This window comes from Phenylobacterium sp. GW823-FHT02A09, assembly GCF_058797775.1.
In genome coordinates, this window is record NZ_JBXAJZ010000002.1 from 217,673 (window position 1) to 273,595 (window position 55,923).

A 55,923-nucleotide genomic window follows, 5' to 3' on the forward strand; every position below is an offset into this window, starting at 1 on the left:
CCCCCCCCCCCCCCCCCCCCCTTTTTAATGATACGGCGACCACCGAGATCTACACGATCTCTGGATCGTCGGCAGCGTCAGATGTGGAGAAGAGACAGGTCCCCGACCGCGGCGCTTCTTTCGTCTTGGGGGACAGCTAGATGCGCACGCCCCGGACAGCGCCGGCGATGCGGTCGAGCGCCTCCATATCGGCCGCAGGCAGGACCACGGCCGCCGCGGAGACGTTCTCTTCGAGGCGGGCGCGGCGACGCGTCCCCGGGATCGGGACCATGCTGACCCCAAGCATGCGCGCCCGTCCGTAGAGCCAAGCCAGCGCCGTCTGAGCGGGCGTGATCGCGTGCGCGGCCGCGACACGCTCCACCTCGCCGACAAGGCGATCGTTGGCGTCGGCGTTTTCAGGCGCGAACCGAGGGAAGGCCGCGCGCGCGTCCTCGGCGGACAGCGAGCGTGCGAAATTCCTGGTCGTCAGCAGGCCTCGGCCAAGTGGAGCGAACGGCACGATGGTCACGCCGAGCGCGATGGCCAGGGGGACGATCTCGTCCTCGATGTCGCGACTGAACAAAGACCATTCCGACTGCAGGGCCGCGATCGGGTGGATCGCCTGAGCCTCGCGCAATTCTGCAGGCGTGACCTCGCACAGTCCCAATCGGCGCACCTTGCCGGCCGCCACCAGGTCGGCCATGGCGCCCACGGACTCAGCCAACGGAACGACCGTGTCGCGCCGATGCATGTAGTAGAGACCGATGGTATCGACGCCGAGACGCCGCAGCGAGCGATCGACGGCCGCGCGGATGTGGTCGGGCCGATTGTTGAGGCTCCAGTCGTCGGGTTGCGCGGCGGTCCGGGCGTAGCCGAACTTGGTCGCGACGAAGGCTTCAGGCCGCCCCGCGAGAAATTCGCCAAGGAAGGTCTCATTGGCCCCGAGGCCGTACATGTCCGCCGTGTCGAACATCGTCGCGCCCAGTTCCAGGGCGCGTTCCAGGGTGGCGCGAGCTTCGGCTTCGTCCGTTCCGCCATAGAACTCGCTCATGCCCATGCAGCCGAGGCCCTGGGCGCCGATCATCGGGCCGTCGCGACCGAGTCGGACTTGCGGCAGAACGTGGGGAATGTTCGTCATGGGAGGGCTCCGTATGAATGACGAACAGCCCTATAAGTGTGGACCATGGTCCAGGGTCAAGGAGCCAAGACGTGCTGATCTCGGAGTTCGCCCGCAGCGTCGGCCTGCCGATCGACACGGTCCGCTTCTATGTTGGGAAGGGGCTGTTGCGGCCGGAGCGCGGGGAGAAGGGCGGCGGCAATCGCTACCAGGTCTTCACCCGCGACGACGTCACAACCGCCCGGATGATCAAGCTGCAGCAGTCGCTCGGCTATACGCTGCGGGAGATCGCGGAGCTCAACGATGAATATCGGACTGGCGGCGGCGGAGACGACCGCACCGCTGAAGTCCTGTCGGCCCAGATCGAACGCCTGCAGCATCGGCGGACGGAACTCGACGCCGCGCTAAGCTTCCTGCAAGGCAAGCTCGCTTGGCTGCAGGCGGGACGCCCAGGCGAAGTTCCGCAACTTGAAGACTATCTCTGCTGAGCGGACGCGCTCAGCACGCCCTGTCGCTCTAGGCCGCCCGGTCCCTGCCCGGCTCGTCCTTGGGCAGGAAGGCCAGCAGGTCGACGGCCTTGCGGGCGAGATCCTCGGGGACCAGGGCGCCGGCCTGGGCGGCGACGGCCAGTTCGCGCTGGAACTCGACCGTGGCGGCGGCGAGCTTGGCGTTCTTGGTCACCGCGGCGGCGCGTTGCAGCTCCACCATCTGGGCCAGCAGCGCGCGCATCGCCTGGCTGGGGTCGGTGGCGATCGCGGGAATGGCGGAGCGGACGATCTTGAGCGCCTGGGTGATGCGCTGGGCTTCCGGCGTCGCTGTGGCGTCCGAGCGCCGCTTCAGCGGGCCGCTGTAGTCGCCGGAATTGAAGCGACGGCGATCGGGGCCGACGTACTCGACCGCCTCGACCCAGTCGCGCGGATGCAGGGTCACCGCCTCGAGGCGGCGCAGCAGGTCTTTGGTCGTGTAGGGCTTGCGCAGAAACTCGTGCACGCCGGCGTCGCGCGCCGACAGGATGGCCGCCGCCGTCGCCGTCGCCGTGACCATGATGATCGGGGCCATCCGGCAGGCGGCGTCGGACCGCCGGAGCTGGCGGGAGAACTGGACGCCGTCGACCTCGGTCCCGGCGAGCTCCACGAAAATCAGCTGCGGATTGACCTGGCGCGCGGCTTCCAAACCCTTGCGGGTGGTCGGCGCATGCCAGAGTTGTACGTTGGCGATATTCCGCATCGAGTCGGCGAGCAGGCGCGCGCTGGCCGGCGCCGGGTCGATGATCAGCACCCGCTGCATCAGCGGCGTCATGCGCTGAATTTGTTTGAGGTTCTCGGTGAACACGGGCGGCGCTCGGACTCCTGGAATCTCACCAGAGAGTGCCGCAGCGTCCTTAAGAACGCCTTACGCCGCCCGTCGCCGATCCGTCTTGGCGATCAGTCCTGGAACGGGTCCCGGACCATGATGGTGTCGTCGCGTTGCGGGCTGGTCGAAACCATCGCCGCCGGGGCGCCGATCAGCTCTTCCACGCGGCGCACGTACTTCACCGCATTGGCCGGCAGGTCCTTCCAGGAGGTGGCGCCGGCGGTGCTTTCGCTCCAGCCGTCCATCTCCTCGTAGACCGGCTCCAGCGCCGACTGCGACTTGAGGCCGGCGGGCAGGTAGTCGAGCACCTCGCCGTTCAGCCTGTAGCCGACGCAGATCTTCAGCTTCGGCAGGCCGTCCAGCACGTCGAGCTTGGTCAGGGCGATGCCGTCGATGCCGTTGAGCGCCACCGACTGGCGCACCAGCACCGCGTCGAACCAGCCGCAGCGGCGCGGACGGCCGGTGACGACGCCGAACTCGCGGCCGACCGTGCCCAGGTGCTGGCCGATCTCGTCGGAGAGCTCGGTCGGGAACGGGCCCTCGCCGACGCGGGTGGTGTAGGCCTTGACGATGCCGAGCACGAAGCCCGGGCCCTTCGGACCCAGGCCCGAACCGGCGGCGGCCTGGCCGGCCACGGTGTTGGACGAGGTCACATAGGGATATGTGCCGTGGTCGACGTCGAGCAGAGCGCCCTGCGCGCCTTCGAACAGCACGCGCTTGCCCGCCTTGACCACGCCGTCCAGCAGCTTCCAGGCCGGCTGGGCGAAGGGCAGGATCTTCGGCGCGATCTCTTCGAGGGCGGCCAGCAGCTGGGCGCCGTCGTACTCCGGCAGGCCGAGGCCGGCGCGCAACGGGGTGTGGTGGGCCAGCAGGCGGTCGATCTTGGCTTCCAGCGCGTCGCGGTCGCGCAGGTCGTCGACGCGGATGGCGCGGCGGCCGACCTTGTCCTCGTAGGCCGGGCCGATGCCGCGGCCGGTGGTGCCGATCTTATTGACCGCGGCGGCTTCGCGCGCCTGGTCGAGGTCGCGGTGCAGCGGCAGGATCAGGCAGGCGTTGTCGGCCAGGACCAGCATGTCGGGGGTGATCGAGACGCCCTGTCCGCCGAGCTTGGCGATCTCTTCCAGCAGGTGCCAGGGGTCGACGACGACGCCGTTGCCGATCACCGACAGCTTGCCCTGGACCACGCCTGAGGGCAGCAGGCTGAGCTTGTAGACCTGGTCGCCGACCACCAGGGTGTGGCCGGCGTTGTGGCCGCCCTGGAAGCGCACGACGACGTCGGCGCGGTTCGACAGCCAGTCGACGAGCTTGCCCTTGCCTTCGTCGCCCCACTGAGCGCCGATCACGGTCACATTGGCCATTCGGATACGATCTCCCGGCCTGCCCGAGCGGGTCCAGCAACGCCCTTCGACAGGACTCGGCGAGTGGACTTGATCGATTGTAGGAACCAGATGCGGCGGCCCTGCGGGCGGCGGCTCTCCGTTCGGGCGGGGTAAACCAGCGGGAGGCCTGCGCGTCAAGCCCCCGGTCGCCTGGGGCCGCGGCTCAGGCTATGAAGGCGTCATGACCCGACCGCGCTTTCACCTCGCCTTTCCCGTCCGCGACCTGGCCGAGGCGCGCAACTTCTATGGCGGCCTGCTCGGCTGCCCGGAGGGGCGTTCGAGCCCGGACTGGATCGACTTCGACTTCTACGGCCACCAGATCGTCGCGCACCTGTCGCCGGACGAGTGCGGCCACAAGACCACCAGCAGCGTCGACGGCGAGGACGTGCCGGTCCGGCACTTCGGCGCGATCCTGACCCTGCCCGAGTGGCACGTGCTGGCCGGCAAGCTGGAGGACGCGGGGATCACGTTCGTGATCGAACCGCAGATCCGCTTCGAGGGCCAGCCGGGCGAGCAGGCGACGATGTTCTTCCTCGATCCGTCCGGCAACGCGCTGGAGTTCAAGGCCTTCGCCGACGACGCCATGGTGTTCGCGACATGAGCGTGACCCTCGCCGACATCGAGGCCGCCGCCGGGCGGCTGGCGGGCCACGCCGTCGAAACCCCGCTGATCGAGAGCCCCGCGCTGAACGAGCGGCTGGGCCGCCGGGTGCTGATCAAGCCCGAGACGCTGCAGCGGGTCGGGGCGTTCAAATTCCGCGGGGCCTACAACCGGCTCTCGCAGCTGACGGCCGAGGAGGCCGAGCGCGGCGTGGTGGCGTTCTCGTCCGGCAACCACGCCCAGGGCGTGGCGCTGGCGGCGCGGCTGCTGGGCATGCCGGCGCTGATCGTGATGCCGGCCGACGCGCCGAGCGTGAAGGTCGAGGCGACCCGCGGCTATGGCGCGGAGGTCAGGTTCTACGACCGGCTGACCGAGAGCCGCGAGGCGATCGCCGCGGCGGTCGCCGCCGAGCGCGGCGCGGTGACGGTTCCGGCCTTCGACGATCTCGACGTCATCGCCGGCCAGGGCACGGTGGGACTGGAGCTGGTCGCCCAGGCCAAGGCCCGCGGCGTGACGCTGGACACCCTCGTCTCGCCGATCGGCGGCGGCGGGCTGCTGGCCGGCGTCTCGACGGCGGTCAAGGCGCTGTCGCCGGGCACGGCCATCGTCGGCGTCGAGCCGGCCGGCTTCGACGACACCCTGCGTTCGCTGCAAAAGGGCGAGCGGATCGTGACCCAGCCGACCACGCGCTCGCTGTGCGACGCGCTGGAAAGCCCGGCGCCGGGGCTGCTGACCTTCCCGGTGCTGCAGAAGACCGTCGCCGACGTGGCGCTGGTCACCGACGCCGAGGTCGCCGAGGCGATGCGCTATGCGTTCTCGGTGCTGAAGCTGGTGGTCGAACCGGGCGGCTCGGTCGGGCTGGCCGCGCTGCTGGCCGGGAAGGTCGCGGACTTCGGCGCGAACGCCACCGGGCTGGTGCTGTCCGGCGGCAATGTCGATCCCGAGCTGTTCGCCAGGGTGCTGCGCGGCGAGGTCTAGGCCTCGGCCGGCGCGGGCGCGAGCTCGCGGTAGATCGCCGCCAGCGGGGCGCTGTAGAGCACCGTGCCGAACACGCTGACCAGGGCCATGAGCGCGGCGGCCAGGGCGAGGATCGGCGAGACCTGCGCCAAGGTCAGGGCCGTGTAGTCCATCTCGGCGGTCGGCTTGAGGATCGCGATCGCGGCGACGATGAAGCCGACGAACAGCAGCGTCTGGACGAACGTGGCGATGACGCTGACCACGACGCCGACCAGCACCATCTTCGCCGCATGGCCCTTCGTCAGCTTCCAGGAGTCGAACAGCCGGAAGTAGCTGTCGGCGAACGACATCGGCAGGCCGAGCGAGAAGCGCACGAACAACCACATCATCGCGCCGAGCACGATCAGCACGACCGCGGCGATGCCGAGCCCGACGCCGGGCGCCAGGGTTTCGCCGGGGCCGGCGGCGACCAGGACGAGCGAGGTGACCGTGACCGGGATGGTGGCGAACACGGCCAGCAGGATCGCCACGACGACGACGACGATCAGGCTCAGCGCCAGCCAGAATTCCTGGCGGCCCAGGCGCAGGAAGAACCAGCGCCGGTTCTCGGGTTCGAGCACGGCGCGGAACACCGCGCCGGTCAGCAGGGCGCTGGACGCCAGGCTGGTGACCCACTGCAGCAGCGACAACGCGTTGATCTGACCCATCAGCGCCGCCATCTGCTGGGTGGCGGCCGGCGAATCGGGCGCGATCTCGGCCTCGGCCAACGCCGCCAGGGCGCCGAACTGCGGCCACACGGTCGCGACCATCAGCGCCACCGGCCCGAGCGCCACGACCAGGTAGACCGCGCACCAGACCAGGAACGCCAGCGGGTTGCGGGCGATGACGCCGAACCCCGACCCGACCGCGCCGCCGAACGAAAACGTCGTCATGCCCTACCCCGCAACCTTCAGCTGCGGAGCATAGCGGGACCGTCAGACGCGCCGCAACGGCGCCGCTTAGAGGCGGTCCTCGGGAACGGCCTCGCCAGGCGCCTCGCGCGGGGTGATCAGCTTGGCGAGCTTGGGACGCAGCCAGTTCTCGAAGTCGTCGACGAACTCGTAGACCACCGGCACCAGCACCAGCGACAACAGGGTCGAGGTGATCAGGCCGCCGATCACCGCCACGGCCATCGGCTGGCGGAACTCGGCGCCCTTCTCCAGCGCCAGGGCGGTCGGCAGCATCCCGGCGGCCATGGCCACGGTGGTCATGACGATCGGCCGGGCCCGCTCGCGGCAGGCCTCGATCAGGGCGTTGCGCTGGGGCATGCCCTCGCGCTCGCGCTCGATCGCGTACTCGACCAGCAGGATCGAGTTCTTGGCCGCCAGCCCCATCAGCATCAGGAAGCCGATCAGCGAGGGGATCGACAGCGACAGATTGAAGATGAAGAGGCCGATGAACGCGCCGCCGACGGCCAGCGGCAGGGCCGCGAGGATGACGATCGGCTTGAAGAAGCTTTTGAACAGCAGCACCAGCACGGCGAACATCAGGAACACCGCGGTGGCGAAGGCGACGACGAAGCCGCCGAACATCTCGGCCATGGCCTCGGCGTCGCCGATGGCGCTGGGGGCGACCCCGGCCGGCAGCTTCTTCATGATCGGCAGCTTGTGGACTTCGCTGGTCGCGTCACCGAGCTCGACCCCGTCGGCCAGCTCGGCCTGGACGGTCATCTGGCGTTGGCGATTCAGGCGGTCGATCCGGGCCGGACCGGCCTGGAACTCCACGTCGGCCACGGCGCCGAGCGTCGTCGAGCCGCCGGTGGCGGTCGGCAGGCGAAGCTGACGGACCTGTTCGATGTCGGCGCGGGCCGATTCCGGCAGGCGGATGCGGATCGGGATTCGCCGCTCGCCCTCGTTCATCTTCGGAATGTTGGCGTCGATGTCGCCGACGGTGGCGACGCGGGCCGCCTGGGCGATCGCGGCCACCGAGACGCCGAGGCGCGCGGCCTCGTCGGCGCGGGGGCGGATCACCAGTTCGGGGCCGATCGGCGGGTTCTTCGGACGCGGATCGGTGACCTTGGTCAGGGTCCGCATCTGGCGTTCGAGCTCGAGGCTGGCCTGCTCCAGCGCCTTGGGATCGGAGCTGGTCAGGATCTGCTCGAACCCGGCCGAGCCCTGACCGTCGAGGAAGTTGAGCCGCACGTCCGGAACCGCCGCGATCTGGGCGCGGACGCGGTCCTTGAGCTGGTTGCCGGTGACCTTGCGGCTCGTGTTTAGCAGCACGGTGATGGTGCCGTTGCGCAGGTCGCTGCCGCCGCCCCCGCCGCCAGGACCGAAGTTCGCCACGGTCGAGCCGACCTGGCTGAAGACGCCCCGGACTTCCGGCTGGGCCGCCATGACCAGCGAGGCCTGCTGGACCGCGCGCTCCATGTCGCCGATGGTCGCGCCGGGCGGGCCCTGGACGTTGATGTAGACGTAGTCGGGATCGCCGGGCGGCTGGAAGCCCTTGGGCAGGAAGCCGATCATCGTCGCCGAGCAGACAAACAGCAGCAGGCCGGCGATGGAGGCGATGATGCGATGCTCCAGCGCCCACTTCAGGGCGCTGGGATAGAAGCCCTCGAACGGCTTCTGCGGCCGCTGATGCACGTTGGGCTTGAGGAAGTAGGCCGCCATCAGCGGCGTCACCAGGCGGGCGACGAGCAGCGAGAACAGCACCGCCACCGAGACGGTGAGGCCGAACTCCTTGAAGAACTGGCCGGGAATGCCGGGCATGAAGCTGACCGGCGTGAACACCACGACGATGGCGAAGGTGGTCGCCACCACCGCCAGGCCGATGGCGTCGGCGCCTTCCAGCGCGGCCTTGAACGGCCGCACCCCGCGGGCCACCCGCTTCTCGATGTTCTCGATCTCGACGATGGCGTCGTCGACGAGGATGCCGATGACCAGGGTCAGGGCGAGCAGCGTCACCAGGTTCAGCGAGAACCCGGCCATCTTCATCACGAAGAAGGTCGGGATCAGCGAGATCGGCATGGCCAGCACGGTGATGGCCGTGGCGCGCCAATCGCGCAGGAACAGCAGCACCACCAGCGCCGCCAGCACCATGCCTTCGAGCAGCACGTGCTGGGTGGCGCGGAAGTTGGCGCGGGTCTCGTCGACCGAGGCGTAGATCTTGGTGAACTTGACGTTCGGGTCGGCCTTGGCGATTTCGGCCAGCTTGGCGTTCACCCCGTCCTCGACGTCGACGTCGGACGACTCCTTGGTCTTGCTGACCTGGAAGCCGACCACGGGACGGTTGTCCAGGCGCGCGAAGCCGCGCGCCTCGGCCGAGCCTTCGCCGATGTCGGCGACGTCGGTGAGGCGGACGAAGCCGCCGCCGCCGGTGGCGATGGTCATGGCCCGCAACTGGTCGATGGTCTCGGCCGAGCCGAGGACGCGGACGGTCTGTTCGCGGCCGCCGACCTGGACGCGGCCGCCGGGGGCGTCCTGCTGGAACGCCATCAGGGCGTTGTTGACCTCGGCCGCGGTCAGGCCGCGGGCCGCCAGCTTGTCGGGATCGACGACGACGTTGATCTCGCGCGCCACGCCGCCGACCCGGGAGATCTGGGCCACGCCGCTGACGGTCTGCAGATCGCGGGCGATCTTGTCGTCCACGTACCAGGAGAGCTGCTCGTCCGACATCGCCGGCGCTTCGACCGCGTAGGTGATGATCGGGAAGGCGTCGTCGATCTCGACCCGGGTGACGGTCGGCTCGTCGATGTCGCGCGGCAGGACCTGGCGGGTCTGGTCGACCTTGGCGCGGACTTCGTCGGTCTTCTTCTGAAGATCCTCGCCCATTTCGAACTGGATGGACGTGGTCGAAACGCCCTGGGTCACCACCGACTGGATGTTCTTGACCCCAGTGATGCCCGACATGGCGTCTTCGACAGGCCGGGTGATCTGGGTCTCCATTTCCCCGGGCGCGGCGCCGCTCTGGGTCACCGTGACAGCGACCACCGGGAACTGGATGTTCGGGAACTGTTTAACCGCCAGCCCCGAATAGGCGATCATGCCGGCGATCAGCAGGCCGATGAACAGCAGCGCGACCGGAACCGGGTTGCGGATCGCCCAGGCCGAGATCGGGAAGCCGGAGCTCCCGCCTTGATGCTCGCTCATTTGGCCCTCGCGGCGGGTTGCGTCGCGGCGGCTTGCGGCGCAGCGGCCGCGCCGGCTTCAACCGGCTTCACCAGGTCGCCGTCGAGCAGGAACGAGGCCGCGTTCTGGACCACGCGGGCGCCGGCGGGCGGGCCCTTCACGATCTGGACGAGGCCGGAGCCGCGCTGTCCGGTCTGGACGGCCACGTGCTTCACGCGGTTGTCGTCGCCGACCACCATGACCGCCGCGCCGCTGGCGTCGTAGCGGATCGCGGTTTCGGGCAGGGCGAGGGTCGAGGCGCTGGCGTCGGCGAAGACCGCGCGGGCGAAGCCGCCGGCGCGGATGTCGGAGCGGGCGGGCAGCAGCACGCGGACCTGGCCGAGCTTGGTCTGGGCGTCGATCTGTGGGCTGACGATGCGCACCGTGCCCTGGGCCTGGCCGCCGCCCGGCAGGGTGACGGTCGCGCCCTGTCCGACGCGGATGCGGGCCAGATCGTCTTCGGACATGTCGGCGCCGAGTTCCATCTGGCCGTCGCGGGCGATGCGGAACCAGGGCGTGCCGCCGCCGGCCGACAGGTCGCCCGGACGGACCGTGCGCTCGAGGATCACGCCGGACACCGGCGCGACGACGGCGAGCTTGGCCAGGCGGGTCTGCAGGTCGCGCAGGTTCGCGCGGGCGGCCTGGGCCTGGAAGCGGCGCTGGGCGATCTGTTCCTGGGCGAGCACGCCCTGACCGTCCAGGTCGGCGACGCGCCTGGCCTGGTCGTCGGCCTGGGCGGACTGCGCTTCGGCCTGAGCGATCTGGGCCTGGAGGAGCGCCGGGTCGAGCTGCACCAGCACTTCGCCGGCGCGGACGGTGTCGCCGACGTCGGCGTTGACGCGCAGCACACGGAAGCCGCTGACCTCGGCCGCCACGGCGGCTTCTTCACGCGGGCGCAGCGTACCCGAAGCGCTGAGCGATCCGGAGATCGCGCGCGGTTCCAGCCGCACGACCGACACCGCGCGCGCCTGGGCGGCCGGGTCCTTCTTCGGCGGCTCCTTGGAGCCGCAGGCGGTCAACGTCACGGCGGAAGCCAGGCCGGCGGCGAGGGCCAGGATGGTCTTGGTTCTCGTCACTTCAGCGAGCCTCTTTGTTGGTCGGGGCGGCCTCAAGCGGCCAACCGCCGCCGAGAGCCTTGTAGGTCTGGACCGCGCGGCGCAGGGCCTGCACCTCGGCGCCGGTCTTCAGGGTGCGCACGGTGCGCCAGGCCCGCTCGTTGTCGAGCGTGGTCTGCAGATCGGTGAAGCCGGCGACGTAGCCCTTGCGGGACGCTTCGTAGGCCCGGCGGGCGCGGGCCTCGCCGTCGGTCAGCAGGTCCACCCGGCGGCGATCGGCCTCCAGCTGGACCAGCGAATTCTCGGCCTCGCCAAAGGCGGTCTGGACGGCCTTTTCGTAGGCGATCGCGGCCTGTTCGGCGCGAGCGTCCTGGGCCTTCATCTCCGAGAGCAGCCGCGGGATGTCGAGCACCGGGACGACGACGTTGGCGCCGATGCTCCAGCTCTGGGTCGTCGCCGAGTAGCCGGGCTGGTCGTTCTTCTGCAGGCCGATGCCCGGCGCCAGCTTGAAGGTCGGGAAGAAGGCGAGCTTGGCGTAGTCGAGGCGGCCGAGGGCCGAGGCGAGCATCGCTTCGGCGCGGCGCACGTCCGGGCGACGGGCGAGCAGCTCGCCGGGGATCACGTCCGGCACGGCCGGCGGCACGCCGACCTGGGCGTCGACCGGCAGGGCGGCGATCGGCTCGATCCCGCGGCCGGTGAGGATCAGCAAGTTGCGGCGCGCGGCCTGAAGCTCGGCTTCCAGACCGGCGACCTGGGACCTTGCCTGGGCGAGGTCGCCGGCCACGCGGTCGGCGTCCGCGGTCGAGGAGATGCCGCGCTGCGCACGGATGTCGACGACGCGGTAGAGCTCGGCCTGGATCCGCTCGGTGGCGCGGGTGTCCTCGAGCTGGATGGCGAGGCCGCGGGCGGCGAAGTAGCCGTCGGCGACCGCCGCCGCGAGGCTGGCGCGGGCCGCCTCGTAGTCGAGCCGCGCGGCCGCCATCTCGGCGTTGGCGGCGCGGCTGGCGGCGAAGATGCGGCCGAAGAGGTCGATCTCCCAGCTGACGTCGAAGTTGGCGCTCTCGGTGCGGCTGTCGCCGGTGCTCGAGAAGCCCGGAATGTTGATGGCGGTCCCGTCGATGACCTTGCTGTCGGTCTCGGTGATCGAACCGCGGGGATTGCCCTGGGGCAGGAAGCTGGTCAGCGCGCCGGACCGGGTGGCGCGCGCCTCACGCAGCTTGGCCGCCGCGCTGCGGGCGTCGGGGCTGTTGGCCAGCGCCTCGGTGATCAGGGCGGTGAGCTGCGGGTCGTCGAACCCGGTCCACCAGGTCTCCAGCGACGGGGCGGCGGAGATCGCCGGCGAGGACGGCGCCTCGTAGGCGGCGGGAAGGCGCGTATCGACGTCGCGGGTGGAGGCGCAGGCCGTCAGCATCAGGGCCAGGCCCGTCACCGATCCGACCGCAGGGGAAACTAGGCGCATCGCTCTTTTCATCACTATCGGTTTGCGACACCGCCCACCGCGCCGGGCGCGACAAGCACGCGCAGCGCGGACCTCGATACCGGCGTTCCGTTCTTAGCTGCGGTCATGCTTCAGGTCGATTGCAGAGACGAGACAATCGGCAAAGCGAAACGCAGGTGTCGCAAACCGGTCGCATGGCACTGGCGCGAGACCACGCCGCGAACTAGGGTTCCGCGCAATTCCACCCCCCATTTGAGTGAACTATGAAACAGTTTCTGCTCGCTGGCGCCGCGATTTGGGCCGTTTTCGCCGCCCCTGCCCTCGCCGGCGACATCAATCCCGCCAAGATCGCCGAGCACGTGAAGGTGCTGGCGTCCGATGAGTTCGAAGGTCGCGGCCCGGCCACGGAAGGCGAGAAGAAGACGGTCGCCTACATCATCGACCAGTTCAAGGACGCCGGATTGAAGCCGGGTGGAGATCTTGTGGAGGGCCAGCGCGCCTGGACCCAGGACGTGCCGCTGGCCCGCTTCGAGATCAAGGGCCCGGTCAGCGTCGGCGTCACCGCCGGCGGCAAGACGCAGGCCTGGACCCAGGGCGAGGACGTCGCCCTGCGCGCGGCCCAGACCGGCGCGACGCAAGTCGCCGTCAAGGACGCTCCCATCGTGTTCGTCGGCTATGGCGTCACCGCACCGGAGCGCAACTGGGACGACTTCAAGGGCGTCGACCTGAAGGGCAAGGTCGCGCTGGTGCTGGTCAACGATCCCGACTTCGAGACCGGCCCCAACAGCAAGGACGGGGGCGACTTCGGCGGCAAGGCGATGACCTATTACGGCCGCTGGACCTACAAGTACGAAGAGGCCGCGCGCCGCGGGGCGATCGGCTTCCTGGTGGTCCACGAAACCGCGCCGGCCTCCTACGGCTGGGCGACGGTGAAGAACTCCAACACCGCGCCGCTGTTCGACATCATCCGCGAGAAGCCGAGCGAGGCGCACGCCCTGCTGGAAGGCTGGATCCAGCGTGACCGTACGGTCGAGCTGTTCAAGGCCGCGGGCCTCGACTTCGAAGCCGCCAAGAAGCAGGCCCAGAGCCGCGACTTCAAGCCGGTCGAACTGAAGGGCGCGACCTTCTCGACGACCTACGGCGTCGACGTGCAGAAGATCGTCTCGAAGAACGTGGTCGGGCTGATCCCCGGCGCCAAGCGCCCCGACGAGACGATCATCTACTCGGGCCACTGGGATCACCTGGGCGTCGGCCTGCCGGACGCCAAGGGCGACAAGATCTACAACGGCGCGGTCGACAACGCCGACGGCATCGCCACCATGATCGAGATCGGCCGGGCCTTCGCCAAGGGCCCGCAGCCGGACCGCTCTGTGGTGTTCCTGGCGGTGACCGCCGAGGAAAAAGGCCTGCTGGGATCGGAATACTACGCCGCCAACCCGCTCTACCCGCTCGGCAAGACGGTCGCGAACATCAACATGGACGCCCTGTCGCCGGCCGGCCCGGCCAAGGACTTCACAACCTCGGGCGACGCGGCCTCGACGCTGCAGGACGCGCTGGTCGCGGTCGGCAAGAGCCATGGCCGCTACTACACGCCGGATTCCAAGCCCGAGGCGGGCCTGTTCTTCCGCTCGGACCACTTCCCGTTCGCCAAGCGCGGCGTGCCGGCGATCTCGTTCGGTTCGGGCTACGACCTGGTGAGCGGCGGCAAGGAAGCCGGCGCGGCGTGGTCGAAGGCCTACACCGCCGACCGCTATCACCAGCCGGCCGACCACTTCGACGACAGCTGGAACCTTGAAGGCATCGCCCAGGACGGCCAACTGATGTTCGAGCTGGGCCGTCAGCTGGCCGACTCCGCCACCTGGCCGGAGTGGAAAGCGGGCTCGGAGTTCAAGCTGACCCGGGACGCGACCGCGTCCGACAGGAAGTAGCAAAGGCGAGGAACGAGATGGCGCAGGCAGGTCAGATCCGGGCCGGCATCGGGGGCTGGACCTTCGAGCCGTGGCGCGGGGTTTTCTATCCGCAAGGCCTCAAGCACGCCGACGAACTGGCCTACGCCAGTCGCCATCTCACCGCGCTGGAGATCAACTCCACCTACTACTCCAGCCAGAAGCCGCAGACCTTCGCCAAGTGGGCGGCCGCCACCCCGGACGGCTTCAAGTTCACGGTGAAGGCCTCGCGGTTCTGCACCAATCGCCGGGTGCTGGCCGAAAGCGGCGAGTCGGTGACCAAATTCCTGACCCAGGGGATCGTCGAGCTGGGCGACCGGCTCGGCCCGATCCTCTGGCAGTTCATGCCGACCAAGAAGTTCGACGAGGCCGACTTCGCCGGGTTCCTGGACCTGCTGCCCAGGAGCCAGGACGGGCTGGCGCTGCGCCACTGCGTCGAGGTCCGCCACGCCAGCTTCGTCGACCCGGCCTTCGTGAAGATGTGCCGCGAGCGAAACGTGGCGATCTGCGTCTCGGAGAACGAGAACTATCCGCTGATCTCCGACATCACCGCGGACTTCGTCTATTCGCGCCTGCTGATGGGATCGGACACGATCGAGACCGGCTATGTCGCCGAAGACCTGGACGCCTGGGCCGAACGCTTCGGCGAATATTCGAAGGGACGGGTGCCGGGCGACTTGAAGCCGATCGACCGCACGGGGCCGGCGGAAGGCCCGCACGAGACCTTCGTGTTCTTCATCCACGAGGGGAAGGTTCGCGCCCCGGCCGCGGCGCAGGAACTGCTGAAGCGGGTTAACCGCTAGCCCCAGAACGCAAAACGCCCCCGGCCGTAGCCGAGGGCGCGATCTGCAAGAATGCGAATTCTTGTTGCGGTGCTTACGCGCCGCCGGGGAAGCGCATCGGAACCTTCACGGTGCCGGTCTTCGAACCCATCGGCAGAGCATCGGCCACGCACAGGGCGGCCTTGTCGAAGCCCTTACCAGCCTTGCTGTCTTCCAGGACCTTGCAGCCCGACAGCTTACCAGCCGTCGCATTGCACTCGAGCATCACCACAGCCGCGTCGCGGGTGTTGGCGTGCTTGGTCAGGCACTTCGACATGCTTTCTTGGAAGTCAGCCGCAGCCGACGCGCCGGCAAACGCCAGGCAGAGGGCGACACCGCCGCCGATTTTGATGAGATTCTTCATGGCCCCACTCCTTTCTAGATAACGGACGCAGACCCTGTATGAGGCATTCAGGTTAAAAGAATCTGATGGCCGAGAATTAGATTTGGTTAATGCGCAGTAAACGCGACAATCACAATTGTCGTGTCTTTATATCTATTACGCGCGTGAAGTCGGGATAATGCGGATTTCCAGTGACGATTGGTTAGCAACCTCCCGTCATTGTGAAGCTAAGGATACTACCTAGTCGGGGGAAACTTAGGTGAAGCGCTTTCGGCTCGTCGACCTGCCGCTGATCGCGAAGATCGGCTTTGCGCCTGCTTTCGCACTGGTGATGTTGGCCCTGACGGCCGGCGGCGCCGTCGTCATCCAACGCGGTCAAGCCGCCGACCTGAAGCAGGTCGTGCACACCGACCTGCCCAACAGCCTGCGTCTGCAGAAGGTTTCGGAGCGCATTACTGCGGTCCATGGCCAGCTCTACTTCCTGCTGACCCATCAGGCGGCCTCGATCGACACGGACAAGATCGAGGGCGAGAGCCAGAAACTGCTGGCCGAGGTCGACGCCATCACCAAGGAAGTCCAGGCGATGGAGGCCAAGGCCCCCGCCGCTCAGAAGAAGTCCTTCCAGGATTTGATCAAGGCCCTCAAGGGCACGCGCGACGCGCTCGACGTGATCGCCGCCATGATCACCACCGACTTCAGCACCGCCGCCGGTTTTGCTGCTCCGTTCGAGCAGGAATACACGAACATGACCGGCATGCTGAACAAGATCGTCGCCGCCAACAACGCGATGACCGACGCCAACGCCAAGGCCAGCGAAGAACGCTCGCAGACCGCGCAGATGGTGCAGATGGTCGCCGCCGTGGCCACGCTGCTGATCGCCGGCGCCCTGGCCTGGGCGCTGACCATGATGCTGCGCCGCGACGTCAAGCAGATCGCCGGCGCCACCGAGGCCCTGGCGCGCGGCGACAGCTCGATCGACCTCGACAAGCTGGCCCGCAAGGACGAGCTCGGCGCGATCGTGTCGTCGCTGACCGTGTTCCGCGACAACCAGCTGCACCTCGAGAAACTGCGCGTCGAGCACGAGCAGACCGAGGCCGCCGCCGAAGTCACCCGCCGCCAGAACGCCGACGCCGCCGCGGCGATCGCCGAAGAGCAGGCGATGGTGGTCAACTCGCTGGCCCGCGGCCTCGACAGCCTGGCCGCCGGCGACCTGACCTATCGCCTCGACGCCGAGTTCCCGGGCGACTACCGCAAGCTGCGCGACGACTTCAACGCCGCGTCGGCCAAGCTGGAAGAAGCCATGGCCGCCATCGCCGGCGCCACCGCCTCGATCCAGTCGGGCGCGGGCGAAATCAGCACCTCGGCCGACGACCTGTCGCGCCGCACCGAGCATCAGGCCGCGACGCTGGAAGAAACCGCCGCGGCGCTGGACGAGATCACCGCCACCGTCAACAAGACCTCGGAGGGCGCCAGCCACGGCCGTGAAGCCGTCGCCGCCGCCAAGTCCGACGCCGAAGAAGGCGGGCTGGTCGTCGGCCGCGCCATCGAGGCGATGGGCCAGATCGAGAGCTCGGCCAAGCAGATCAGCCAGATCATCGGCGTGATCGACGAGATCGCCTTCCAGACCAACCTCCTGGCTCTGAACGCCGGCGTCGAAGCCGCCCGCGCCGGGGAAGCCGGCCGCGGCTTCGCGGTCGTCGCCTCCGAAGTGCGGGCTCTGGCCCAGCGCTCGGCCGAGGCGGCCAAGGAGATTAAGACCCTGATCAGCGCCTCGAGCCAGCAGGTCGCCTCCGGCGTGAGCCTGGTCGGCGAGACCGGCAAGGCCCTGGAGCGCATCGTCCGCCAGGTCGGCGAGATCTCGACCGTGGTCGGCGAGATCGCCGCCAGCGCGAAGGAAGAGGCCCTCGGCCTCGGCCAGGTCAACACGGCGGTCAACCAGATGGACCAGGTCACCCAGCAGAACGCCGCCATGGTCGAGCAATCCACCGCCGCCAGCCGCGTGCTGGCCGACGAGGCGCAGGAACTGGCTCGGCTGGTCGCGCGCTTCCGGGTCACCGGCGGCGGCGTGCAGACGGCCACCCGCACGGTCGGCGCGCCGCGCCAGCGGCCTACGTCTCGGCCGGCCAGCCGCGGCGCCACGGCCCTCGCCACGGCGACCCATGCCGACGAGGACAGCTGGGAAGAATTCTAAGGATAAGAAGACGTCCAGGAACGGAAGGGTCGCCGAGAGGCGGCCCTTTTTCGTTGCGCCCAGCGCATTACCCGGCGGGTAATCGATCGGCGGCTGGCGGCGGCGCACGGTGGCTGGACCCACCACGCCGACCAGAGGCTCCCATGTCCGCCTACGCCATCGCCCGCCTTCGCAACGTCACGCTGGGCGAGCCCATCGTCGAATACCTTCGCCGCATCGACGCCACGCTCGCGCCCTTCGGCGGTAAATTCCGCATCCATGGCGGCCAGGCCGAGGTGCTGGAGGGCGACTGGTCGGGCGACCTGATCATGATCGAGTTCGCAGATCGGCGGCGCGCACGCGACTGGTATGCCTCGCCCGCCTACCAGCAGATCCTGCCGCTGCGGACCGGCGCCTCGCAGGGCGACGTCATCTTGCTCGACGGCGTCGGCGACGACCATCGCTCGACAGACGTTCTGGGCGGCTGATCGCGAGGCTTGACCGACGCGGCGTCAGGCCCTGCGCAATTCCCCCAAACACGGGAGGAAAAGTCATGGCCCAGTTCACCGCCGACGACCTGATGTTCAAGCCGGGCTTGATGACCGGCGAGCGGATCCTGATCACCGGCGGCGGCACGGGCCTGGGCAAGGTGATGGCCGAGGCGCTGCTGATGCTGGGCGCCGAGGTCTATATCTGCGGCCGCCGCGGCGGCGTGGTCGAACAGGCCGCCAAGGACCTGATGGAGGCCCACGGCGGCAAGTGCGTGGGCCTGGCCTGCGACATCCGCGTGCCCGAGGCGATCAGCGAGATGCTGGACACGATCTGGGCCGACGGCGGCGCGCTGACCGGTCTGGTCAACAACGCCGCCGGCAACTTCATCAGCCGCACCCAGGACCTGTCGCCGCGCGGCTTCGACGCCATCGCCAACATCGTGTTCCGCGGCTCGTTCTTCGTGACGCTTGAGTGCGGCAAGCGCTGGATCGCCGAGGGGCGGCGCGCCTCGGTGATCTCGATCCTGACCACCTGGATCTGGAACGGCGGTCCGTTCACCGTGCCCTCGGCGATGTCCAAGGCCGGCATCGCCACCATGAGCCAGTCGCTGGCGGTGGAGTGGGGCCAGCACGGCATCCGCTTCAACAACATCGCGCCCGGCCCCTTCCCGACCGAGGGCATGAGCGCGCGGCTCAATCCCAGCCAGGGCGAGGAGACCGGCGGCGCTTACTCAGACATGAGCGGCAATCCGATGGGCCGGGTCGGCGACATGCGCGAGCTGGCCAACCTGGCGGTCTATCTGCTGCATCCGCTGTCGGCCTATGTGAACGGCCAGACCATCGCCATCGACGGCGCGGCGTGGCAGGCCTCGGGCGGCAACTTCTCGCGCCTGACCGGCTGGGGCGACGGGGAATGGACGGCGGCCAAGGAGGCGATCCAGGCCACCAACGCCAAGGACCGCGCCGCCCGCACGGTCTGATCATGGTTAACCGGGTCTTAAGGCGGGGCGGCCCAAGCCTGGGTCATGCGTATCGCGCCGCTCCTGCTGATCCTGGCCCTGGCCGCCTGGCCGGCGACCGCGCAGCAGCCCCTGCGCGGCCCCGTGCAGCCCGAGCCGGCGCGCCCAGCGGCGCCCGCGGCCCAGCCCGTCGAACCGCTGCCGGCGCTGATCGCGCCGCTGGCCCCGAGCCCGGCCGCGGCCGATCGCTGCCGACTGACCTGCGCCAGCGACTACTATGCCTGCCTGTCGACCGAGACGGCGGAGGACTGCGCGCCGCACTGGAGCCAGTGCCGCAGCAACTGCGCGGCCGCAGCCCGCCGATAGCCGATCGCTCCGCTCCCGGAGCATTTCTTCGCCTTGGCTTCCGGCCCGCCCTGGTCGTAATATGACGGGCGTCACCTTTTCGAGTCAGGCCTGAGATGTCCGAAGTCGCCTATCTTCCCGCCGGCAAGCGCGAACTGACCAAGGTCGCCAACCGGCAGGCCATTCTGGACGCGGCCCGCAAGGTGTTCGGCGAGCTCGGCTACGAGACCGCGACGGTGCGCGACATCATCCGCGGCACCGGCCTGGCCGCGGGCACGTTCTACAACTACTTCAAATCCAAGGACGAGGTGTACCTGGCCCTGGCCAGCGAGGGCGCGCGGCAGTTCGCGCCGCTGCTCAAGGCGCACCGCGCGCAGTCGGCCGGCTGGGAAGAGTTTCTGAACGCCGCCATCGAAGCCTACTTCCTGTTCCTGGCCGACGCGCACAAGAGCTGGCTCAGCCAGCGCCCGCCCGGCGAGACCCAGCCCCACGTCCACGGCGAGACGCCCGAGATGGCGGCCGTCTTCAACGAGGTCCGCGAAGCCATCGTCGAGGAAATGGCCAACGGCGGCGCGCCGGTCACCGACCCCGATTACCTGGCCGCCGCCTGCATCGCAGTCGCGCGCGACGTCGGCGAGAAGATGCTGGCCCGTCGCCCGATCGACACCAAGGGCGCCACGCAGTTCGCGGTGGCGATGATCCAAGGCGGCCTGAACGGCCTGCGGCAGGCCGAGGACTAGGCCGGGTGGCGAACGTCCAGCGCGCCCTCGCCAGAACCCTCCTTTCGCTGCCCTCTCCCATCCTGCGCCTGATGTCGGGCGGCGCGGCCGTCTATCGCGGCGGGCGCACCCTGGATCCGCGCTTTCAGTTCATGGCCGCCCAGGCCGCGCGCATGCCCGCCATGACCGCCCTGTCGCCCGAAGAGGCCCGCCGCGCCACCGCCGAGGGCGGCAAGGTCTATGGCGGGCGCGCGGAGCCAGGCGTCCGCATCGAGCCCCTGACCGTCCCCGCGGACGGGCGGGATATCCCGGCGCGCCTCTACAGGCCCGAACAGCAGGATCCGGCCGCGCCGGCCATCGTCTTCGCGCACTTCGGCGGCGGCGTGATCGGCGACCTGGACACCAGCCACGCCTTCTGCGGCATCCTGGCCAAGGTCGCCCGCGCGCCAGTGGTGTCGGTCGAGTACCGCCTGGCCCCGGAACACCGCTTCCCGGCGGGCCTGGAGGACGTGCTGGCGGCCTATCGCCATGTCCGTGACAACGCCGCCCAGTTCGGCGCGCCGGCCGGCCAGGCGATGATCGGCGGCGATTCCATGGGCGGCAACTTCGCCGCCGTGGTCTGCCAGGAGCTGGCCCGCAGCGGCGAGCCGCAGCCGGCCCTGCAATTGCTGATCTATCCCTGCGTCGACGTCGCCAGCCAGACCGCCTCGATGACCACCTACGCCGAGGCCTTTCCGCTGTCGCGGGCGACCATGGACTGGTTCATGGGCCACTACATGGGTCCGGACGCCGACCCAGCCGATCCGCGGCTGTCGCCGATCCGCCAGGACGATCTGTCCGGGCTGGCGCCCGCCGTCGTCGTCACCGCCGGCTTCGACCCGCTGGTCGACCAGGGCGAGGCCTACGCCCGGCGCCTGCGCGCGGCCGGCGTGCCGGTGATCTATCGCTGCTATGACGCCATGGCCCACGGGTTCACCGCCTTCACCGGCGTGGTGCCCTGCGCCGACGTGGCGTGTCGGGAGATTGCGGGCCTGGTCCGCGAAGGTCTGGAGGGACGGATTGCGCGCGCTGCTGGTTGAGGAACTGAAGCCCGAGTACGGCGGCTGCGTCCTGAAGGAAGTCGAGACCCCGGCCCCCGGTCCGGGCGAGGTGCAGATCAAGGTGCGGGCCGCGGCGGTGAACTTTCCCGACCTGCTGCAGACCCGCGGCGAGTACCAGCACAAGCCGCCGCTGCCGTTCATCCCTGGGATGGAGATCGCGGGCGAAGTCACCGCCCTGGGCGAAGGCGTCGACCAGTTCCAAATCGGCGAGGCGGTGGTCGGCGGCGCGCGGATCGGCGGCTTCTCCGAGTACGCAGTGACGCCGGCGTCCAGCCTGCGCCGCAAGCCGGACGGCCTGTCGTTCAGCCAGGCGGCGGGCTACGCGACCGCCTACCTGACCGCCTATGTTTCGCTGGTGCGCCGCGCCGCGGTGCAGCCCGGCGAATGGGTGCTGGTGCACGGCGCGGCCGGAGGGGTCGGTCTGGCGGCCGTGGATCTCGCCAAGCATCTGGGCTGTAAGGTGATCGCCGCCTCGGCCTCGGACGACAAGCTGGCCATCGTGCAGCGCGAGTACCAGCCCGACGCCGTCGTGAACGTCACCGGCGGCTTCCGCGAGAAGGTCAAGGAGATCACCGGCGGGCGCGGCGCGAACGTAATCTACGATCCCGTGGGCGGCGACGTGTTCGACGAGAGCACCCGCTGCATCGCCTTCGACGGCCGCCTGCTGGTGGTCGGCTTCGCCTCCGGCCGGCTGCCCGTGCTGCCGGTCAACATCGCCCTGATCAAGGGCTTCTCGGTGATGGGCGTGCGGGCCGGCGAGTACGGCCGCCAGTTCCCCGAGAAGGGCCGCGAGAACCAGGCGGCGATCTGGGAGCTGGCCGCGCAGATGAAGCCGCGGGTCGACCAGGAGCATCCGCTGAGCGAGTGGCGCGCGGCCTTCGACTCGCTGGCCGACCGCAAAGTCGTCGGCAAGACCATCGTGCGGCCCGATCTCTGACCTATATACTCAGCCCATGACCATCGAACATGAACACGAACTCGAGGGCCTGAAGGCCGCCGGCCGGCTGGTCGCGCGGACCCTGGAGGCCATGGGCAAGGCGCTGGAGCCGGGCATCACCACCCGCGAGCTCGATCAGCTGGGCCGCCGGATGCTGGAGCTGGAAGGCGCCCGCTCGGCCCCGGAGCTGACCTACAACTTCCCGGGCGCGACCTGCATCTCGGTCGCCCCCGACTGCGCCCACGGCATTCCCGACGACCGCCGCATCGAGGCTGGGACGCTGGTCAATATCGACGTCTCGGCCGAGCTGAACGGCTTCTTCGGCGACACTGGGGCGAGCTTCGCGGTGCCGCCGGTCAAGCCGAACATCGAGCGCCTGTGCCGCGACGGCCGCCGCGCCATGTGGGCCGGCATCCGCGCCGTGCGCCCGGGCGCCAAGCTCAACGAGGTCGGCAAGGCCATCCAGACCTTCGCCGACAAGAACGGCTATTCGCTGGTCACCAACCTGGCCAGCCACGGGGTCGGGCGCTCGCTGCACGACGAGCCGGCCGAGATTCCGACCTGGTGGGAGCCGCACGACCGCCGCCGGATTCACGAGGGGCTGGTGTTCACCATCGAGCCGTTCCTGTCGCTCGGCGCCGACTGGGTCGAGGAGGGCGACGACGGCTGGACGCTGACCCCGCCGGGCCGCGAACCGACCGTTCAGTACGAACATACGCTGGTCGCGACCAAGCGCGGACCAGTTATCCTGACCTTGGCGGCCTGAAAACGCAGGAGAAGGTTGACTCCTCTCCAAGGCTCCCTTAGGAACCGCCGCTCAATTTTATACCGGAGTTGATCTCGTGAAGCGGACTTTCCAACCGTCCCGACTGGTGCGTGCACGCCGTCACGGTTTCCGCGCGCGCATGGCGACCAAGAACGGCGCCAAGATCGTGGCTCGCCGTCGCGCCAAGGGCCGCAAGCGCCTGACCGCCTAAGACGCATCCGCGTCTTAGAGCCTGAGGTGTCGGCATGACCGACGCCCCTAAAGTCATCGAACGCATTCAGAAGCGCTCGGACTTTCTCGCCGCCGCGCGGGCGTCTTCGTACGCCAAAGGCGCGGTGGTGATGCAGGCCCGTGATCGGGCCGACGGCTCCCCCGTCATTCGCGTCGGCTTCACCGCCACCCGCAAGATCGGCGGCGCCGTCGTGCGCAACCGCGCCAAGCGGCGCCTGCGCGCCGCCGCACAGGCGATTTTGCCGCAACTCGGCAAGCCCGGCTTTGACTATGTTTTGATCGCTCGCAACGGCGCGCCCACCCGGGCGTGGCCGCGTTTGCTTGACGATGTGAAAACCGCGCTGATAAGCCTCGCGGCCGAAAGCGACAGCCCGTCCCGCGCCTCGCAGCGCGCCCCTTCTTCCTCCGCCTGAGCGCGCGTCCCCATGCAAGAGAACAACAACCGCAACACGATCATCTTCGTGGTCAGCGCGGTTCTGATCCTGATCGCCTACCAGTTCTTCGTGCTGGATCCGGCCGCCAAGAAGCGCAGCGCCGAGGCCGACCGCCAGAAGGCCGCCGCCGCCGAAGTGCAGGCCGCCTCAGGCGCGGCGCCCGCCCTGCCGGGCGCGCCCAACGCCAAGCCTGGCCCGGTCGTGGTCTCGCGCCAGGAAGCCGCCGCGGCCAGCGCCCGCGCGCCGATCGCCACCCCGGCCCTGACCGGTTCGGTCTCGCTGCGGGGCGCGCGGATCGACGACCTGTTCCTGAACAACTACCGCGTGGCGGTGGCCAAGGACTCGCCGCCGGTCGAACTGTTGCGCCCCGAAGGCGCCAAGCACGCCTTCTTCGCCGAATTCGGCTGGACCGGGGCCAACCTGCCCGGGCTGCCCAACGCCGACACCGTCTGGCAGGTGGTCGAGGGCTCGACCCTCGCGCCCGGCCAGCCGCTGGTGCTGCGCACGTCGAACGGCGAGGGCCTGACCTTCACGCGCAAGCTCGAGGTCGACGACAAGTTCATGTTCACGGTGACCGACACCGTGGCCAACACCGGCGCCGGAACCGTGACCCTGGCCCCCTACGCCTCGGTCCAGCGCCAGGGCGTGCCGGCTGATCTCGGCCGTAACCAGATCGTCCACGAGGGCGCGATCGGTTGGCTGGGCGGCGAACTGCGCCAGCTGAAGTACGCCAAGTGGCTGAAGGAAGGCGACCTGAACGTCTCGTCGGTCGGCGGCTGGACGGGCATCACCGACAAGTACTGGCTGACCGCGCTGATCCCCGATCAGAAGGAACACATCCAGAGCCAGTACCGGGTGACCAAGTCGCTCGCCGCCGACATCTTTGAAGCCAACTATGTCGGCCGCCCGCACATCATCCCGGCCGGCAAGCAGGTCACCGAGGTCACCCGCCTGTTCGCCGGCGCCAAGACCGTGCCGCTGCTGAAGGAATACGAGACCAAGCTCGGCGTGCCGCACCTGGACATGGCCGTGGACTGGGGGAACTTCTGGTTCATCACCCGGCCGATGTTCATGTTCCTGGACTTCATCTTCCAGAAGGTCGGCAACTTCGGCATCGCCATCCTGCTGCTGACCGTGGCCGTGAAGCTGATCTTCTTCCCGCTGGCCAACAAGAGCTACGAGTCGCTCACCAAGATGAAGAAGGCGCAGCCGCAGGTCGAAGCGCTGCGCGCGAAATACAAGGAAGACCCGGCCAAGCAGCAGCAGGAGCTGATGGCCCTGTATCAGCGCGAGAAGATCAACCCGCTGACCGGCTGTCTGCCGATGCTGGTGCAGATCCCGGTGTTCTACGGCCTCTACAAGGTGCTGACCGTCACCATCGAAATGCGCCACGCGCCGTTCTTCGGCTGGATCCAGGACCTCTCGGCCAAGGACCCGCTGACGATCTGGAACCTGTTCGGCCTGATCCCGTACAACCCGGCCAACGTGCCGGTGATCGGCTCGATCCTGAACTCGGACCTGCTGCACCTGGGGCCCATGGCGCTGCTCTACGGCGTGACCATGTACCTCTCGACGGCGATGAACCCGCCGCAGCCGGACCCGATCCAGCAGAAGATCTTCCAGTTCATGCCGGTGATGTTCACCTTCATCATGGCCCCGTTCGCGGTCGGCCTGCTGATCTACTGGACCTGGTCGAACGTGCTGACCATCCTGCAGCAGTACGTGATCATGCGACGCTTCAAGGTGGACAACCCGATCGACCAGATCATCGCCAAGATCACCGGCAAGCCCAGGGAAGTCGGTTGAGCCAGGACCCGCTCTTCACCGAGGACGAACTGGAAGCCGCGCGCATTCTGTTCGCGCGGCAGGCCAGCTTCCTGATGGGAGCGGTCTCGGTCGACGGCCTGCCGCCGGGCGACCTCCCCGAGGTCGCCTTCGCTGGCCGCTCGAACGTCGGCAAGTCGTCGCTGATCAACGCCCTGGTCGGCCACAAGGGCCTGGCCCGCGCCTCCAACGAGCCCGGCCGCACCCGCGAGCTGAACTTCTTCATGCTGGACGAGCGGCTGCGGCTGGTCGACCTGCCCGGCTACGGCTGGGCCAAGGCCTCGAAGGTCGAGGTGAAGAAGTTCCAGAACCTCGGCCGCGACTTCCTGCGCGGCCGCGCCAACCTCAAGCGCGCCTATCTGCTGATCGACGCCCGCCACGGCCTGAAGGCGGTGGACGAGGAGCCGATGGCCGCCTTCGACAAGGCCGCGGTCTCCTACCAGATCATCCTGACCAAGGCCGACAAGCTCAAAGCCGCCGAGGTCGAGGCCGTGCGCCTGCGCACCGAGGCGGCGATCATCAAGCGCCCGGCGGCGTTCCCGCGGGTGCTGGCCACCTCGTCGGAAAAGGGCGGCGGCATCCCCGAGCTGCGCGCCGAGATCATGTCGGCCTGCGAGATCACGCTCTAGGCCGCATCGCCGCGCTGACGCGGGGTCAGTCTTTGCGGGCCTGAGCGTCCATGGAACAACGGCGGGAAGGAAACTCCCAGGACCGCCACCATGCTCTCCACCGCCGGCCGCACGGCCTACGACGCCGACCTCGACCTGTTCCGCGACCAGGTGCGCAAGTTCTTCGACAAGGAGCTCTATCCGCACCTCGACCGCTGGGAAGAGGCCGGCATCGTCGATCGCGAGTTCTGGAAGGCCTATGGCGCGGCGGGCCTGCTCTGCCCGCAGGTCCCGGCCGAGTACGGCGGGCTGGAGCTCGACTATCGCTACAACGCGGTGATCGGCGAGGAGCTGTCCTATGCGGGGTCGTCGGCCGGCGTCACTCTGCAGTCGGACATCACCGTCGACTACATCATCAACTACGGCTCGGAAGAGCTGAAGCAGCGGCTGCTGCCGGGCATGGTCTCGGGCGAGATCATCACCGCCATCGCCATGACCGAGCCGGGCACCGGGTCGGACCTGCAGGGCGTGAAGACCACCGCCATCCGCGACGGCAACCACTACGTCCTCAACGGCAGCAAGACCTACATCACCAACGGCCAGAACGCCGACGTGGTGATCGTGGTCGCCAAGACCGATCCGAGCCTGGGCTCGAAGGGCATCTCGCTGATCCTGGTCGAGCGCGGAACGGCGGGCTTCGAGCGCGGCCGCAACCTCGACAAGGTCGGCCAGAACTCGGCCGACACCTCCGAGCTGTTCTTCAACGACGTGCGCGTGCCGATCACCAACTGCCTGGGCGAGGAAGGGCGCGGCTTCGCCTATCTGATGAACCAGCTGGCCCAGGAGCGGCTGCAGATCGCCATCGCCGGGCAGGCCGGCGCCCAGCGGGCCTTCGACGAGGCGGTGAAATTCACCAAGGACCGCAAGGCCTTCGGCCAGTCGATCTTCGACTTTCAGCACACCCGCTTCACCCTGGCCGGCCTGAAGGCCAAGCTGCAGGCCGGCTGGGCGCACCTGGACTGGGCGATCGCCCGCCACGTGGCCGGCAAGCTCGACGCCGCCGAGGCCTCGGCGGCCAAGCTGTTCCACACCGAGCTGCAGTGGGAGGCCTGCGACATCGCCCTGCAGCTGCACGGCGGGGCCGGCTACATGAACGAGTATCCGATCGCCCGGCTGTGGCGCGACGCCCGCGTCCAGCGCATCTACGGCGGCACCTCGGAGATCATGAAGGAAGTGGTCGCCCGCTCGATCTGAGGCCTGCGCGCCCTCGGCCCTCGCCACAGGCGGTGACAGGGGGCGTGAGGTCCGCTATCGGAGCCCCCAACAGCGCGCGACCTGTCGCGGCTGGCTAAGTGTGGCGGAGCCTCGAGCGGCTCCTGGAGGGTTGCGACCTTGACCGACGACGCCGAAGAACAGGGCTGGGCCACCGCCAAGACCCTCGCCGAGGCCCTGCCCTACATCCAGATCTACGACCGCGAGGTCGTGACGATCAAATACGGCGGCCACGCCATGGGCGAGGAAAGCGTCGCCAAGCTGTTCGCCGCCGACGCGGTGCTGCTGAAGATGCTCGGCGTCCATCCGGTCGTGGTGCACGGCGGCGGCCCGCAGATCTCGCGCATGCTCGACAAGGCCGGCGTCAAGTCGACCTTCGTCGACGGCCTGCGGGTGACCGACGAGGCCACCATGGAGGTCGCCGAGATGGTGCTGTCGGGCGCTATCAACAAAGAGATCGCCAACTGGATCACCCTGGCCGGGGCCGAGGCTGACGTGCGCGGCGTGGGCCTGTCGGGCAAGGACGCCCGCCTGATCACCGTCGAGAAGGCGCACCGCACCAAGAAAGACCCCGACAGCCAGATCGAGCAGGTCGTCGACCTGGGCTATGTCGGCGAGCCGACCCGCATCGATCCGAAGCTCATCGAAGCGCTGATCTACGCCGAGGAGGATTACATCCCGGTGGTCGCGCCGATCGGCGTGTCGGTCGAAGGCGAGACCTACAACATCAACGCCGACACCGTCGCCGGCGCCCTGGCCGGGGCGCTGAACGCCAAGCGCATGCTGCTGCTGACCGACGTGCGCGGCGTGCTGGACAAGAACGGCGAGCTGATCCGCCAGATGACGCTGGCCGAAGCGCGCGAGGCCATCACCTCGGGCGTGGCCACCGGCGGCATGATCCCCAAGCTGGAAACCGCGATCGCCGCGGTCGAGTCCGGCGTCGAGGCGGTGGTCATCCTGGACGGCCGCCGGCCGCACGCGATGCTCACCGAGCTCTTCACGGAACACGGCTCGGGCACGCTCATCCGCGCATGACCGCGGACCTGTCGCATATCGACACCTGGCTGTTCGACCTGGACAACACCCTCTACCCGGAGGAGTCCGGGTTCATGCAGGGCGTCGAGGGCCGGATGACCGACTTCGTGGCCAAGGTCACGGGGCTGGAGCATGACGCCGCCTACACCCTGCAGAAGCACTATCTGGCCGAACACGGCCTGACGCTGAAGGGGCTGATGCTGCACCACGGCGTCGATCCCGCGGACTTCCACGCCCTGTTCCACGACCTGTCGCTGGACCTGCTGGCCAAGGATCCGGAGCTGGTCGCCGCCATCGCGCGGCTGCCGGGCCGGCGGCTGATCTTCACCAACGCCGACGACAAGCACGCCGAGCGGGTGCTGGCGCACCTGAACCTGCGCGGGCTGTTCGACGACGTGTTCCACATCCACTCGTTCGGCTTCGCGCCCAAGCCCGACCCGCTGGGCTTCCAGCGGATGATCGACGCCCATGGCCTGGCGTCGGCCACCACCGCCTTCTTCGAGGACTCCGAGCGCAACCTGCATCCGGCCGCAGACCTGGGCATGACCACCGTGCTGGTCGGCTCGCGCGCGCTCGCCTCGACCGCCCCCTTTGTCCACCACCGCACCGAGAAGCTGACGCCGTTCCTGAGTTCGGCGCGTCTGAAGGAAACCGCCTGATGTCCGACGACCTGAAGTCCGTGATCGAAGCCGCCTGGGAAGCCCGGGACGGCGTCAACACCAGCACCCAGGGCCAAGTCCGCGAGGCGGTCGAGGAAACCCTGAACCGCCTGGACAGCGGCACGCTGCGCGTCGCCTCGCGCGGTGAGGACGGGGTGTGGACCACCCATCAGTGGGCCAAGCAGGCGATCCTGCTGTCCTTCCGCCTGAGCGCCAACCAACTGATCGACGCCGACGCCCCGCATCCGTACTGGGACAAGATCCCGCTCAAGTTCACCGGCTGGGACGCCGCCAAGTTCGAGGCGGCCGGCTTCCGTGCGGTCCCCGGCTGCGTCGTGCGCCGCGGCGCCTACATCGCCAAGAACGTGATCATGACGCCGTCGTTCGTGAACATCGGCGCCTATGTCGACGAAGGCACGATGGTCGACACCTGGGCCACGGTCGGCTCCTGCGCCCAGATCGGCAAGAACGTCCACCTGTCGGGCGGCGCCGGCATCGGCGGCGTGCTGGAGCCGCTGCAGGCCAACCCGACCATCATCGAAGACAACTGCTTCATCGGCGCCCGCTCGGAAGTCGCCGAAGGCGTGATCGTGCGTGAGGGCAGCGTGCTGTCGATGGGCACCTTCATCACCTCGACCACCCGCATCGTCGACCGCAAGACCGGCGAAGTGTTCATGGGCGAAGTGCCGCCCTACTCGGTGATCATGCCCGGCTCGATGCCGAGCCCGTTCGGCGAGGGCCTGCCCTCGATCAACTGCGCGGTCATCGTCAAGACCGTGGACGAGCGCACCCGCTCGAAGACCTCGATCAACGAACTGCTGCGCGACTGACGCGCCCCGACCGGCGGCCTGGACCCAGGTTCCGGGGCCGCCGGTCCTTTCCCTGCTGATTCTCCAGACGATTCGCCGGCTGCGGACGATTCCCGCAGCCGGAGCGGGCGCCATGCGCGCCTACGCGCGGCCAAGGCCTGCGATCACGCCCGCCGCAGCGGCGTCATCCACAGGAAATGCCCCCGTTCCGAGCCCGCGGAACCAATTAACTATAGCATTCGCTTCTCGCGATACTGACGCCTGACTAGGTTATCGCGTGACGCGAAGATAGCCGCGGCGATCAACGACAGTATCCTTAACGTAACCACGCGGCATGTTCGGAGCCCGTTGTTATTCAAGGAGATTGCTATTCGCCACGACCATTGAAGCGGATGGACGTTAACTTTAACGCAGGGCCCGAACCGATGACCCCAGCGCCTTCCCTCGCCACTGTCGTCCTCGATATCCCAGACCAGGATGTCCCGCAGCCGGAGGCGCCCTCGTGGGCTGAGCCGGCCGCCGGCTACCTGGAACAGGACGCGATGCGGTTCTTCTATCGCTGGGGCGGCCATCTTTCGGCGACGCTGATCCGGGTCCGCTCGCGCTTCGACGGCGACCTCGACCAATACCTGCTCTACCTAGTGTTCCTGCTGGCCGAGATTTCGGAGTCCATGCCGCGCGGACCGCGCCCGCCGCAGACCTTCCGCCGGCGGCGCGGTCTCAATGCGCTGAGCCTGGCCGACATCACTCAGATCCCGCGGGAAACCACGCGGCGCAAGCTGCTGGCCCTGGTCGAGCGCGGCTATCTGGTGCGTGAGGCCGACGGCCTGTTCACGCTGGGCGAGGCCTATGACGTGGATCAGTTCTTCACCGACCTGAAGCCGCTGTTCTGGGACGCGGTGCGGCTGGAGCGCTAGCCGGCCGCCCTACTCGATGTTGTCGAGCTTGCGCCAAAGTCGGCGGATCGCCAGGGCGCGGACCGCCGCATCATCCGACTCCATCGGCGCCATGCCGAGCTTCAGCAGGCAATCGTTGAGCGCCAGCGGCTCGTGGCGCGACAGGCGGATGCCCTTGCGGCGCGCGACGGTCTGGAAGCGCCGCCAGACGCATTCCGATCCCGCCGCGCCTTCCGAGGCTCCGGCCGGAAGCAGCCCGGTCTGCAGCACGCGATGGAAGGCGACCAGGGTGGAGCCGCGGCAGATCCGCGCCGCCAGCACGGCGAAGGCCGCCTCTTCCATCGGCTCGGTCGGCAGGTCCTCGCTGGCCGCCCCCCCGAACAAGGTCGCTGGGCTGGACGAGCGCACGAAGGCGCTGAGCACCACGTTTCCCCGATCGTCGACGAAGGCGTACTGCATCACGTGCTGACGGCCGTCGGCGGCGACGGAACGGACGGCGAAGTAGACGTGCTCGCTGGCCGAGACCTGACGCGACGTCGGCGACTGGATAATATGGTCAGGTAACTGCGTTCCGCGAATAACGCCGCCGCGCTCCAGAATATCAAGGATATCCTCGATCTTCTCGGAAGATGTTCTGGGTTTCTTCTTCTTGAAGAAATTGAACATGACGCAACACCCCACACCCGGTTCAGGCATAGTTCTTGAATGTGCGTCCCAGGTCGATCCAATTGCTTCCCAATTCGGGATGGTAAACAGGAAACTAACGACCCATTCTGGGCGCAGCGCCTTGACTGCCCATCGACTCGACAGCCATTGCCCCTGACGGCCGTCGCCGCTACCAGCGAGCCATGCCGCAGCTCGATCCCGTCGCCCTCACCCAAGACCTCATCCGCCGCCCCTCGGTGACCCCCGCCGACGAAGGCGCCATGGACATCGTCCAGCGCACGCTTGAGGGTCTCGGCTTCGCCTGCCGGCGCATGAAGTTCGGCGAGATCGAGAACCTCTACGCCCGCTACGGGACCGCCAGCCCGAACCTCTGCTTCGCCGGCCATACCGACGTGGTGCCGGTGGGCGACGCGGCGGCCTGGAGCCGCGAGGCCTTCGCCGCCGACATCGTCGACGGCATGCTGATCGGCCGCGGGTCGGTCGACATGAAGAGCGCGGTCGCCGCCTTCGCCGCGGCCGCCGCGCAAGCGATCGAGGCCGGCCAGGTCACCGGATCGCTGTCGTTCCTGATCACCGGCGACGAGGAAGGCGTGGCGACCCACGGCACCAAGATGGTGGTCGAGGCGCTGGCCGCCGAGGGCGAGGTCATCGACCATTGCGTGGTCGGCGAGCCGTCGAGCGCCGAGACCTTCGGCGACATGATCAAGATCGGGCGCCGCGGCTCGATCAACACCTGGATCACGGTCGACGGCCGCCAGGGCCACGTCGCCTATCCGCATCGCGCGGCCAACCCGATTCCCGTGCTGATCGACCTGCTGGCCCGGCTGCAGACCCACGTGCTGGACGAGGGCTATACCGGCTTTCAGCCCTCCAACCTGGAAGTGACGACGGTCGACGTCGGCAACGCCGCCACCAACGTCATTCCGGCCCAGGCCAAGGCGCGGCTGAACATCCGCTTCAACCCGGCCCACAAGGGCGCCGAACTGGCCGCCTGGATCGACGCCGAGGCGAGCAAGTCGCGCGAAGGGTTCGCCGGAACCATCACCGTCGAGCCGGTGATCAGCGGCGAAGCGTTCCTGACCGAGCCGGGGGCGTTCACCGACATCGTCGCCGCCGCGGTGCAGGACGTGGCCGGCGCGGCGCCGGAGCTGTCGACCACGGGCGGCACCTCGGACGCGCGCTTCATCCGCGCGCTCTGCCCCGTCGTCGAGCTGGGCCTGGTCGGCAAGACCATGCACGCGGTCGACGAACGCGCGCCCGTGCAGGAGATCCACGACCTGCAGAAGGTCTACGAGCGGCTGATCGAACGGTACTTCGCGGCGTTCTCATCGTAAGGGCGACGCCGCCTCGCTACGCTCGCCCCCACCCTCCCCTCTCCCGCAGGCGGGAGAGGGCTGGGGTGAGGAAACGGCGAAGCCTCTAGTACTTCACGCCGGTGAGATAGAGCCCGTCGGCGGGGGCGACCGGGCCGCAGGCCTTGCGGTCGCGGGCCTCCAGGGCGGCGCGGACGTCGTCGTGCGCCCAGCGGCCGACGCCGACCTCGGCCAGGGTGCCGGTCATCGAGCGGACCTGGCGGTGCAGAAACGAACGCGAGGCGAACTCCAGCAGCACGTACTCGCCCTCGCGCCAGGCGCGGGCCACGTCCAGCGTCTTCATCGGCGACTTCGCCTGGCATTGCATGTGGCGGAAGGTGGTGAAGTCGTGGTGGCCGATCAGTTGGCGGGCGGCGGCGTCTATCGCCTGCGCGTCCAACGGCTTCTTGACGTGCCAGACCCGGCCCTGGTCGAGCGCCGGCGGGCTCTTGCGATTGAGGATCCGGTAGATGTAGCGCCGCTCGGTCGCCGAGAACCGGGCGTGCCAGTCGCCGACCGCGATCTCGGCGTCGAGCACGGCGATCGGCTCGGGCACCAGGTGGGCGTTCAGCGCGTCGCGGACGACCTCGGGCCGCCAGTCCTTGGCTAGGTCGACATGGATCACCTGGCCAGTCGCATGCACGCCGGTGTCGGTGCGGCCGGCGGCCTGCAGGCGCAGGGTCTCGCCGCTGAACGCCTTGACCGCGCGCTCGATCGAACCCTGGACCGAGGGCAGATCGTCCTGGGCCTGGAAGCCCTTATAGGGGCGGCCGTCGTATTCGATGGTCAGCTTGTAGCGCGGCATCAGGCCAGCTCGGTCCCAGCCGCCACGGGCGCGCCGCGCAGGAAGGTCTCGGCGTCCTGCGGGCCTTTGCCCTCGCGCTGGACGCGCAGCAGGCGCACCGCGCCCTCGCCGCAGGCGACCAGCAGCGCGTCGTCCAGCACCTGGCCCGGCGCGCCCTGCCCGTCCTCGAGCCGCGAGAGCAGCGCCTTGACCCGGACCGGGCCCTTGTCGGTCGGTAGTTCGAACCAGGCGCCGGGGAACGGCGAGAGGCCGCGGATCTTGCGATCGACCTCGGCCGCCGGCTTGTCCCAGCGCAGGCGCGCCTCCTTGGGACGGATCTTCTTGGCGTAGGTCAGGCCCGCTTCGGCCTGCGGCGTGGCCTGGGCCTCGCCGCGCTCGACGGCGGCCATGGTCCGCGCCAGCAGGTCGGCGCCGACGACGGCCAGGCGGTCGTGCAGGGTGGAGGCGGTCTCCAGGGCGTCGATGCGCACGGTCTCGGAGGCCAGCACCGGGCCCTCGTCGAGGCCTTCGGTCATCTGCATGACCTCGACGCCGGTGACTTTGTCGCCCGCCATGATCGCGCGCTGGATCGGCGCCGCGCCGCGCCAGCGCGGCAACAGCGAGGCGTGCAGGTTGAAGCAGCCGAGCTTCGGCGCGTCGAGCACGGCGGCCGGAAGGATCTGGCCGAACGCCACCACCACCCCGGCGTCGAGCTTCAGGGCGGCGAAAGCCTCGATCTCGGCCGCATCGCGCATCGAGACCGGGGTGCGCACGGGAATCCCCCGCTCCTCGGCATAGGCATGGACGGGCGAGGGCTTCAGCGTCTGGCCGCGGCCGCGCGGCGCGGGCGGCTGGGAATAGACGCAGACGACCTCGTGCCCGGCCTCGACCAGGGCGGCGAGGGCGGCGACGGCGAAATCGGGAGTTCCGAGAAAGGCGATGCGCATCAGGCCTGCATGTAACGACGGCGGAGGATTTTAGGAACCTCATGCAAGCTTCGCCGTTCTGTGAAGCACTCGGGAAGGGAGAACCAATCCATGCGCAATCTGATGATCGTCACCCTGGTCGCTTCGGGCCTGGCCCTGTCGGCCTGCTCGCAGGCCACTCAAGACTCGGCCAAGGCCACGGCCGATCAAGCCGCCGCCGACGCCAAGGTCGCGACCGATCAGGCTGCGGCCGACGCCAAGGCCGCCGCCGACAAGGCCGCCGCGGAAGCTCAAGCCGCGGCCGGCACGATGGCCGCCGACACCAAGGCGGCCGCCGCCGACGCCAGCGTCGCGGCCCAGGATGCGGCCGCCGACGCCAAGGCCGCCGCGGCGGGCGTGGCCAAGGACGCCAAGGCCGCGGTCCACGACGCGACCGCGCCGGACAAGCACTAGGACCTCTCGCGCCTGCCCGGGCGACAGGCACGGGCAGGCGCGGAGCTTCTTGGCGGGGGAACGATGGGGGCAGCCAACGATGTCGAAGCGTTGCTCGACCGTCATCCGGAACCGACCCGCTCGGCGCTGAAGCGCCTACGCCGCCTGATCCTCGACACCGCCGCGGCGACGCCGGGCGTCGATACGATCGAGGAAGCGTTGCGCTGGGGACAGCCCAGCTATCTGACCAAGACCGGCAGCACGATCCGCATCGACGCCGTGAACGTCTCGCAGTACGCGCTCTTCGTGCATTGCCAGACGAGTCTGCTGGCCAGCTTTCGCGAGCTCTACGGAGACGCCCTGGTCTATGACGGCAAGCGGGCGCTGATCTTCGATGCGACGACGCCGCTGGACGAAGAGGCGGTCGCACACTGCATCGCGCTGGCGCTCACCTATCATTCACGCAAGCGCGCCCGCTGACGGGCGCAGGCCTCAGGCCGCGCGGGCCTGCTTCTTGACCTTGGCGACGGCGCGGTCGCGCTTCAGGCGCGACAGGTGGTCGATGAACAGCACGCCTTGCAGGTGGTCCATCTCGTGCTGGATGCAGACCGCGAACAGGCCGTCGGCGTCCTCGATCACTTCCTCGCCCTGATAGTTCAGGTACTTCAGCTTCACGCGGGCGGGACGCTCGACCTCGTCATAGATGTCCGGGATCGACAGGCAGCCTTCTTCGTAGGGCGCGGTGTCCTCGGAGCTCCAGACGATTTCCGGGTTCACGAAGTAGCGCGGCGCCTTCTCGTCGTCGGGGCCGGAGATGTCCATGACGATCACGCGCTTGGCCACGCCGATCTGGATCGCGGCCAGGCCGATGCCGGGCGCGTCGTACATCGTCTCCAGCATGTCATCCATCAGCGCGCGCAGCTCGTCGTCGACCTTATCGACGGGCTGCGAGACCTCTTTGAGGACCGGGTTCGGGACGACGAGAATTTCGCGGATAGCCATAAAAACGCAGGTAGGTCAGCGTCCCTTCGCCGTCAAGGCGGCGAGGCGTCCGGTCTCGGGGCCCTCTGGATCGGCGGCGAGCTTGGCCAGGGGGCGGATTCCGGTCTCCACGGGGGCCAATTCGGGCAGCTCCTTGCCCTCGTGGTCGACCTTCAGATCCTCGAAGCGGCGGGCCTGGGTCAGCACCTGGGTCTCCAGCGAACCGACGAACTGGTTGTAGCGGCTGACCGCCGCCTCCAGCGCCTTGCCGACCGAACCGGCGTGCGCGCCCATCACCGAGATGCGCTTGTAGAGCTCGCGGCCCAGCTTGGAGATCTCCTGGGCGTTGGCGGCCTGCTCTTCGACCCGCCAGCCGTAGACCACCGCCTTGCACAGCGCGAACAGGGTGGTCGGCGTCACCACCAGCACCCGGCGGTCCATGGCCTCGGTCATCAGGTCGGGCGCGCGCTCCAGCGCCGCGGCCAGGAAGCTGTCGCCCGGAATGAACATGGCCACGAAGTCGGGCGAGCCCTGGTTGAACTGGTCCCAGTAGGCCTTGGCCGAAAGCCCCTGCATGTGCGCGCGGACGCTCTGGGCGTGGCGAAGATAGGCGGCCTCGCGGCTGGCCTCGTCAGGCGCGTCCTGGGCCTCGAGGAAGGCGTTGAGCGAACACTTGGCGTCGATGACGAACACCGCCCCGCCCGGCAGGCGCACGGTGACGTCGGGACGGCGGCGACCTTCCTCGCTGTCGGTCGAGGTCTGTTCGTCGAAGTCGTAGCGATTGTGCAGACCGGCCGCCTCCAGCACGTTGCGCAGGGTCTGCTCGCCCCAGCGGCCCTGCACGCCGGCCCCGCGGCGCAGCGCCGCAGAGAGCTTTCGCGCCTCGGCCTGGGTGGCGGTGGAGGCCTGCAGCAGCTGGCTGATCTGCTCCTTCAGGCCGCCGGTCTCCTCGGCGCGGGTCTTTTCGACGGCGACGACCTGTTCCTGGAACTTCGCCAGGGTCTCGGCGACCGGCTTCAGCTGCGCTTCGAGCCGGGCCTGGGCGAGCTGCTCTCTATTATGGAAGGTCTCATCGGCGCGCTTCATCACCTGCTCGGCGATGGCGGCGGCGGCCTGGGCCTGCAGGAAGGCGCTGTTCTTGGCCTCCTGCTCTTCCAACAGCCGCAGGCGAGCGGCGGCGTCCTGCAGTTCGAAGGCGCGGGCTTCGGCGCGATTGGCGCGGCCGCGCTCCATGAGCGCCCAGGCGAGCGCGGGGATGGCCGCCAACAGGGCGGCGAGGACGGCGAGCAGCAGGGAGTCCAGGTTCATGCTCCGTTCCTATACGGAGTCGGATCCTGGCGATAGTTTCGCAGCCCCAGGGCTCAGGCCAAAAAAAAAGCCGGACCCGAAGGCCCGGCAGTTCATTAGGGAGGAAACGCCCAGGAAGGGCAGAAGCGGCAGCGCCGCCTCACAGTTCGAACATATACGGTGCGACGCACAAAACAACAAGCGATTTTGTGCCGGACCCATCACATTTTCTGAAAGCGCCGAAAAAAATTGTTACAAATCAGTGAGATTTGAAGGCGCCTCAGACAGCCTAGGTTTGCTGCACCGCACAAAGACACGATATCAATGTTCGGCGCCGCGGCGAGAAGGCGCTGGCGCAAAAGCCATTCCTCACCTAAAAGCGCGCGCTTCCCCAAATAGGCGCCCATAAAGCCAAATCAATGTCGCTCCGCAACATCGCCATCATCGCCCACGTCGACCACGGCAAGACGACCCTCGTCGACCAGCTCCTTGCCCAGTCAGGCGTTTTCCGAGCCAATGAGGCGACGGTTGAGCGCGCCATGGACTCCAACGACCAGGAGCGCGAACGCGGGATCACCATCCTCGCCAAGTGCACCAGCGTCCTCTGGAACGGAAAAGCGGGTGAAACCCGCATCAACATCATCGACACCCCCGGCCACGCCGACTTCGGCGGCGAAGTCGAACGGATCCTCGGCATGGTGGACGGCTGCGTCCTCCTGGTGGACGCCGAAGAGGGCGTCATGCCCCAGACGAAGTTCGTGCTGGGCAAGGCGCTGAAGATGGGCCTGCGCCCGATCCTCTGCCTCAACAAGGTCGACCGCGCCCACGCCGATCCGGACCGTGTGCTCAACGACGCCTTCGACCTGTTCGCGGCCATGGGCGCGACGGACGAGCAGCTCGACTTCCCGCACATCTATGCGTCGGGCAAGAACGGCTGGGCGACGATGGACCTGGCTCAGCCGAACGACAATCTCGGCCCGCTGTTCGACCTGATCGTCGACCACGTGCCGCCGCCGAAGGCCGAGGCGCGCAAGGAAGAGCCCTTCCAGATGCTGTCGGTGCTGATCGAAAGCGACCCGTTCCTGGGACGCCTGCTGACCGGCCGGATCGAAGCCGGCAAGGCCGTCCCCGGCCTGGCGATCAAGGCGCTGTCGCGTGACGGCAAGGAAATCGAGCGCGGCCGCATCACCAAGGTGCTGGCCTTCCGCGGCCTGAAGCGTCAGCCGATCGACGGCGGCGCGGAAGCGGGCGACATCGTCGCCATCGCCGGCCTGTCGAAGGCCACCGTGGCCGACACGCTCTGCGCGCTGGAAGTCACCGACGCCCTGCCCGCCCAGCCGATCGACCCGCCGACCATCTCGATGACCGTCTCGGTCAACGACAGTCCGCTGGCCGGCCGCGAAGGCGACAAGGTGCAGAGCCGCGTGATCGCCGCGCGCCTGCTGAAGGAAGCCGAATCCAACGTCGCCATCCGCGTCACCGAGACGTCCGAGAAGGACGCCTTCGAGGTGGCCGGCCGCGGCGAACTGCAACTGGGCGTGCTGATCGAAGGCATGCGCCGCGAAGGCTTCGAAGTCTCGATCAGCCGCCCGCGGGTGGTGTTCCAGACCGACGAGAACGGCCAGCGCATGGAGCCGATCGAAGACGTCATGATCGACGTCGACGACGAGTTCACCGGCATCGTCATCGAAAAGCTGTCGGCCCGTAAGGCCGAGCTGAAGGACATGGGCCCGTCGGGCGCGGGCAAGACCCGCATCAGCCTGATGTCCCCCTCGCGCTCGCTGATCGGCTATCAGGGCGAGTTCCTGACCGACACCCGCGGCTCGGGCGTGCTGAACCGCGTGTTCAGCCACTACGAGCCCTACAAGGGCGCCATCGACGCCGGCCGCAAGGGCGTGCTGGTCTCCAACTCCGACGGGGAAACCGCGGCCTATGCGCTGTGGAACCTGGAAGAGCGCGGCGTCATGTTCGTCGGGGCCGGCGAGAAGACCTACCAGGGCATGATCATCGGCGAGAACAGCCGCGCCGACGACCTGGACGTCAACCCGATGAAGGCCAAGCAGCTGACCAACGTCCGCGCGTCCGGCAAGGATGAGGCCGTGCGCCTGACCCCGCCGCGCCGCATGACCCTCGAACAGGCCATCGCCTACATCGAGGAAGACGAGCTGGTCGAAGTCACGCCGAAGTCGATCCGCCTGCGCAAGCAGGTGCTGAACCCCTCCTTCCGCAAGCGGCGCGTCAAGGAGGAGTAGTGACGCAAGCGGGGGCGACACCCAGTGCAAGCAGGCAGGCGGCGCGCGAACGCGCTTTCCGCCTGCTGGCCGGCACCGTCACCGCACTGTTTCTGGCCTTCGCCGCCTTGGGCGGGGCCTTCTTCTGGTACGACCGCGCGGCCGGATGGCTGACCCACGCCCATGAGGTGCGGATCGAGATCGAAGGCCTGCGCCTGTCGCTGACAGAGGCCGAGTCGGCCCAACGCGCCTTCATCCTCACCGGCGACTCGCAATTCACCCGGCAGATCGAAGGTTCGCGCACCGCCGCCGCGATCCACATCAGCGCGCTGGAACGGCTGACGCGCGACAATCCCGAACAGCAGGAACGCCTGACGCGCCTGCAGGCGCTGATGAAGACCCGGATGGACGTGATCGACCAGACGGTCGCCGCCCGACGGACCGGATCGCCCGGCGCCGCCATCCAGATCATCCAGCGCGGCCAAGGCGTGGCGGCCATGCAGGGCGTTCGCGCCATCGCCGGCGAGCTGGAACTGGAAGAGCGGCGGCTGCAGCGCCAGCGCGAGCATCAGGTCGCCGTCGTGCGGACGGTGATCGTCGCCTCGCTGATCATCTTCGCGGCGCTGCTGGCGCTGCTGTTCTTCAAGGCGCTGCGGGACATCAGCCTGGACCGCGAGGCCGAGGCCGACGTGGCGCAGCGGCTGCGCCGCCTGCTCGACGACCGCACCCTGCTGCTCGACGAGGTCAACCACCGGGTCAAGAACTCGCTGCAGCAGATCGCCAGCGTCGTGCGCCTGCAATCGCGCGCCGTCGAACACGACGATGCACGCGAGGCCCTCAACCGGACCCTCGACCGGATCATCGCCGTCGGCCGGGTGCACGAGCAGATGTACAAGGCCGACGACGCCATCGGCGCCTTCGACGCCGGCCGCTACACCGAAGCCCTCGCCCAGGACCTGGTCAGCTCGCTGGGCCGCGACGACGTCGCCTTGGAAACCGCCATCGAGCATGCCGTGCTCGACGTGAAGCAGGCGGTGCCGCTGGCCCTGATCCTCAATGAGTTGATCACCAACGCCTTGAAATACGGCTGCCCGCCCGATAGGCCCTCCACAATAAGGGTCGCTTTCGGAACAGATGGCGAGCTCTACCGTTTGAGCGTGGCCGATGACGGTGAAGGTCTGCCCCAAGACTTTTCACCAACGAAACGCAAGAGCCTCGGGATGCGGGCGATCGAAGCCTTGGCGAGACAACTCGGCGGGCGCTTCGAGATAGAACAACCGAAGACCGGCGCGTCCTTCGCCGTCGTCTTCCCGAGGAGTTGAGCCGCGCTGTGCGTATCATGGTTGTTGAGGACGACGCGCTGATCGCGCTCGACATCGTCGGCCTGTTGGAAGACATGGGCCACGAAGTCGTGGCCGAGGCCGCCGACGCGACCGAAGCCTGGGCGCTGGCCGAAGGCGGCCGCCCCGACATCGCGCTGGTCGATATCCGCCTGGCCCGCGGCGCGGACGGCGGCGTTCTGGCCCGCAAGCTCTACGACAAGCTGGGCGTCCGCTCGCTGTTCGTTTCGGGCTCGATCACCGAGGAATTCCGCCACTCGATGGCGGCTATCAAGCCGATCGGCTTCCTGGGCAAGCCGCTCAGCCGCCGCACGCTGGGCGAGGCGCTGAGCGCCGTCTGAGCTAGCGGCCGCGGGTGTCGATGCTAACCACCGCCGACATGCCCGGACGCAGCCGCGCGGTCCCCTCCTGGCCGTCCTCGAGGGCGATGCGCACCGGAATGCGCTGAACCACCTTGGTGAAATTGCCGGTGGCGTTGTCCGGCTTGATCACGGAGAACTCCGATCCTGCGGCCGGGCCGATGCGCTCGACCTTGCCCCGCAGCGTCGTTCCCGGCAGCGCGTCGATACGGACGCGGACCGGCTCGCCGACCGCCACGTCCTTCATCTGGGTCTCCTTGAAGTTGGCGGTGATCCAGACCGCCTGCGGAACCAGCCCCATCAGCGGGGTTCCCGGCGCCACGTACTGCCCGACCTTGACCCCGACCTCGCCGACCTGGCCGGCGACCGGAGCCGTGATGCGGGTGTTGGCCAGATCGATCTGCGCCAGCTCGAGCGCCGCCTGCGACTGGGCGACGGCGGCCTCCAGCCCCGCGCGGTTGACCCCGACCGAGGCCAGATCCTCCTGCGCCACGCGGCCCTGAGCCTGGGCCTGGCCGACGGCGGCCTGAGCCTGCTGCACGGCCAGGCGCAGACGGTCGAGCTCGGTCGGGGCCAGCCAGCCCTTCTGGACCAGCGGCTCGGCGCGGCGGAAGTCGGCCTGGGCCTTGGCCAGGGCGGCGCGCGCGCTGGCCTCCTCGGCCCCGACCAGGCTGATGTTGGCCTGGCCCCGGCGGTGCTGCTGATCCGAGTTGGCGAGATTGGCCTTCTGCACGGCCAGCGCCGCGCGCGCCTGTTCGACCTTCTGGCGATAGTTGCGGTCGTCGATGACGACCAAGGTGTCGCCGGCCTTCACCGGCATGAAGTCCTTCACCAGGACCTCGGCGACATAGCCGTCGAGCTTCGGGCTGATGATGGTCACGTAGCCGCGGACATAGGCGTTGTCGGTGCTCTGCACGCCGGTGTCGAAGGGCGGCAGCCGCCAGGCGAACAGCACCAGCAGCACGCCGCCGATCGCCGCCAGCACGATCGGAATGGCGGCGCGCGACCAGGGGCGCTTGGAAACAGGGGGGGCGGGGGGCGGGGCGGGCGTGGTGTCGCTCACGTCAGGCGGCCTCGGCAGGGGTCAGGAGGGCGGCCCGCCGCGCCCGCGCATCCTCGCGCAGCCGCAGGGCCAGGAGATAGACGAAAACCAGCAGCGCCAGCACGGCGATGACCCGGAAGACGTCGGCATAGGCCAACACCGTGGCTTCCCGCGTCGCCAGCTGCGCCAGCAGGGCCAGCCCCTCGCCCTGGCGTAGCGTCGGATCGGCGATGCTCCCGCCATAGGCGCCGGCGTACTGGCGCACGCGCGCCGCGACCTGGGGGTCGGTAAGCAGCAGCCGCTCGACGATCTGGGCCGAATGAGCCTTTTCGCGCACCGTCATCAGCGTACCCAGGAAGGCTGAGCCGGCGAGCGCGCCCAGGCTCTGGCCCGCGCCGAAGATCACCGCGAAGCTGATGATGAACTCCTGGCCCTGGCGCATGGCGCGGCCAAAGCCGGCCAGCATGGCGGCGGGCAGGAACAGCGCGCTGGCGAAGGCGATCAGCCCTTGGCTCACGTACATCTGCGCGGGCCGGGTGAGGCTGGTGACGTGGCTGTCCCAATAGGCGGCGGCCGCGATCAGCAGCAGCGCGATCAGAGCCGGTGTCGAAACCCGCGCCGGATTGATCGTCACCGCGACGATCACCATCCCCGCCAGCGTCGCCCAGAACATCACCCAGGAGAGGCCGCGCATCTGGTCGTTGTTCATGCCCATCGCCTGCAGGAAACCGAAGGCCCCCACCCCCTGCTCCGAGAGCACGATGCGGAACAGCAGGATGATCACCACCAGCCGCAGCATGTCGGCGCTGGAAAGCCAGCGGATGTGCAACAGCGGCTTTTCCCTGTGCAGTTCGACCAACACCGAGGCCGCGAGCAGCACGATGGCCGCGATCAGCGCCCAGCCGAGCCACGGGGCGTCGAACCACCAGACATAGCGGCCCTGGGCCAGGACCGCGCAGAGCAGCGCCACCCCGGGCGCGAAGAGCGCGAAGGTCAGGAAATCGCGCGCCTGGAACATCTTCACCCGCGGCATCGGGGGCACGCGCACCAGGTTGACGGCCACCAGGCACAGCAGGCTCAGCGCGATCTCCAGCAGGTACAGGCCGTGCCATTGGCCGATCTGCAGCAGATCCGAGGACGCCAGCCGCGACAGCGGCGCGGCCAGCTGGCTCCAGCCGACGCCGAGCGCTATGCCCATCGGTCGCCGATGCTCGGGGACTGCCGCGATCATGTAGAGCAGCGCCATGGTCGACAGGGCCGTGGCCGCGACGCCCGAGGCCGCGCGCACCGCGATCGCCGAGCGCAGGTCATCGGTGAACAGGTGGGCGATGGCGACGACGATGAACAGGCCAAGCCCGATGTCGCCGAACAGGCGCAGGCCGTACTGGAAGCGGAACTTGATCGCCAGGAGGCCGATGGTGGCGTTGGTCGCGGTGTAGGCGGTCGACAGCCAGGCCGCCTCGCTGGGATAGGCGCCGAGCGAGCCCTGGATCCAAGGCAGATTGTTATTGACGAGGTTGAAGCCAAGCCCCTGGGTCAGGCCGAGCAGAAGCGACACGCCGCCGTAGGCGACCGCCCGCCTCCAGCCCGTCGGCGGTTGGGATCCGCCCATGCCTCCTGCCCCTCCTTCGCCCTGGAACGGCGGCCGCAAGCTAGAGCGGACGATCCGACCCAAGATCACAACGCGCATGGTCGCCGGAAGTGGCATCGGCGAGACGAGATCGAGGCGGACGCGTCGCGCGCCGGGCTGTGCTAGGCAAGCAGCATGGCCAATCCGATCTTCGCTAACCTTCCGACCACCATCTTCGAGGAGATGTCGGGCCTGGCCCGGGAGCTCGGAGCGATCAACCTCGGCCAGGGCTTCCCGGACGATCCCGGTCCGCAGGCGATCCGCGAGCGCGCCGCCGACGCGGTGCTGAACGGCTACAACCAGTATCCGCCGATGGCTGGGCTGCCCGACTTGCGCGCCGCCGTGGCCGCCCACTACGCCCGCACCCAAGGCGTGGATCTCGACTGGGCCGGCGAGGTCACCATCACCTCGGGCGCGACCGAAGCGCTGGCGGCCGCCTTCCTCGGGCTCATCCAGCCCGGCGACGAGGTGGTGGTCTTCCAGCCGCTCTACGACGCCTACCTGCCGCTGATCCGGCGGGCCGGGGGCGTGCCGCGGCTGGTCAAGCTGAGCCCGCCGCACTGGCGCTTCGATCGCGCGATGCTGGAGGCGGCGTTTGGCCCGCGCACGCGGTTCGTGGTCCTGAACAACCCGATCAACCCGGCCGGCGCCGTGCTGCCGCGCGAGGACCTGGCGCTGCTGGCCGAGTTCTGCGTCGCGCACGACGCCGTCGCGATCTGCGACGAGGTCTGGGAGCAGGTGGTGTTCGACGGCGCGCAGCACCTGCCGCTGATCGCCTTCCCCGGCATGCGCGAGCGGACCGTGAAGATCGGTTCGGCCGGCAAGATGTTCGGCCTCACCGGTTGGAAGGTCGGCTTCCTGTGCGCCGCGCCTGAGCTGACCCGCGCGCTGTCGCGCACGCACCAGTTCCTGACCTTCACCACCGCGCCCAATCTGCAGGCGGCGGTGGCCTGGGGCCTGGAGAACAGCGGCGACTGGTTTGAGGCCATGCCCCGCGACCTGCAGCGCTCACGCGACCGGCTGGCCGCCGGCCTCGCCGCCGAAGGCTTCGTCACCCTGCCCGCGCAGGGCACCTACTTCCTCAACATCGACCTGGCCGCCTCAGGGATCGAGGAGCCTGACCGAGCCTTCGCCCTGCGTGCGGTCAAGGACGCGGGCGTCGCCAGCATTCCGGTCTCGGCCCTCTACGAAGAGGATCACGTGACCACCATCCTGCGGCTCTGCCTGGCCAAGAACGACCAGACCTTGGATGAGGGCGTACGCCGGCTGGCCAAGGCCCGCGAGCTCTCGCGCCGGGCCTGAGGTTCGCGCGCCGAAAGTAGCGCGCAGGTTGTCTGAGGTTCCCGTAACGCCGTTCCCGTGTCTATCCTGGGGCGAGACGGTTTCGAGAGGAACGTGAGATGCACCTGGCTTCCAAGAAGGCTGCGAAGATCGGCGTCGCTCTGGCGACGGCCGGCGCGGTGCTGGCGGGCGGCGTCGCCCAGGCCCAGTACTATTCCTACGCGGCCCCCGCGCCGGTCCACTATGCGCGCGTCGGCCCGGCCGACCCCTGCGCCCGCACGGCCGCGCAGCGCGCCCTGGGCTGGGGCATCGTCGGCCTGATCGCCGGCGGCCTGGCCGGCGGCGCGGCGGCCGGCGCCGGCGTCGTCGCCGAAGGCGCGGGCCTCGGCGCGTTCGTGGGGTCGATCATCGGCGGCGTCGCCGGTTCGCGGTCCGCCGCCTGCGGCACCGCCGCCATCGCCGCGGCGCAGGGCGCCTACGGCCCGTTCTACGGCCAGGGTTATCCGGCCCAGTGGGGCCACCCGACCTACGCCGTCGGCGGCGCGCAGCCGGTCACCTACTACGAGTACCGCCGGACCTATCGCAGCGTCGAGGCGCCGCAGCCCGGCTGGCAACAACCGCCGCCGCAGTTCGCCCCGCCGCCGCAGTACCAGCCGCCGCCGCAATTCGCGCCGCAGCCGCGGAACTAGCAAAAGGGCCGGAAGCGACATCGCTTCCGGCCCTCTTCATTCGTAGCTGAGCAAGTCGATCAGCAGGTCGAGCCGCCGTCCACGACGATGGCCTGGCCGGTCATCCACGATCCGGCCTTGGAGGCCAGGAACACCGCCGCGCCGGCGATGTCGTCCGGCTCGCCCAGGCGGCGCAGCGGGTTGTTGGCGCTGGAGCGCTTTTCGGCTTCCGGAGTGTCCCACAGCGCCTTGGCGAAGTCGGTCTTCACCAGGCCCGGCGCGATGCAGTTGACCCGCACATTGTCGGGGCCGAGCTCGACGGCCAGGTTGCGGGCCAGCTGGAAGTCCGCCGCCTTCGAGATGTTGTAGGCGCCGATGCCGGTCGAGCCGCGCAGGCCGCCGATCGACGAGATGATGATCACCGCGCCGTCCTTGCGCTCGCGCATCTGCGGCGCGGCCATCTGGATCAGCCAGTTGTTGGCGATGATGTTGTTGTCGAGGATCTTGCGGAACTGGTCGTCGTTGATCTGCGACATCGGACCGAAGAACGGGTTGGTCGCCGCGTTGCAGACCACGATGTCGATCTGGCCGAACGCCTTGACCGTCTCGTCGACCAGCCGCTGAAGATCTTCCTTCGACGAGATCGAGGCCGGAACAGCGATGGCCGCGCCCGGGTGCTTTTCGTTGATCGCCGCGGCGACCTCGTCGCAGGGCCCGGCCTTGCGCGAGGAGATCACCACCTTGGCGCCATGCTCGGCCATTCGCTCGGCGATCGCCTTGCCGATCCCGCGCGAGGATCCGGTGATGACAGCGACCTTACCGGTCAGGTCGAACAGTTCGCCCATAGCGTTCCCTCCAAACACGTGTTTGATTTTGTCGTGGCCATTTGCGGCGCCGGGCGCCGTTGGGTCAAGCCGTTCGGGGAGGAGCCCATCATGCCGGAGTTTCGCGAAATCGCCCTGCCGGAGGTCACCCTCCGCGCCGCTGTCGAGGGCCAGGGGCCGCTCGTGGTCATGGTCCACGGCTTTCCGGAGAGCTGGTACAGCTGGCGCCACCAGATGGGCCCGGTCGCGGAGGCCGGGTTCACCGCCTGCGCCATCGACGTGCGCGGCTATGGCGGCTCTACGCGCCCGCCGGCGATCGAAGACTACGACATGGAGCACATGGTCGCCGACGTCGCCGGGGTGATCGAGGCGCTGAGCCCCGACGCGCCCGCCGTGCTGGTCGGCCACGACTGGGGCGCGCCGATCGTCTGGAACACCGCCCTGGTCCGCCCCGACCGCGTGCGCGCCGTCGCCGGGTTGTCGGTGCCCTATACCGGCGTGCCCCAGCGGCCGTTCAGCGACATGATCGAGAGCGTCTTCACCAGCCGCGGCAAATTCTTCTACCAGGCCTGGTTCCAGAACGTCGGCCCGGCCGAGGCCGAGCTGGAGGCCAATGTCCGCGACGGCCTGCGCAAGTTCTACTACGCGATCAGCGGCGACGCGCCGGACGGAACCTGGCCGAACAACAAGACCCACGGCCAGAGCCTGCTGGAGGGGCTGGTCGATCCGAACCCCTTCCCGGCCTGGCTCACCGACGCCGATCTCGACTACTACGTGGCGGAGTTCGAGCGCTCGGGTTTCCGCGGGCCGATCAATCGCTATCGCAACCACCAGCGCGACTTCGAGTACCTGCGCCAGTTCGAGGGCCGCAAGATCGAGCAGCCGTCGCTGTTCGTCGGCGGCGAGCGCGACCTGGTGCTGTCGATGCTGGGCAAAGGCGACCTGATGGCGATCATGGGCGCGGAGATGCCGAACCTGCGCGGCGCCGACGTGCTGCCTGGCTGCGGGCACTGGACCCAGCAGGAGCGCCCGCAGGAGGTGAACGACCGGCTGCTGCCCTGGCTGAAGTCGCTCTAGCCTTCGCCTATCGCGAAGGCTGACCCTGGCGACCGCGCATTGTGCGGCCGCCCCGCCCGGCGCAGCTTGGCGGCATGGGTAGCGAGATCTTGTTGCTGGGCGCGGGACTGCTGGCGGGCGCGATGAACGCCCTGGCCGGCGGCGGCTCGTTCGTCACCCTGCCGGCGCTGATCGCGGCCGGCGTGCCTTCGGTGGCGGCGAACGCCTCCAGCACCGTGGCGCTCTATCCCGGCGGGCTGGCCAGCGCCTGGGTCTACCGCCAGGGCCTGACTGAAGTCTGCGGCGTACCGATCCGGCCGATGCTGCTGGTCACCCTAGCCGGCGGCCTGGCCGGCAGCCTGCTGCTGCTCTGGACCCCGTCCTCGACCTTCGACGTCATCCTGCCGTGGCTGCTGCTGACCGCGACCCTGGCGCTGGCGTTCGGGCCGCGCATCGCGCCCTGGCTGCAGCGGCATGCGCGGATGGGGCCGGGCCCGATCCTGGTCCTGCAGTTCGCGCTGGGCGTCTACGGCGGCTACTTCGGCGGCGCGGTCGGGCTGATGATGATGGCCGCCTGGAGCCTGCTGGCCGGGGTCGATCTCAAGCAGCTCAATCCGCCGCGCACCCTGATGGTCAGCGCCGCCAACACCATCGCCGTGGTCTGCTTCGTGATCGCCGGGGCGGTCCGCTGGCCGGAAACCCTGATGGTCGGGGCGGGCGCGATCGTCGGCGGATACCTGGGCGCGCACCTGGGAAAGCGGCTGGACCCGCGGGTGGTCCGCGCCGCCACCATCGCGCTCTCGGTCGTCATGACCGCGATCTTCTTCGTCCGCGCCGCTCGCGGCTAACGGCAGACCCGGTAGCGCCCCGAGTCCAGGTGCAGATGATCGCGGTGGGCGGCGTTGTAGTCCGGGCTCAGGGTCGTGCGGAACCAGCGGCAGGCGGCATCGCGTGAGCGGCGCAGGAAGGCGCCGCCCCGATCGTCGCCGTCGAACTGGCCGAGCACGCGCAGCTTGCGGCCGCTAGCGGTCGTGAAGCCGCCGACGTCCAGGGCGTTGGCGAAGGCGTGCTCGCTGCGCGGGCCGTCGGCGGCGCCGTACATGTTGCGGCAGGCGTAGGTCCCCATGTGGTCGACGCTGGCGATCGGTTCGCCGAGCAGCTCGCGCGCCGCCGGCTGCAGGCCGTAGCGGTCCCAGGCGGCGAAGGTCAGCGCCTGGCCGCAGGTCATCACCGGCGCGGCCGGCGCCAGCGGCGTCGTCCCCGATCGAAGCCGGACCGCGTCCAACTGCGAGCAGCCGGCCTCGCGCCGCGGCGGGCTCTCGTCGAACATCACGCCGCCGGCCCGCAGCGCGGCGCGGCATCGGGCCGGATCGGCCGCAGCGCGCTGCAGCTGCTGATGGGTCGCCAGACCGGGCGGAGCTGACAAAGCCAGCGGCTTCCACGGCAGGTCCTGCGGCGGCAGCGCGCCATTGGCCCAGAAGACCAGGACTGCCGCGACCAGCGCCGCGTCGGTCAGGCTGGCCCATAGCGCGCCCCAGAACACGCCGGATGATTGAAACGCGATCAGGCGCACGCAGACTGGCTTCTCTTCCCCAGCGGCGCCGACTTATGGTCGTGGTCCAGAGGAGAGGGACGCATGAAACTCATCGGCAAGATCGCGCTGGGATTGGTCGGACTGATCGTACTGCTCGCGGCCATAGTCGTGATCAGGACGCTGACCTTCAAGCCCGACACCGGCGCGGACCTCTCCAAGGTGAAACTGGCGCCGGCGGTGAACATCGACACCGCCAAGGCGGCCGAGCATCTGTCGCAGTCGATCCAGTTCCAGACCATCAGCCACCAGGACAAGGCCGACAATCAGCTCGGCGAGTGGGACAAGCTGCACGCCTGGCTGCAGACCACCTATCCGGCCGCCCACGCAGCGATGACGCGTGAAGTCGTCGCCGGCCATACGCTGGTCTACACCTGGGCGGGCTCCGACCCCGCCCTGGCGCCGGTGGTGCTGATGGCCCACCAGGACGTCGTGCCGGTGACGCCCGGCACCGAGGACGACTGGAAGCATCCGCCGTTCGGCGGCGTGATCGCCGAGGGTTCGGTCTGGGGCCGCGGCGCGATCGACGACAAGGGCTCACTGGTCACCCTGTTCGAGGGCGTGGAGGCGCTGGCCCAGCAGGGCTACAAGCCCAAGCGCACGCTGATTCTGGTCTCGGGCCACGACGAGGAGGCCGGCGGCACCGGCGCCCAAGCGGTCGCCGAGCTGTTCAAATCGCGCGGGATCAAGGCCCAGTTCGTGCTCGACGAAGGCATGGCGATCATCTCGGACAATCCGATCACCGGCGGCCAGGTCGCCTTGGTCGGCATCGCCGAGAAGGGTTATGCGACCCTGATGGTCACGGCCGAGGCGGAGGGCGGCCACTCCTCGGCCCCGCCGGCCGATTCCGGCGGCGTGCTGACCCTGGCCCGGGCGGTGACCAAGATCGCCGAGGACCAGGCGCCGATGAAGCTGGACGGTCCCGGCGGGATGATGATGGAGAGCCTGGCCCCGCAGGGCTCGTTCATGATCCGCATGGCGATGGCCAACCGCTGGCTGTTCGAGCCGCTGATCATCAAGCAGGCCGCCGCCACCCCGGCCGGCGCGGCGCTGCTGCACACCACCATCGCCCCGACCATGCTGAAGGGCAGCCCGAAGGAGAACGTGCTGCCGCAGGACGCCACCGCCTGGATCAACTACCGCATCGCGCCGGGCGACAGCTCGGCTGGCGTGCTCGAACGCGCCAAGGCCGCGGTCGGCGCGCTGCCGGTGACCTTCGCCTGGAGCCGCAAGCCGAACGAGCCGTCGCCGGTCTCCTCGACCACCTCGGAGGCCTGGAAGATGGTCGCGGCCCTGGCCGGCGACACCGCCAAGGCGCCGGTCGCCCCCAGCCTGGTGACCGCCGGCACCGACAGCCGCTACCTGGTCGGGGTGGCCGACGACGTCTACCGCTTCCAGCCGATGGTCTTCTCGCTGGAGACCATCAAGATGATCCACGGCACCAACGAGCACATGAGCCTGGAGAACCTGGACCGCGCCGTGCAGTTCTATGCCCGGCTGATCGCCACCAGCACCGCGGGCTAGGGCACGCGCCTACGCCGCATCGACAAGCCGCCCGGATTGCGACACATCCGGGCGATCGTCCAACCGCGCGGACCGCGACCTGAATGCTGAACTGGATCTACTCGACCCTTGGCGAGGCCTGGGGTCCGCTGCGGCTGTTCAATTCGTTCTTCTTCCTCTCCGGCGCCGGCTTCGCGGTCTGCGCCCTGGGCACCTGGCTGCTGCTGCCCAAGCTGTGGCGCTTCCTGCCGACCGACCGCGGGCGGGCTTTCGCGGTCAACGCCGAGCTGAGCGTCGGCAAGCCGGTCAGCGCCGGCCTGATCTTCATCACCCTGTTCAGCCTGGCCTGCATGATCTTCGTGCCGCTGACCGCGAAGCCGCTGCTGACCGTGCCGTTCATGCTGGCGGCGCTGATCGTCGGCTATCTGGACGACCGCCGCGGCGGCTTTTCCGAGTACCAGCTGGCGATCATGGACGCCGCCATCGCCGTGGGCGCGGCCGCGGTCATCTACGGCTTCCAGCCGGTGCAGATCTGGCTGCCAGGCTGGAAGGGCGTGCTGACCCTGGCGCCGTGGATCTCGATCCCGATGGCCGCCGGCGTGATCTGGCTGTCGATCAACGCCACCAACTGCTCGGACGGGGTCGACGGCGTCTCTGGCAGCCTCAGCGGCACGGCGATCCTGCTGCTCGGCGGCCTGCTCTACACGGTGATCGGCAATGAGGCGGTGGCCGGGCACCTGCAGATCCCGCTCAACCGCGACGGCGCCAACTGGGCGATCATGGCCTTCCTGATGGTCGGCTGCATCGCCGGCTACCTCTGGTACAACGCCCCGCCCAGCCAGGTGCTGATGGGCGACGCCGGCTCGCGCCCGATCGGACTGCTGATCGGCATGCTGGTGGTCGCCACCAACAATCCACTGTTCCTGCTGCTCATCGGTTCGGTGCTGCTGCTCAACGGCGCGACCGGCCTGGTGAAGGTCGCGCTGATGCGGTTCTTCGGCCTGAAGGTGCTGTCCAAGGTGCGCTTCCCGCTGCACGACCACGTGCGCAAGGAACTCGGCTGGTCGAACAGTCAGGTGCTGGTGCGCTTCATGCTGCTGCACCTGGGCGTCTCGGCCCTGCTCCTGCTGCTGGCGCTCAAGGTCCGCTGAAGCAACGACTTCGTCAGACAAACCGCCTACAGACGCCTTGCCCGCGCAATATCCGCTCTTGCGCGGCCTTCCGGCTCTTGCGAAGCGCCGCTGCGCATCGCACGTTCCGGACTAACCGAATTGGAGACCCATATGCGTAACTGGCGCCTGGACGAAGACGACGACAGCGAAGACGGCGCCCGCAAGCCCGACATGCCGATGACGGCCGGGCCTGTGCAGAACGCGCTCTACAAGTCGCGCACCGTGCTGGTGTTCGGCGAGATCGACATGCGCCTGGCCGAGCGGGTCACCGCCCAGCTGCTGGCCCTGTCGGCCGAAAGCGACAAGCCGATCAAGGTGGTGATCAACTCCCCCGGCGGCCACGTCGAAAGCGGCGACACCATCCACGACATGATCAAGTTCTGCGGTCCGCAGGTGAAGGTCATCGGCACCGGCTGGGTGGCCTCGGCCGGGGCGCACATCTTCCTGGGCGCGACCAAGGAAAACCGCCTCTGCCTGCCGAACACGCGCTTCCTGCTGCATCAGCCGATGGGCGGCGTGCGCGGCCAGGCCAGCGACATCCAGATCGAGGCCGAGGAGATCGTGAAGATGCGCGAGCGCGTCAACCGCATGATCGCCAAGGAAACCGGGCATCCCTACGAGAAGATCGTCAAGGACACCCAGCGGAACTTCTGGATGAGCGCCGAGGCCGCCGTCGAGTACGGCCTGGTCTCGAAGATCATCCACAACGCCACCGAGGCGTAAGATGTCGGCCGCGCCCTGGTGGAAGGGCGCGGTCGTCTACCACGTCTATGTGCGGAGCTTCTTCGACTCCGACGGCGACGGCCACGGCGACCTGGCCGGGGTCCTCGCCAAGCTGGACTACATCGAGAGCCTGGGCGTCGACGCCATCTGGCTCTCGCCCGTCCACCCCTCGCCTAACCGCGACTGGGGCTACGACATCTCCGACTACGAAGGCGTCCAGCCCGACTACGGGACCCTGGACGACCTGCAGGCGCTGATCGACGCGGCCCACCGGCGGGGCCTGAAGGTGCTGCTGGACGAGGTGCTGTCGCACACCTCAGACGAACATCCGTGGTTCGCCGAGAGCCGCGACGGCGGCGCGGAGGGGCCCAAGGCCGACTGGTACGTCTGGGCCGATCCGGCCCGCGACGGGACCGCGCCCAACAACTGGCTGTCGGTGTTCGGCGGCCCGGCCTGGGCCTACCAGCCGGCGCGTCGCCAGCACTATCACCACAAGTTCCTACGCCAGCAGCCGAAGCTGAACTGGCGCCATCCCGAGGCCAAGGCCGCCGCCCTGCGGGTGCTGGAGTACTGGCTGGACAAGGGGATCGACGGCTTCCGGCTCGACGTCGCCGGGACCTTCCTGCACGACGACACCCTGACCGACAATCCAGCGGTGCCGGCCGACCAGCGGCTGCGTCGTCACTGGGCGCACGCCAGCGAGATGCAGCGCCACCTGCACGACTCCAACCTGCCCGAGAACGTGCCCCTGCTCGACGAGATCCGTCGGCGGGTGGACGCCTTCGACGACCGCTTCGTGTTCGGGGAGTTCTCGGAGGAAGAGGAGCGCTGCGGGGCCTACTGCACGCCGGAAGAGGGCCTGCACTCGGCCTACACCTTCGTGCTGCTGCATGCGCGCAAGCTGTCTCCGGACATCTTCCGCGACCACTACGACACCCTCGACCGGTTTCCCGGCCACTGGCCGTGCATCTCGTTCTGCAACCATGACATCCCGCGCACGGCCACGCGGTTCGGCGGCGGCGAGGCGGTCGCCCGGCTGATGCTGGCCCTGCTGCTGACGTTGAAGGGCACGGTGCTGCTCTACCAGGGCGAGGAGCTGGGTCTGCCGGAGGCCCAGAGCCTGACCCGCGAGGAGATCCGCGATCCGGTCGGCGACCTCTATTGGCCGATCGCCAAGGGCCGCGACGGCTCACGCACGCCGATGCCGTGGACCGAGGGCCAGAACATGGGCTTCTCAGGCGGCAAGCCCTGGCTGCCGCTGGCGGTCGAGCACGCCGGGCTGTCGGCGGCGAGCCAGGAGGCGGCGGCCGACTCGACCCTGGCCTTCACCCGCGCGCTGCTGGCCTTGCGCCGCGACATCCCGGCCCTGGTTGTCGGCGACCTGGAGATGGTCAGCGCCCCCGAGCCGCTGCTGGTCTTCATCCGCCGGGCGGGCGAGGAACAGATCGCCTGCGTGTTCAACATGGGCCCGGCCCCGGCGGTGTTCGGCGACGAGCGCCTGGCAGGAGCGGAAATTCTGGCGCCTAGCGCGGGCGAGGCCAGCCTCGACGGCGCGGCTCTCCACATGGGCGCCCACTCGGCCAGGTTCCTGCGGCTCGCATGACGCGCTAGAAGGTGGCCATGCCCGACGGCGACGCCAAAACCACACCCACCGCCGACACCAAGTTCGGTCGCGGCTTCCTGCACGACATCTGGTACTTCGCCGCCCTGTCCGGCGACCTGAAGGCCGGCAAGCTGCAACGCTACGAGATCCTCGGCGAGCCGATCCTGCTGGGTCGGGACCGCGCCGGAAAGGTGTATGCGCTCAAGGACATCTGCCCGCACCGGGCCGCGCCGCTGTCGGCCGGCAAGCTGACCCGCGAGGCGGATGGCGCCGAAAGCGTCGAGTGCCCCTATCACGGCTGGCGGTTCAAGACCGACGGCGCCTGCGCGGCGATCCCCTCGCTGGTCGACGACCAGGCGATGGACGTCAGCCGCATCCGGGTGCGCAACTATCCGGCCGCCGAGAGCCAAGGCCTGGTGTTCGTCTGGATCAGCTCGGACCCGCGCTTCACCGGCGAGCCCTCCGAGCCGCCGCCGGTGTTCCCCGGCGTGGTCGGCGGCGGCCCCAAGCTGGTCGACCGCATGGACTTCGACGCCCATATCGACCACGCGGTCGTCGGGCTGATGGATCCGGCCCACGGCCCCTACGTGCACCAGCAGTGGTGGTGGCGCTCGGCCAAGAGCCAGCACGAGAAGTCCAAGAAGTTCGAACCGCGCGAGCAGGGCTTCGCGATGGTCCGCCACGAGCCCAGCAAGAACAGCCGCGCCTATGCGGTCCTGGGCGGCGAGCCGCTGACCGAGATCACCTTCCGCATCCCCGGCCTGCGCTGGGAGCACGTGACCGTCGGCCAGCGCCAGGTGTTGTCGCTGACCTGCCTGACGCCGATCAACGAGACCAAGACCCGGATCACCCAGATCGTCTGGTCCGACCACCCGGCGTTCCTGGTGCTGAAGCCGTTCATCGCCGCCGGCGCGCGGGCCTTCCTGCGCCAGGACGGCGACATGGTGAACCTGCAGAATGAGGGGTTGCGCTACGATCCCTCGCTGCTGTGGATCGACGACGCCGACCGCCAAGCCAAGTGGTACCAGCAGCTGAAGCGCGAATGGACCGCCAGCCGCAAGGCCGGCCGCCCGTTCGAGAACCCGGTGGAGGCCGCGACGCTGCGCTGGCGCAGCTGACCGGGACTTGCCATCGGCGCGCACGGCAGGTCTGTTGAGCCGTTATTTTGACGGCCTATTCAGATCGAGCTCATTGCCACCATGGATTTCACGACCAGCGACGGCTTTACGATCAGCTACGACGATGTCGCGCCCGAGAACTACGAGCGGGCGATCCTGCTGGTCCACGGCTTCACGTCGAACCGCAACGAAGGCTGGAAGCGGACCGGCTGGTACGCGGCCCTGGAACGCCGCCGCTTCCGGGTGATCGCGCTGGACCAGCGCGGCCACGGCCAGAGCGGCAAGGCCTACGAGCCGACCGCCTATCTGCGCGAAAACCTGGCGCGCGACGTGGTCGAGCTGATGGACCATCTCGGCGTCAACCGGGTCGACCTGTTCGGCTATTCGATGGGCGCACGGGTCGCCGCGGCCGCCGCCGTGGCCGCGCCGCATCGGTTCTCGAACCTGATCCTCGGCGGGGTCGGCGACAAGATGCTGAGCGAGCGGCCCTCGGCGCGCGGCGACGTGATGGCGGAGGCCATGCTGGCCGACGATCCCGAGAGCATCACCGAGCCGTTCCTCAAGAGCTTCCGCCAATTCGCCGACGAGCAAGGCGAGGACCGCCGCGCCCTGGCGGCCTTTGTCCAGGCCGAGAACCCGCCGCTGGACACCGAGGGCTTCGCCACTCTGCCGATGCCGGTGCTGGTGGTGGCCGGCCAGCGCGAGACCAACGGCGACCCCGAACTGCTGGCCCAGGCGTTCGGCGACGGCCGGGGCGTCGTGATCCCCGGCTGCGACCACTTCTCGGCCATCCCGCACGCCCTGACCAAGGCCGCCGTCTTCGACTTCATCGACGGCGTGCTGGACGATCCCTGGGCGCGCTAGTCCTTGGGGCCGAGATTGTAGGGGCCGCCCTTGGCCAGCGCCTTGCGATAGGCCGGGCGGTCCTGGAAGCGCCGCACCCAGGCGGCGATGTTCGGATAG

56 protein-coding genes (1 of these 56 running past the window's edge) are annotated in these 55,923 nt (G+C 68.9%); 38 read left to right on the forward strand and 18 right to left on the reverse strand.

The annotated features are described in order from the left end of the window. Positions 1-136: 136 nt before the first annotated feature. Positions 137-1,063 (reverse strand): aldo/keto reductase, encoded by a 927-nt coding sequence (locus AC1Q87_RS08200; RefSeq protein WP_492608481.1) that lies wholly within the window; start codon positions 1,061-1,063, stop codon positions 137-139. A gap of 125 nt (positions 1,064-1,188) precedes the next feature. On the opposite strand from AC1Q87_RS08200, the gene AC1Q87_RS08205 reads away from it, so the two are divergent. Next, a complete protein-coding gene (locus AC1Q87_RS08205) occupies positions 1,189-1,584 on the forward strand; it encodes a MerR family transcriptional regulator (protein WP_492608482.1) in 396 nt (131 codons plus the stop codon). Positions 1,585-1,612: 28 nt separating this feature from the next. Here the strand turns inward: AC1Q87_RS08205 and AC1Q87_RS08210 are convergent, their stop codons facing one another. After that, complete coding sequence (locus tag AC1Q87_RS08210) at positions 1,613-2,395, reverse strand: response regulator (RefSeq protein ID WP_492608483.1); 783 nt, start codon at positions 2,393-2,395, stop codon at positions 1,613-1,615. 125 nt (positions 2,396-2,520) lie between these two features. Continuing rightward, on the reverse strand, positions 2,521-3,807 hold the full coding sequence (locus AC1Q87_RS08215) for an adenylosuccinate synthase (RefSeq protein ID WP_492608484.1): 1,287 nt from the start codon (positions 3,805-3,807) through the stop codon (positions 2,521-2,523). 202 nt (positions 3,808-4,009) lie between these two features. Here AC1Q87_RS08215 and AC1Q87_RS08220 point away from each other — a divergent pair, with 202 nt between their 5' ends. Beyond that, positions 4,010-4,429, forward strand: a complete 420-nt coding sequence (locus tag AC1Q87_RS08220; RefSeq protein WP_492608485.1) for a VOC family protein — start codon at positions 4,010-4,012, stop codon at positions 4,427-4,429. Continuing rightward, positions 4,426-5,406 (forward strand): threonine ammonia-lyase, encoded by a 981-nt coding sequence (locus AC1Q87_RS08225; RefSeq protein ID WP_492608486.1) that lies wholly within the window; start codon positions 4,426-4,428, stop codon positions 5,404-5,406. Before AC1Q87_RS08220 ends, AC1Q87_RS08225 begins: the two co-directional genes overlap by 4 nt. Here the strand turns inward: AC1Q87_RS08225 and AC1Q87_RS08230 are convergent. From AC1Q87_RS08230 to AC1Q87_RS08245, 4 genes are all read right to left on the reverse strand, one after another. After that, the gene (locus tag AC1Q87_RS08230; RefSeq protein WP_492608487.1) at positions 5,403-6,317 is read right to left on the reverse strand and encodes a hypothetical protein; all 915 of its coding nucleotides are present in this window, start codon (positions 6,315-6,317) and stop codon (positions 5,403-5,405) included. The genes AC1Q87_RS08225 and AC1Q87_RS08230 overlap by 4 nt on opposite strands. A gap of 66 nt (positions 6,318-6,383) precedes the next feature. Beyond that, positions 6,384-9,515, reverse strand: a complete 3,132-nt coding sequence (locus AC1Q87_RS08235; protein ID WP_492608488.1) for an efflux RND transporter permease subunit — start codon at positions 9,513-9,515, stop codon at positions 6,384-6,386. Next, positions 9,512-10,609 (reverse strand): efflux RND transporter periplasmic adaptor subunit, encoded by a 1,098-nt coding sequence (locus tag AC1Q87_RS08240; RefSeq protein ID WP_492608489.1) that lies wholly within the window; start codon positions 10,607-10,609, stop codon positions 9,512-9,514. Before AC1Q87_RS08240 ends, AC1Q87_RS08235 begins: the two co-directional genes overlap by 4 nt. A gap of 1 nt (position 10,610) precedes the next feature. Continuing rightward, positions 10,611-12,047, reverse strand: coding sequence for an efflux transporter outer membrane subunit (locus tag AC1Q87_RS08245; protein WP_492608490.1), 1,437 nt, complete (start codon positions 12,045-12,047; stop codon positions 10,611-10,613). Between the two features lie 242 nt (positions 12,048-12,289). On the opposite strand from AC1Q87_RS08245, the gene AC1Q87_RS08250 reads away from it, so the two are divergent. Continuing rightward, the gene (locus AC1Q87_RS08250; protein ID WP_492608491.1) at positions 12,290-13,954 is read left to right on the forward strand and encodes a M28 family metallopeptidase; all 1,665 of its coding nucleotides are present in this window, start codon (positions 12,290-12,292) and stop codon (positions 13,952-13,954) included. A gap of 17 nt (positions 13,955-13,971) precedes the next feature. Next, positions 13,972-14,775 (forward strand): DUF72 domain-containing protein, encoded by an 804-nt coding sequence (locus tag AC1Q87_RS08255; protein ID WP_492608492.1) that lies wholly within the window; start codon positions 13,972-13,974, stop codon positions 14,773-14,775. A gap of 73 nt (positions 14,776-14,848) precedes the next feature. On the opposite strand, the gene AC1Q87_RS08260 is transcribed toward AC1Q87_RS08255, so the two are convergent. After that, complete coding sequence (locus tag AC1Q87_RS08260) at positions 14,849-15,157, reverse strand: hypothetical protein (protein WP_183771584.1); 309 nt, start codon at positions 15,155-15,157, stop codon at positions 14,849-14,851. A gap of 238 nt (positions 15,158-15,395) precedes the next feature. Here AC1Q87_RS08260 and AC1Q87_RS08265 point away from each other — a divergent pair, with 238 nt between their 5' ends. From AC1Q87_RS08265 to AC1Q87_RS08345, 17 genes are all read left to right on the forward strand, one after another. Further along, on the forward strand, positions 15,396-17,327 hold the full coding sequence (locus tag AC1Q87_RS08265) for a methyl-accepting chemotaxis protein (RefSeq protein WP_492608493.1): 1,932 nt from the start codon (positions 15,396-15,398) through the stop codon (positions 17,325-17,327). A gap of 143 nt (positions 17,328-17,470) precedes the next feature. Next, complete coding sequence (locus tag AC1Q87_RS08270; protein WP_492608494.1) at positions 17,471-17,794, forward strand: DUF1330 domain-containing protein; 324 nt, start codon at positions 17,471-17,473, stop codon at positions 17,792-17,794. A 65-nt stretch (positions 17,795-17,859) separates the two neighbouring features. Next, positions 17,860-18,777, forward strand: a complete 918-nt coding sequence (locus AC1Q87_RS08275; protein ID WP_492608495.1) for an SDR family oxidoreductase — start codon at positions 17,860-17,862, stop codon at positions 18,775-18,777. 45 nt (positions 18,778-18,822) lie between these two features. Next, positions 18,823-19,122 (forward strand): hypothetical protein, encoded by a 300-nt coding sequence (locus AC1Q87_RS08280; protein WP_492608496.1) that lies wholly within the window; start codon positions 18,823-18,825, stop codon positions 19,120-19,122. A gap of 95 nt (positions 19,123-19,217) precedes the next feature. Next, positions 19,218-19,841 carry a TetR/AcrR family transcriptional regulator gene (locus AC1Q87_RS08285; RefSeq protein ID WP_492608497.1) on the forward strand — a complete coding sequence of 208 codons (624 nt, stop codon included), beginning with the start codon at positions 19,218-19,220 and terminating at the stop codon, positions 19,839-19,841. 5 nt (positions 19,842-19,846) lie between these two features. Then, the gene (locus AC1Q87_RS08290; protein ID WP_492608498.1) at positions 19,847-20,899 is read left to right on the forward strand and encodes an alpha/beta hydrolase; all 1,053 of its coding nucleotides are present in this window, start codon (positions 19,847-19,849) and stop codon (positions 20,897-20,899) included. Beyond that, the gene (locus AC1Q87_RS08295; protein WP_492608499.1) at positions 20,880-21,857 is read left to right on the forward strand and encodes an NADPH:quinone oxidoreductase family protein; all 978 of its coding nucleotides are present in this window, start codon (positions 20,880-20,882) and stop codon (positions 21,855-21,857) included. The genes AC1Q87_RS08290 and AC1Q87_RS08295 overlap by 20 nt, the downstream gene beginning before the upstream one ends. Positions 21,858-21,873: 16 nt before the next feature. Beyond that, positions 21,874-22,623, forward strand: coding sequence for a type I methionyl aminopeptidase (gene map, locus AC1Q87_RS08300; RefSeq protein WP_492608500.1), 750 nt, complete (start codon positions 21,874-21,876; stop codon positions 22,621-22,623). A gap of 76 nt (positions 22,624-22,699) precedes the next feature. After that, complete coding sequence (gene rpmH, locus AC1Q87_RS08305; RefSeq protein ID WP_056017364.1) at positions 22,700-22,834, forward strand: 50S ribosomal protein L34; 135 nt, start codon at positions 22,700-22,702, stop codon at positions 22,832-22,834. A gap of 34 nt (positions 22,835-22,868) precedes the next feature. Further along, positions 22,869-23,267 (forward strand): ribonuclease P protein component, encoded by a 399-nt coding sequence (rnpA, locus tag AC1Q87_RS08310; RefSeq protein ID WP_492608501.1) that lies wholly within the window; start codon positions 22,869-22,871, stop codon positions 23,265-23,267. Positions 23,268-23,279: 12 nt separating this feature from the next. After that, positions 23,280-25,094, forward strand: a complete 1,815-nt coding sequence (gene yidC, locus AC1Q87_RS08315; protein ID WP_492608502.1) for a membrane protein insertase YidC — start codon at positions 23,280-23,282, stop codon at positions 25,092-25,094. Then, positions 25,091-25,741 (forward strand): ribosome biogenesis GTP-binding protein YihA/YsxC, encoded by a 651-nt coding sequence (yihA, locus tag AC1Q87_RS08320; protein WP_492608503.1) that lies wholly within the window; start codon positions 25,091-25,093, stop codon positions 25,739-25,741. Before yidC ends, yihA begins: the two co-directional genes overlap by 4 nt. Before the next feature lie 90 nt (positions 25,742-25,831). Next, positions 25,832-26,974 carry an acyl-CoA dehydrogenase family protein gene (locus tag AC1Q87_RS08325; protein ID WP_492608504.1) on the forward strand — a complete coding sequence of 381 codons (1,143 nt, stop codon included), beginning with the start codon at positions 25,832-25,834 and terminating at the stop codon, positions 26,972-26,974. Between the two features lie 138 nt (positions 26,975-27,112). Beyond that, positions 27,113-28,027: an acetylglutamate kinase gene (argB, locus tag AC1Q87_RS08330; protein WP_492608505.1), complete on the forward strand. Its 915-nt coding sequence runs from the start codon at positions 27,113-27,115 to the stop codon at positions 28,025-28,027. Continuing rightward, a complete protein-coding gene (locus AC1Q87_RS08335; RefSeq protein WP_492608506.1) occupies positions 28,024-28,686 on the forward strand; it encodes a pyrimidine 5'-nucleotidase in 663 nt (220 codons plus the stop codon). The genes argB and AC1Q87_RS08335 overlap by 4 nt, the downstream gene beginning before the upstream one ends. Continuing rightward, positions 28,686-29,516: a 2,3,4,5-tetrahydropyridine-2,6-dicarboxylate N-succinyltransferase gene (gene dapD / locus AC1Q87_RS08340; RefSeq protein WP_492608507.1), complete on the forward strand. Its 831-nt coding sequence runs from the start codon at positions 28,686-28,688 to the stop codon at positions 29,514-29,516. Before AC1Q87_RS08335 ends, dapD begins: the two co-directional genes overlap by 1 nt. 404 nt (positions 29,517-29,920) lie before the next feature. Next, positions 29,921-30,412 (forward strand): hypothetical protein, encoded by a 492-nt coding sequence (locus tag AC1Q87_RS08345; protein ID WP_492608508.1) that lies wholly within the window; start codon positions 29,921-29,923, stop codon positions 30,410-30,412. Between the two features lie 9 nt (positions 30,413-30,421). Here AC1Q87_RS08345 and AC1Q87_RS08350 read toward each other — a convergent pair whose 3' ends face one another. After that, positions 30,422-31,057, reverse strand: a complete 636-nt coding sequence (locus tag AC1Q87_RS08350) for a hypothetical protein (RefSeq protein ID WP_492608509.1) — start codon at positions 31,055-31,057, stop codon at positions 30,422-30,424. A 182-nt stretch (positions 31,058-31,239) separates the two neighbouring features. Here AC1Q87_RS08350 and dapE point away from each other — a divergent pair, with 182 nt between their 5' ends. After that, entirely contained in the window at positions 31,240-32,391 is a 1,152-nt protein-coding gene (dapE, locus tag AC1Q87_RS08355) for a succinyl-diaminopimelate desuccinylase (RefSeq protein WP_492608510.1), read from the forward strand. A gap of 85 nt (positions 32,392-32,476) precedes the next feature. On the opposite strand, the gene truA is transcribed toward dapE, so the two are convergent. Then, on the reverse strand, positions 32,477-33,214 hold the full coding sequence (truA, locus tag AC1Q87_RS08360) for a tRNA pseudouridine(38-40) synthase TruA (RefSeq protein ID WP_492608511.1): 738 nt from the start codon (positions 33,212-33,214) through the stop codon (positions 32,477-32,479). Then, positions 33,214-34,140 carry a methionyl-tRNA formyltransferase gene (gene fmt, locus AC1Q87_RS08365; protein WP_492608512.1) on the reverse strand — a complete coding sequence of 309 codons (927 nt, stop codon included), beginning with the start codon at positions 34,138-34,140 and terminating at the stop codon, positions 33,214-33,216. The genes truA and fmt overlap by 1 nt, the downstream gene beginning before the upstream one ends. A gap of 90 nt (positions 34,141-34,230) precedes the next feature. Here fmt and AC1Q87_RS08370 point away from each other — a divergent pair, with 90 nt between their 5' ends. Continuing rightward, on the forward strand, positions 34,231-34,572 hold the full coding sequence (locus AC1Q87_RS08370; RefSeq protein ID WP_492608513.1) for a hypothetical protein: 342 nt from the start codon (positions 34,231-34,233) through the stop codon (positions 34,570-34,572). 63 nt (positions 34,573-34,635) lie between these two features. After that, entirely contained in the window at positions 34,636-35,031 is a 396-nt protein-coding gene (locus tag AC1Q87_RS08375) for a DUF1801 domain-containing protein (protein WP_492608514.1), read from the forward strand. Positions 35,032-35,043: 12 nt separating this feature from the next. Here the strand turns inward: AC1Q87_RS08375 and def are convergent, their stop codons facing one another. Further along, positions 35,044-35,553, reverse strand: a complete 510-nt coding sequence (gene def, locus AC1Q87_RS08380; RefSeq protein ID WP_492608515.1) for a peptide deformylase — start codon at positions 35,551-35,553, stop codon at positions 35,044-35,046. 15 nt (positions 35,554-35,568) lie between these two features. Next, positions 35,569-36,840, reverse strand: coding sequence for a DNA recombination protein RmuC (locus AC1Q87_RS08385; RefSeq protein ID WP_492608516.1), 1,272 nt, complete (start codon positions 36,838-36,840; stop codon positions 35,569-35,571). Between the two features lie 398 nt (positions 36,841-37,238). Between AC1Q87_RS08385 and typA the strand changes: the two genes are divergently transcribed. The 3 genes from typA to AC1Q87_RS08400 are packed head-to-tail and all read left to right on the forward strand — an operon-like array spanning position 37,239 to position 40,731. Next, positions 37,239-39,071 carry a translational GTPase TypA gene (typA, locus tag AC1Q87_RS08390; protein WP_492608517.1) on the forward strand — a complete coding sequence of 611 codons (1,833 nt, stop codon included), beginning with the start codon at positions 37,239-37,241 and terminating at the stop codon, positions 39,069-39,071. After that, complete coding sequence (locus tag AC1Q87_RS08395) at positions 39,071-40,372, forward strand: sensor histidine kinase (RefSeq protein WP_492608518.1); 1,302 nt, start codon at positions 39,071-39,073, stop codon at positions 40,370-40,372. Before typA ends, AC1Q87_RS08395 begins: the two co-directional genes overlap by 1 nt. Positions 40,373-40,389: 17 nt before the next feature. Next, complete coding sequence (locus tag AC1Q87_RS08400) at positions 40,390-40,731, forward strand: response regulator (RefSeq protein ID WP_492609265.1); 342 nt, start codon at positions 40,390-40,392, stop codon at positions 40,729-40,731. A gap of 1 nt (position 40,732) precedes the next feature. Here the strand turns inward: AC1Q87_RS08400 and AC1Q87_RS08405 are convergent, their stop codons facing one another. After that, entirely contained in the window at positions 40,733-41,812 is a 1,080-nt protein-coding gene (locus AC1Q87_RS08405; RefSeq protein ID WP_492608519.1) for an HlyD family secretion protein, read from the reverse strand. 1 nt (position 41,813) lies between these two features. Further along, positions 41,814-43,403, reverse strand: coding sequence for an efflux MFS transporter permease (locus AC1Q87_RS08410; protein WP_492608520.1), 1,590 nt, complete (start codon positions 43,401-43,403; stop codon positions 41,814-41,816). A 153-nt stretch (positions 43,404-43,556) separates the two neighbouring features. Between AC1Q87_RS08410 and AC1Q87_RS08415 the strand changes: the two genes are divergently transcribed. Together AC1Q87_RS08415 and AC1Q87_RS08420 are read left to right on the forward strand one after the other, a co-directional pair. Beyond that, positions 43,557-44,723 (forward strand): aminotransferase, encoded by a 1,167-nt coding sequence (locus tag AC1Q87_RS08415; RefSeq protein WP_492608521.1) that lies wholly within the window; start codon positions 43,557-43,559, stop codon positions 44,721-44,723. 98 nt (positions 44,724-44,821) lie between these two features. Further along, the gene (locus AC1Q87_RS08420) at positions 44,822-45,391 is read left to right on the forward strand and encodes a hypothetical protein (RefSeq protein WP_492608522.1); all 570 of its coding nucleotides are present in this window, start codon (positions 44,822-44,824) and stop codon (positions 45,389-45,391) included. 59 nt (positions 45,392-45,450) lie between these two features. Here the strand turns inward: AC1Q87_RS08420 and AC1Q87_RS08425 are convergent, their stop codons facing one another. Beyond that, entirely contained in the window at positions 45,451-46,215 is a 765-nt protein-coding gene (locus AC1Q87_RS08425) for an SDR family oxidoreductase (protein WP_436063046.1), read from the reverse strand. A gap of 90 nt (positions 46,216-46,305) precedes the next feature. Here AC1Q87_RS08425 and AC1Q87_RS08430 point away from each other — a divergent pair, with 90 nt between their 5' ends. Further along, complete coding sequence (locus AC1Q87_RS08430; protein ID WP_492608523.1) at positions 46,306-47,271, forward strand: alpha/beta fold hydrolase; 966 nt, start codon at positions 46,306-46,308, stop codon at positions 47,269-47,271. Between the two features lie 74 nt (positions 47,272-47,345). Beyond that, positions 47,346-48,098, forward strand: a complete 753-nt coding sequence (locus tag AC1Q87_RS08435; protein ID WP_492608524.1) for a sulfite exporter TauE/SafE family protein — start codon at positions 47,346-47,348, stop codon at positions 48,096-48,098. Here AC1Q87_RS08435 and AC1Q87_RS08440 read toward each other — a convergent pair. After that, positions 48,095-48,823 carry an extensin-like domain-containing protein gene (locus tag AC1Q87_RS08440; protein ID WP_492608525.1) on the reverse strand — a complete coding sequence of 243 codons (729 nt, stop codon included), beginning with the start codon at positions 48,821-48,823 and terminating at the stop codon, positions 48,095-48,097. The two genes, AC1Q87_RS08435 and AC1Q87_RS08440, sit on opposite strands and share 4 nt — an antisense overlap. A 63-nt stretch (positions 48,824-48,886) precedes the next feature. On the opposite strand from AC1Q87_RS08440, the gene AC1Q87_RS08445 reads away from it, so the two are divergent. From AC1Q87_RS08445 to AC1Q87_RS08470, 6 genes are all read left to right on the forward strand, one after another. Then, positions 48,887-50,365 (forward strand): M20 family peptidase, encoded by a 1,479-nt coding sequence (locus AC1Q87_RS08445; protein WP_492608526.1) that lies wholly within the window; start codon positions 48,887-48,889, stop codon positions 50,363-50,365. An 83-nt stretch (positions 50,366-50,448) separates the two neighbouring features. Then, a complete protein-coding gene (locus AC1Q87_RS08450) occupies positions 50,449-51,495 on the forward strand; it encodes an MraY family glycosyltransferase (RefSeq protein WP_492608527.1) in 1,047 nt (348 codons plus the stop codon). 132 nt (positions 51,496-51,627) lie between these two features. Continuing rightward, entirely contained in the window at positions 51,628-52,239 is a 612-nt protein-coding gene (locus AC1Q87_RS08455) for an ATP-dependent Clp protease proteolytic subunit (protein WP_492608528.1), read from the forward strand. Position 52,240: 1 nt separating this feature from the next. Beyond that, entirely contained in the window at positions 52,241-53,842 is a 1,602-nt protein-coding gene (locus AC1Q87_RS08460; protein WP_492608529.1) for an alpha-amylase family glycosyl hydrolase, read from the forward strand. 17 nt (positions 53,843-53,859) lie between these two features. Beyond that, on the forward strand, positions 53,860-54,960 hold the full coding sequence (locus AC1Q87_RS08465) for a Rieske 2Fe-2S domain-containing protein (protein WP_492608530.1): 1,101 nt from the start codon (positions 53,860-53,862) through the stop codon (positions 54,958-54,960). 81 nt (positions 54,961-55,041) lie between these two features. Next, positions 55,042-55,824, forward strand: coding sequence for an alpha/beta fold hydrolase (locus tag AC1Q87_RS08470; protein WP_492608531.1), 783 nt, complete (start codon positions 55,042-55,044; stop codon positions 55,822-55,824). Here AC1Q87_RS08470 and AC1Q87_RS08475 read toward each other — a convergent pair. After that, positions 55,821-55,923 carry the final stretch of a glutathione S-transferase family protein gene (locus tag AC1Q87_RS08475; RefSeq protein ID WP_492608532.1) on the reverse strand. It continues 530 nt past the right edge of the window, so 103 of the gene's 633 nt are visible here — the last part of the coding sequence; its start codon lies beyond the right edge, outside the window; the stop codon is at positions 55,821-55,823. The genes AC1Q87_RS08470 and AC1Q87_RS08475 overlap by 4 nt on opposite strands.

Coding starts and splice junctions, on each gene's coding strand:
- AC1Q87_RS08270 (WP_492608494.1), top strand. CDS start 17,471: ATGTCCGCCTACGCCATCGCCCGCCTTCGCAACGTCACGCTGGGCGAG.
- AC1Q87_RS08430 (WP_492608523.1), top strand. CDS start 46,306: ATGCCGGAGTTTCGCGAAATCGCCCTGCCGGAGGTCACCCTCCGCGCC.
- AC1Q87_RS08375 (WP_492608514.1), top strand. CDS start 34,636: ATGGGGGCAGCCAACGATGTCGAAGCGTTGCTCGACCGTCATCCGGAA.
- truA (WP_492608511.1), bottom strand. CDS start 33,214: ATGCCGCGCTACAAGCTGACCATCGAATACGACGGCCGCCCCTATAAG.
- AC1Q87_RS08450 (WP_492608527.1), top strand. CDS start 50,449: ATGCTGAACTGGATCTACTCGACCCTTGGCGAGGCCTGGGGTCCGCTG.
- AC1Q87_RS08465 (WP_492608530.1), top strand. CDS start 53,860: ATGCCCGACGGCGACGCCAAAACCACACCCACCGCCGACACCAAGTTC.
- AC1Q87_RS08250 (WP_492608491.1), top strand. CDS start 12,290: ATGAAACAGTTTCTGCTCGCTGGCGCCGCGATTTGGGCCGTTTTCGCC.
- fmt (WP_492608512.1), bottom strand. CDS start 34,140: ATGCGCATCGCCTTTCTCGGAACTCCCGATTTCGCCGTCGCCGCCCTC.
- AC1Q87_RS08345 (WP_492608508.1), top strand. CDS start 29,921: ATGACCCCAGCGCCTTCCCTCGCCACTGTCGTCCTCGATATCCCAGAC.
- def (WP_492608515.1), bottom strand. CDS start 35,553: ATGGCTATCCGCGAAATTCTCGTCGTCCCGAACCCGGTCCTCAAAGAG.
- AC1Q87_RS08425 (WP_436063046.1), bottom strand. CDS start 46,215: ATGGGCGAACTGTTCGACCTGACCGGTAAGGTCGCTGTCATCACCGGA.
- dapD (WP_492608507.1), top strand. CDS start 28,686: ATGTCCGACGACCTGAAGTCCGTGATCGAAGCCGCCTGGGAAGCCCGG.
- AC1Q87_RS08470 (WP_492608531.1), top strand. CDS start 55,042: ATGGATTTCACGACCAGCGACGGCTTTACGATCAGCTACGACGATGTC.
- AC1Q87_RS08460 (WP_492608529.1), top strand. CDS start 52,241: ATGTCGGCCGCGCCCTGGTGGAAGGGCGCGGTCGTCTACCACGTCTAT.
- AC1Q87_RS08410 (WP_492608520.1), bottom strand. CDS start 43,403: ATGGGCGGATCCCAACCGCCGACGGGCTGGAGGCGGGCGGTCGCCTAC.
- typA (WP_492608517.1), top strand. CDS start 37,239: ATGTCGCTCCGCAACATCGCCATCATCGCCCACGTCGACCACGGCAAG.
- AC1Q87_RS08285 (WP_492608497.1), top strand. CDS start 19,218: ATGTCCGAAGTCGCCTATCTTCCCGCCGGCAAGCGCGAACTGACCAAG.
- AC1Q87_RS08200 (WP_492608481.1), bottom strand. CDS start 1,063: ATGATCGGCGCCCAGGGCCTCGGCTGCATGGGCATGAGCGAGTTCTAT.
- AC1Q87_RS08435 (WP_492608524.1), top strand. CDS start 47,346: ATGGGTAGCGAGATCTTGTTGCTGGGCGCGGGACTGCTGGCGGGCGCG.
- AC1Q87_RS08260 (WP_183771584.1), bottom strand. CDS start 15,157: ATGAAGAATCTCATCAAAATCGGCGGCGGTGTCGCCCTCTGCCTGGCG.
- map (WP_492608500.1), top strand. CDS start 21,874: ATGACCATCGAACATGAACACGAACTCGAGGGCCTGAAGGCCGCCGGC.
- AC1Q87_RS08445 (WP_492608526.1), top strand. CDS start 48,887: ATGAAACTCATCGGCAAGATCGCGCTGGGATTGGTCGGACTGATCGTA.
- AC1Q87_RS08325 (WP_492608504.1), top strand. CDS start 25,832: ATGCTCTCCACCGCCGGCCGCACGGCCTACGACGCCGACCTCGACCTG.
- AC1Q87_RS08245 (WP_492608490.1), bottom strand. CDS start 12,047: ATGCGCCTAGTTTCCCCTGCGGTCGGATCGGTGACGGGCCTGGCCCTG.
- AC1Q87_RS08280 (WP_492608496.1), top strand. CDS start 18,823: ATGCGTATCGCGCCGCTCCTGCTGATCCTGGCCCTGGCCGCCTGGCCG.
- AC1Q87_RS08215 (WP_492608484.1), bottom strand. CDS start 3,807: ATGGCCAATGTGACCGTGATCGGCGCTCAGTGGGGCGACGAAGGCAAG.
- AC1Q87_RS08230 (WP_492608487.1), bottom strand. CDS start 6,317: ATGACGACGTTTTCGTTCGGCGGCGCGGTCGGGTCGGGGTTCGGCGTC.
- dapE (WP_492608510.1), top strand. CDS start 31,240: ATGCCGCAGCTCGATCCCGTCGCCCTCACCCAAGACCTCATCCGCCGC.
- AC1Q87_RS08335 (WP_492608506.1), top strand. CDS start 28,024: ATGACCGCGGACCTGTCGCATATCGACACCTGGCTGTTCGACCTGGAC.
- AC1Q87_RS08225 (WP_492608486.1), top strand. CDS start 4,426: ATGAGCGTGACCCTCGCCGACATCGAGGCCGCCGCCGGGCGGCTGGCG.
- AC1Q87_RS08255 (WP_492608492.1), top strand. CDS start 13,972: ATGGCGCAGGCAGGTCAGATCCGGGCCGGCATCGGGGGCTGGACCTTC.
- AC1Q87_RS08420 (WP_492608522.1), top strand. CDS start 44,822: ATGCACCTGGCTTCCAAGAAGGCTGCGAAGATCGGCGTCGCTCTGGCG.
- AC1Q87_RS08400 (WP_492609265.1), top strand. CDS start 40,390: ATGGTTGTTGAGGACGACGCGCTGATCGCGCTCGACATCGTCGGCCTG.
- AC1Q87_RS08415 (WP_492608521.1), top strand. CDS start 43,557: ATGGCCAATCCGATCTTCGCTAACCTTCCGACCACCATCTTCGAGGAG.
- AC1Q87_RS08350 (WP_492608509.1), bottom strand. CDS start 31,057: ATGTTCAATTTCTTCAAGAAGAAGAAACCCAGAACATCTTCCGAGAAG.
- AC1Q87_RS08385 (WP_492608516.1), bottom strand. CDS start 36,840: ATGAACCTGGACTCCCTGCTGCTCGCCGTCCTCGCCGCCCTGTTGGCG.
- AC1Q87_RS08455 (WP_492608528.1), top strand. CDS start 51,628: ATGCGTAACTGGCGCCTGGACGAAGACGACGACAGCGAAGACGGCGCC.
- AC1Q87_RS08235 (WP_492608488.1), bottom strand. CDS start 9,515: ATGAGCGAGCATCAAGGCGGGAGCTCCGGCTTCCCGATCTCGGCCTGG.
- rnpA (WP_492608501.1), top strand. CDS start 22,869: ATGACCGACGCCCCTAAAGTCATCGAACGCATTCAGAAGCGCTCGGAC.
- AC1Q87_RS08275 (WP_492608495.1), top strand. CDS start 17,860: ATGGCCCAGTTCACCGCCGACGACCTGATGTTCAAGCCGGGCTTGATG.
- yidC (WP_492608502.1), top strand. CDS start 23,280: ATGCAAGAGAACAACAACCGCAACACGATCATCTTCGTGGTCAGCGCG.
- AC1Q87_RS08370 (WP_492608513.1), top strand. CDS start 34,231: ATGCGCAATCTGATGATCGTCACCCTGGTCGCTTCGGGCCTGGCCCTG.
- AC1Q87_RS08210 (WP_492608483.1), bottom strand. CDS start 2,395: ATGACGCCGCTGATGCAGCGGGTGCTGATCATCGACCCGGCGCCGGCC.
- AC1Q87_RS08220 (WP_492608485.1), top strand. CDS start 4,010: ATGACCCGACCGCGCTTTCACCTCGCCTTTCCCGTCCGCGACCTGGCC.